The sequence below is a fragment of the Peribacillus tepidiphilus genome, from assembly GCF_009466385.1.
GTDB classification, from domain to species: Bacteria; Bacillota; Bacilli; order Bacillales; family DSM-1321; genus Bacillus_BN; species Bacillus_BN tepidiphilus.
This window is the reverse complement of sequence record NZ_WIAQ01000014.1, coordinates 1-53,566: the sequence shown is the minus strand read 5'-3', so window position 1 is coordinate 53,566 and position 53,566 is coordinate 1. Positions and strand designations below refer to the sequence as shown.

54 protein-coding genes and 4 pseudogenes are annotated in these 53,566 nt (G+C 35.6%); 46 read left to right on the top strand and 12 right to left on the bottom strand.

Translation table 11 applies throughout. The features are described from left to right. Positions 1-693, top strand: a 693-nt coding sequence (ltrA, locus tag GD441_RS09405; RefSeq protein WP_420849680.1) for a group II intron reverse transcriptase/maturase, incomplete at its 5' end; no start/stop codon positions are given. Next, positions 675-1,427, top strand: a pseudogene (locus GD441_RS09400) (group II intron maturase-specific domain-containing protein); the annotation flags it as partial. The gene ltrA (GD441_RS09405) and the pseudogene GD441_RS09400, both read left to right, overlap by 19 nt. A gap of 846 nt (positions 1,428-2,273) precedes the next feature. Here GD441_RS09400 and GD441_RS09395 read toward each other — a convergent pair. Continuing rightward, a pseudogene (locus GD441_RS09395) lies at positions 2,274-2,471 on the bottom strand (rRNA large subunit methyltransferase I); the annotation flags it as partial. Between the two features lie 589 nt (positions 2,472-3,060). Here GD441_RS09395 and GD441_RS09390 point away from each other — a divergent pair. From GD441_RS09390 to copZ, 11 genes are all read left to right on the top strand, one after another. Then, positions 3,061-4,005, top strand: a complete 945-nt coding sequence (locus GD441_RS09390) for a plastocyanin/azurin family copper-binding protein (RefSeq protein WP_153126029.1) — start codon at positions 3,061-3,063, stop codon at positions 4,003-4,005. Positions 4,006-4,869: 864 nt separating this feature from the next. Then, positions 4,870-6,240 (top strand): sensor histidine kinase, encoded by a 1,371-nt coding sequence (locus tag GD441_RS09385; RefSeq protein ID WP_153126026.1) that lies wholly within the window; start codon positions 4,870-4,872, stop codon positions 6,238-6,240. Between the two features lie 2 nt (positions 6,241-6,242). Next, on the top strand, positions 6,243-6,914 hold the full coding sequence (locus GD441_RS09380) for a response regulator transcription factor (protein WP_153126025.1): 672 nt from the start codon (positions 6,243-6,245) through the stop codon (positions 6,912-6,914). 12 nt (positions 6,915-6,926) lie between these two features. Next, a complete protein-coding gene (locus tag GD441_RS09375) occupies positions 6,927-7,496 on the top strand; it encodes a TVP38/TMEM64 family protein (RefSeq protein ID WP_153126023.1) in 570 nt (189 codons plus the stop codon). Positions 7,497-7,624: 128 nt separating this feature from the next. After that, on the top strand, positions 7,625-8,599 hold the full coding sequence (locus GD441_RS09370; RefSeq protein WP_153126021.1) for a F510_1955 family glycosylhydrolase: 975 nt from the start codon (positions 7,625-7,627) through the stop codon (positions 8,597-8,599). A 560-nt stretch (positions 8,600-9,159) separates the two neighbouring features. Then, complete coding sequence (ltrA, locus tag GD441_RS09365) at positions 9,160-10,461, top strand: group II intron reverse transcriptase/maturase (RefSeq protein WP_153126019.1); 1,302 nt, start codon at positions 9,160-9,162, stop codon at positions 10,459-10,461. Positions 10,462-10,682: 221 nt separating this feature from the next. After that, entirely contained in the window at positions 10,683-11,414 is a 732-nt protein-coding gene (locus tag GD441_RS09360) for an urease accessory protein UreH domain-containing protein (protein ID WP_153126017.1), read from the top strand. A 24-nt stretch (positions 11,415-11,438) separates the two neighbouring features. Further along, entirely contained in the window at positions 11,439-11,639 is a 201-nt protein-coding gene (locus tag GD441_RS09355; protein ID WP_153126016.1) for an SHOCT domain-containing protein, read from the top strand. A 351-nt stretch (positions 11,640-11,990) separates the two neighbouring features. Further along, the gene (locus tag GD441_RS09350) at positions 11,991-12,302 is read left to right on the top strand and encodes a metal-sensing transcriptional repressor (protein WP_153126014.1); all 312 of its coding nucleotides are present in this window, start codon (positions 11,991-11,993) and stop codon (positions 12,300-12,302) included. A 16-nt stretch (positions 12,303-12,318) separates the two neighbouring features. After that, complete coding sequence (locus GD441_RS09345; protein ID WP_153126011.1) at positions 12,319-14,715, top strand: heavy metal translocating P-type ATPase; 2,397 nt, start codon at positions 12,319-12,321, stop codon at positions 14,713-14,715. Positions 14,716-14,730: 15 nt separating this feature from the next. Beyond that, positions 14,731-14,934, top strand: coding sequence for a copper chaperone CopZ (gene copZ / locus GD441_RS09340; protein ID WP_153126009.1), 204 nt, complete (start codon positions 14,731-14,733; stop codon positions 14,932-14,934). A gap of 52 nt (positions 14,935-14,986) precedes the next feature. Here the strand turns inward: copZ and GD441_RS09335 are convergent, their stop codons facing one another. The 3 genes from GD441_RS09335 to GD441_RS17430 form a co-directional block, all read right to left on the bottom strand. Continuing rightward, the gene (locus GD441_RS09335) at positions 14,987-15,334 is read right to left on the bottom strand and encodes a four-helix bundle copper-binding protein (protein ID WP_153126007.1); all 348 of its coding nucleotides are present in this window, start codon (positions 15,332-15,334) and stop codon (positions 14,987-14,989) included. 83 nt (positions 15,335-15,417) lie between these two features. Further along, the gene (locus GD441_RS17435; RefSeq protein ID WP_263862437.1) at positions 15,418-15,654 is read right to left on the bottom strand and encodes a transposase; all 237 of its coding nucleotides are present in this window, start codon (positions 15,652-15,654) and stop codon (positions 15,418-15,420) included. Between the two features lie 275 nt (positions 15,655-15,929). Next, positions 15,930-16,379, bottom strand: coding sequence for a helix-turn-helix domain-containing protein (locus GD441_RS17430; protein WP_263862436.1), 450 nt, complete (start codon positions 16,377-16,379; stop codon positions 15,930-15,932). 561 nt (positions 16,380-16,940) lie between these two features. Between GD441_RS17430 and GD441_RS09325 the strand changes: the two genes are divergently transcribed. Continuing rightward, positions 16,941-17,276, top strand: coding sequence for an IS110 family transposase (locus GD441_RS09325; RefSeq protein WP_420849677.1), 336 nt, complete (start codon positions 16,941-16,943; stop codon positions 17,274-17,276). Here the strand turns inward: GD441_RS09325 and GD441_RS09320 are convergent. Continuing rightward, complete coding sequence (locus GD441_RS09320; RefSeq protein ID WP_338091707.1) at positions 17,269-17,718, bottom strand: hypothetical protein; 450 nt, start codon at positions 17,716-17,718, stop codon at positions 17,269-17,271. The two genes, GD441_RS09325 and GD441_RS09320, sit on opposite strands and share 8 nt — an antisense overlap. A 21-nt stretch (positions 17,719-17,739) precedes the next feature. Between GD441_RS09320 and GD441_RS09315 the strand changes: the two are divergent. After that, a pseudogene (locus tag GD441_RS09315) lies at positions 17,740-18,158 on the top strand (transposase); the annotation flags it as partial. Between the two features lie 235 nt (positions 18,159-18,393). On the opposite strand, the gene GD441_RS09310 reads toward GD441_RS09315, so the two are convergent. Beyond that, positions 18,394-19,983 (bottom strand): multicopper oxidase family protein, encoded by a 1,590-nt coding sequence (locus GD441_RS09310; RefSeq protein ID WP_153126005.1) that lies wholly within the window; start codon positions 19,981-19,983, stop codon positions 18,394-18,396. A gap of 182 nt (positions 19,984-20,165) precedes the next feature. Next, positions 20,166-21,038, bottom strand: a complete 873-nt coding sequence (locus GD441_RS09305) for a C39 family peptidase (protein WP_153126001.1) — start codon at positions 21,036-21,038, stop codon at positions 20,166-20,168. A 338-nt stretch (positions 21,039-21,376) separates the two neighbouring features. On the opposite strand from GD441_RS09305, the gene asnB reads away from it, so the two are divergent. From asnB to lgt, 3 genes are all read left to right on the top strand, one after another. Beyond that, on the top strand, positions 21,377-23,275 hold the full coding sequence (gene asnB / locus GD441_RS09300; RefSeq protein WP_153125995.1) for an asparagine synthase (glutamine-hydrolyzing): 1,899 nt from the start codon (positions 21,377-21,379) through the stop codon (positions 23,273-23,275). An 809-nt stretch (positions 23,276-24,084) separates the two neighbouring features. Continuing rightward, positions 24,085-24,255, top strand: coding sequence for an Lmo0850 family protein (locus tag GD441_RS09295; RefSeq protein ID WP_153125992.1), 171 nt, complete (start codon positions 24,085-24,087; stop codon positions 24,253-24,255). Beyond that, entirely contained in the window at positions 24,234-25,040 is an 807-nt protein-coding gene (gene lgt, locus GD441_RS09290) for a prolipoprotein diacylglyceryl transferase (protein WP_043968352.1), read from the top strand. The genes GD441_RS09295 and lgt overlap by 22 nt, the downstream gene beginning before the upstream one ends. A 303-nt stretch (positions 25,041-25,343) precedes the next feature. Here the strand turns inward: lgt and GD441_RS17640 are convergent, their stop codons facing one another. Beyond that, complete coding sequence (locus GD441_RS17640) at positions 25,344-25,508, bottom strand: IS3 family transposase (protein ID WP_084221345.1); 165 nt, start codon at positions 25,506-25,508, stop codon at positions 25,344-25,346. Positions 25,509-25,521: 13 nt separating this feature from the next. On the opposite strand from GD441_RS17640, the gene GD441_RS09280 reads away from it, so the two are divergent. The 9 genes from GD441_RS09280 to GD441_RS17635 all read left to right on the top strand — a co-directional run bounded on the left by GD441_RS09280 (position 25,522) and on the right by GD441_RS17635 (position 30,290). Next, complete coding sequence (locus GD441_RS09280; RefSeq protein WP_225434182.1) at positions 25,522-25,800, top strand: iron-sulfur cluster assembly accessory protein; 279 nt, start codon at positions 25,522-25,524, stop codon at positions 25,798-25,800. Between the two features lie 167 nt (positions 25,801-25,967). Beyond that, positions 25,968-26,366: an Hg(II)-responsive transcriptional regulator gene (merR, locus tag GD441_RS09275; protein WP_043968349.1), complete on the top strand. Its 399-nt coding sequence runs from the start codon at positions 25,968-25,970 to the stop codon at positions 26,364-26,366. A gap of 16 nt (positions 26,367-26,382) precedes the next feature. Beyond that, positions 26,383-26,616 carry a mercury resistance system transport protein MerF gene (merF, locus tag GD441_RS09270; protein ID WP_084221344.1) on the top strand — a complete coding sequence of 78 codons (234 nt, stop codon included), beginning with the start codon at positions 26,383-26,385 and terminating at the stop codon, positions 26,614-26,616. A gap of 13 nt (positions 26,617-26,629) precedes the next feature. Continuing rightward, entirely contained in the window at positions 26,630-26,932 is a 303-nt protein-coding gene (gene merT, locus GD441_RS09265) for a mercuric transport protein MerT (protein WP_043968347.1), read from the top strand. A gap of 18 nt (positions 26,933-26,950) precedes the next feature. Then, positions 26,951-27,271: a heavy-metal-associated domain-containing protein gene (locus tag GD441_RS17175; RefSeq protein WP_052585057.1), complete on the top strand. Its 321-nt coding sequence runs from the start codon at positions 26,951-26,953 to the stop codon at positions 27,269-27,271. 12 nt (positions 27,272-27,283) lie between these two features. After that, on the top strand, positions 27,284-28,939 hold the full coding sequence (merA, locus tag GD441_RS09260; protein WP_263862435.1) for a mercury(II) reductase: 1,656 nt from the start codon (positions 27,284-27,286) through the stop codon (positions 28,937-28,939). Positions 28,940-29,109: 170 nt separating this feature from the next. Continuing rightward, positions 29,110-29,277, top strand: coding sequence for a hypothetical protein (locus GD441_RS09255; protein WP_153125990.1), 168 nt, complete (start codon positions 29,110-29,112; stop codon positions 29,275-29,277). Between the two features lie 63 nt (positions 29,278-29,340). After that, positions 29,341-29,502 (top strand): hypothetical protein, encoded by a 162-nt coding sequence (locus GD441_RS09250; RefSeq protein ID WP_153125988.1) that lies wholly within the window; start codon positions 29,341-29,343, stop codon positions 29,500-29,502. A 494-nt stretch (positions 29,503-29,996) separates the two neighbouring features. After that, positions 29,997-30,290, top strand: coding sequence for a hypothetical protein (locus tag GD441_RS17635; protein WP_420849676.1), 294 nt, complete (start codon positions 29,997-29,999; stop codon positions 30,288-30,290). Positions 30,291-30,694: 404 nt separating this feature from the next. Here the strand turns inward: GD441_RS17635 and GD441_RS09240 are convergent, their stop codons facing one another. Together GD441_RS09240 and GD441_RS09235 are read right to left on the bottom strand one after the other, a co-directional pair. Next, positions 30,695-32,683, bottom strand: coding sequence for a hypothetical protein (locus GD441_RS09240; RefSeq protein ID WP_153125986.1), 1,989 nt, complete (start codon positions 32,681-32,683; stop codon positions 30,695-30,697). Then, positions 32,676-33,056 carry a hypothetical protein gene (locus GD441_RS09235; RefSeq protein ID WP_153125984.1) on the bottom strand — a complete coding sequence of 127 codons (381 nt, stop codon included), beginning with the start codon at positions 33,054-33,056 and terminating at the stop codon, positions 32,676-32,678. Before GD441_RS09235 ends, GD441_RS09240 begins: the two co-directional genes overlap by 8 nt. A 301-nt stretch (positions 33,057-33,357) precedes the next feature. On the opposite strand from GD441_RS09235, the gene GD441_RS09230 reads away from it, so the two are divergent. The 4 genes and pseudogenes from GD441_RS09230 to GD441_RS09215 all read left to right on the top strand — a co-directional run bounded on the left by GD441_RS09230 (position 33,358) and on the right by GD441_RS09215 (position 38,331). Further along, positions 33,358-35,283 (top strand): hypothetical protein, encoded by a 1,926-nt coding sequence (locus tag GD441_RS09230; RefSeq protein ID WP_153125982.1) that lies wholly within the window; start codon positions 33,358-33,360, stop codon positions 35,281-35,283. A gap of 313 nt (positions 35,284-35,596) precedes the next feature. Continuing rightward, positions 35,597-37,099, top strand: a complete 1,503-nt coding sequence (locus tag GD441_RS09225; RefSeq protein WP_153125980.1) for an SIR2 family NAD-dependent protein deacylase — start codon at positions 35,597-35,599, stop codon at positions 37,097-37,099. A 45-nt stretch (positions 37,100-37,144) separates the two neighbouring features. After that, positions 37,145-37,440: pseudogene (locus GD441_RS09220) on the top strand (DUF6262 family protein); the annotation flags it as partial. 387 nt (positions 37,441-37,827) lie between these two features. Then, positions 37,828-38,331 (top strand): DUF2442 domain-containing protein, encoded by a 504-nt coding sequence (locus GD441_RS09215; RefSeq protein ID WP_153125978.1) that lies wholly within the window; start codon positions 37,828-37,830, stop codon positions 38,329-38,331. A 298-nt stretch (positions 38,332-38,629) separates the two neighbouring features. Here GD441_RS09215 and GD441_RS09210 read toward each other — a convergent pair whose 3' ends face one another. Together GD441_RS09210 and GD441_RS09205 are read right to left on the bottom strand one after the other, a co-directional pair. Further along, on the bottom strand, positions 38,630-38,890 hold the full coding sequence (locus tag GD441_RS09210; protein ID WP_153125976.1) for a hypothetical protein: 261 nt from the start codon (positions 38,888-38,890) through the stop codon (positions 38,630-38,632). A 170-nt stretch (positions 38,891-39,060) separates the two neighbouring features. After that, positions 39,061-39,429, bottom strand: coding sequence for a helix-turn-helix domain-containing protein (locus GD441_RS09205; protein WP_153125974.1), 369 nt, complete (start codon positions 39,427-39,429; stop codon positions 39,061-39,063). A 128-nt stretch (positions 39,430-39,557) separates the two neighbouring features. Between GD441_RS09205 and GD441_RS09200 the strand changes: the two genes are divergently transcribed. The 15 genes from GD441_RS09200 to GD441_RS09130 all read left to right on the top strand — a co-directional run bounded on the left by GD441_RS09200 (position 39,558) and on the right by GD441_RS09130 (position 52,979). Further along, positions 39,558-39,851, top strand: a complete 294-nt coding sequence (locus tag GD441_RS09200; protein ID WP_153125972.1) for a hypothetical protein — start codon at positions 39,558-39,560, stop codon at positions 39,849-39,851. A 20-nt stretch (positions 39,852-39,871) separates the two neighbouring features. After that, on the top strand, positions 39,872-40,168 hold the full coding sequence (locus tag GD441_RS09195; RefSeq protein ID WP_153125970.1) for a hypothetical protein: 297 nt from the start codon (positions 39,872-39,874) through the stop codon (positions 40,166-40,168). Between the two features lie 166 nt (positions 40,169-40,334). Then, a complete protein-coding gene (locus GD441_RS09190) occupies positions 40,335-40,922 on the top strand; it encodes a hypothetical protein (protein WP_153125968.1) in 588 nt (195 codons plus the stop codon). Between the two features lie 72 nt (positions 40,923-40,994). Then, positions 40,995-41,501 (top strand): hypothetical protein, encoded by a 507-nt coding sequence (locus GD441_RS09185; RefSeq protein WP_153125966.1) that lies wholly within the window; start codon positions 40,995-40,997, stop codon positions 41,499-41,501. 249 nt (positions 41,502-41,750) lie between these two features. Beyond that, a complete protein-coding gene (locus GD441_RS09180) occupies positions 41,751-41,969 on the top strand; it encodes a hypothetical protein (RefSeq protein WP_153125964.1) in 219 nt (72 codons plus the stop codon). 533 nt (positions 41,970-42,502) lie between these two features. Next, complete coding sequence (locus GD441_RS09175) at positions 42,503-42,685, top strand: DUF4083 family protein (RefSeq protein ID WP_153125962.1); 183 nt, start codon at positions 42,503-42,505, stop codon at positions 42,683-42,685. A 100-nt stretch (positions 42,686-42,785) separates the two neighbouring features. Then, positions 42,786-43,244: a YoqH family protein gene (locus GD441_RS09170; RefSeq protein WP_153125960.1), complete on the top strand. Its 459-nt coding sequence runs from the start codon at positions 42,786-42,788 to the stop codon at positions 43,242-43,244. Positions 43,245-43,969: 725 nt separating this feature from the next. After that, the gene (locus GD441_RS09165; RefSeq protein ID WP_153125958.1) at positions 43,970-44,575 is read left to right on the top strand and encodes a competence protein CoiA family protein; all 606 of its coding nucleotides are present in this window, start codon (positions 43,970-43,972) and stop codon (positions 44,573-44,575) included. 42 nt (positions 44,576-44,617) lie between these two features. Next, positions 44,618-45,112: a hypothetical protein gene (locus tag GD441_RS09160; protein WP_153125956.1), complete on the top strand. Its 495-nt coding sequence runs from the start codon at positions 44,618-44,620 to the stop codon at positions 45,110-45,112. Between the two features lie 430 nt (positions 45,113-45,542). Continuing rightward, positions 45,543-47,567 carry a hypothetical protein gene (locus tag GD441_RS09155; protein WP_153125954.1) on the top strand — a complete coding sequence of 675 codons (2,025 nt, stop codon included), beginning with the start codon at positions 45,543-45,545 and terminating at the stop codon, positions 47,565-47,567. Beyond that, positions 47,567-48,193 carry a hypothetical protein gene (locus tag GD441_RS09150; RefSeq protein WP_153125952.1) on the top strand — a complete coding sequence of 209 codons (627 nt, stop codon included), beginning with the start codon at positions 47,567-47,569 and terminating at the stop codon, positions 48,191-48,193. Before GD441_RS09155 ends, GD441_RS09150 begins: the two co-directional genes overlap by 1 nt. 362 nt (positions 48,194-48,555) lie before the next feature. Then, positions 48,556-49,724 (top strand): IS3 family transposase gene (locus GD441_RS09145; RefSeq protein WP_153125950.1). Its coding sequence is split into 2 segments (ribosomal slippage): positions 48,556-48,823 and positions 48,823-49,724, totalling 1,170 coding nucleotides; the frame shifts between segments, so codons are not numbered across the junction. Between the two features lie 803 nt (positions 49,725-50,527). Further along, a complete protein-coding gene (locus GD441_RS09140) occupies positions 50,528-51,040 on the top strand; it encodes a hypothetical protein (RefSeq protein WP_153125948.1) in 513 nt (170 codons plus the stop codon). A gap of 449 nt (positions 51,041-51,489) precedes the next feature. Next, the gene (locus GD441_RS09135) at positions 51,490-52,404 is read left to right on the top strand and encodes a tyrosine-type recombinase/integrase (RefSeq protein ID WP_153125946.1); all 915 of its coding nucleotides are present in this window, start codon (positions 51,490-51,492) and stop codon (positions 52,402-52,404) included. Between the two features lie 341 nt (positions 52,405-52,745). After that, positions 52,746-52,979 (top strand): 3-ketosteroid-delta-1-dehydrogenase, encoded by a 234-nt coding sequence (locus tag GD441_RS09130; RefSeq protein ID WP_153125944.1) that lies wholly within the window; start codon positions 52,746-52,748, stop codon positions 52,977-52,979. Positions 52,980-53,566 lie beyond the last annotated feature (587 nt).

Sequence of the window (53,566 nt, the reverse complement as noted above, 5' to 3'; positions counted from 1 at the left end):
GCGGCATTAAAACGAGTCGAACAGAATAAAGGAAGTCACGGAGTAGACGGCATGTCCGTAAAAGACCTACGAAGACACCTCTACGAAAATTGGGACTCCATTCGACAGTCGTTGAGAGAAGGAACCTACAAGCCCTTACCCGTCCGTCGAGTCGAAATCCCGAAACCGAACGGAGGAGTAAGGCTTCTAGGGATCCCTACCGTGACCGATCGTTTCATCCAACAAGCGATTGCCCAAGTGTTGAAGAAAATCTTTGATCCGACCTTCTCGGACCATAGCTATGGTTTTCGCCCAGGTAGAAGGGGACATGATGCGGTTAGGGAAGCAAAGGATTATATCAAAGAAGGATATCGTTGGGTAGTCGATATAGACCTAGAGAAATTCTTTGATAAGGTGAATCACGACAAACTGATGGGGATTTTGGCGAAAACAATCAAAGATCGGACTTTACTGAAGTTAATCCGCCGATATCTTCAATCAGGCGTAATGATCAATGGAGTGGTAATGGAAACCGAGATGGAAACACCACAAGGTGGCCCGCTTAGTCCACTTTTATCAAACATCATGCTTCACGAACTGGACAAAGAGCTTGAGAAACGTGGACATAAGTTTGTCCGGTATGCGGATGACTGTAACATCTACGTGAAAACAAAGAAAGCAGGAATTCGTGTNGGTATCTTCAATCAGGCGTGATGATCAATGGAGTAGTAATGGAAACGGACATGGGAACGCCTCAAGGCGGCCCGCTTAGTCCACTTTTATCAAACATCATGCTTCACGAACTGGACAAAGAGCTTGAGAAACGTGGACATAAGTTTGTCCGGTATGCGGATGACTGTAACATCTACGTGAAAACAAAGAAAGCAGGAATTCGTGTTATGAATTCCATTACCCACTTTATCGAGAAGGAATTAAAACTCAAGGTAAATAAGGAGAAATCGGCGGTAGACCGTCCTTGGAAACGGAAGTTTCTTGGTTTCAGCTTCACATCCAATAAAACACCAAAGGTACGGATTGCGAACGAAAGTGTGAAACGATTGAAAGATAAGATTCGTGAAATCACATCAAGATCCAAACCGTATCGAATGGAAGAAAGGATTGAGAAACTGAACAAGTACTTAATGGGATGGTGTGGATACTTTGCCTTGGTAGAAACACCGAGTAAGTTCAAAGAATTTGACGAATGGATTAGACGAAGGCTACGGATGTGCTTATGGAGAGAATGGAAAACTCCGAAAACAAGAGTTCGGAAACTCAAAGGATTAGGTGTTCCAAGCCATAAAGCATTCGAATGGGGCAATACACGGAAGGGATATTGGCGGATTGCCTGCAGTCCCATTCTACATAAAACCCTCGACAACTCTTATTGGAGTCACCGAGGGTTAAGAAGTCTAACCGAAAGGTATCAGACTCTACGTCATACTTAATTGAACCGCCGTATACCGAACGGTACGTACGGTGGTGTGAGAGGTCGGGGGTTAGTCACCCCCTCCTACTCGATTATAGCAGAGGAAAAAATTCAGTGTATTGAGATGAGAAAGATGTTTCAACGGCAAGATACAGAAAAAACTCATACGATGGTGCCTATAACATTCGATGTATGAGTTCCACACGATTATCTCGTTCGAAAAATCGATGCAGCCATTGATTTTTCATACATTTATGATTGGGTGTAAGATTTGTATTCCAAAGCCCAAGTATTGATCATGTGGTACTAATTAAAATTCCATTGATTCAGTACTTATTTGGGAATCGTTCCATGCAGTAAACGATAATGGAAATGGAGACGCGTATCGTTGTTTTTAGTATTGGAATTTCATGATTTATTTCCTCATTTCTCTAACTTCGATAAAAATTATAAACGACGTTTTAAAGACACAAATCTGTTTGAACAAATTTTTTCCAGATTATTTCTCAAGCCATAGATCATTCATCAATACGGAGTACATGTATACCGATTATACCCATGTCAAGGCGAATGCGAATAAACGGAAATAAAAGAAAAAAAACGTCCAAGTGGAAGCGAAAACGTATCAGGATTAACTCGAGAAAGAAATCAATGAAGACAGGTACTCAGGTTGTTCATCATCTTACTGATGCACACATGAATGCATTTATTCGCATGAAACTTATGCAAAAAGAGGATGTTCCGTCGATAAAACCTTTTGAGAAAAGTTCATGGAAAGAGACAATGGAGGCCGTTCTTTTCCAGTTGAATCATCCCTTGTGCTATTAGAAGGACTTCGGTGTGCACTGCTTAAACCACTAGAAACAACACCGTTTTTTTCAATCCAAACTTCGATATCAGATTCATCGTACCAAAATTCTTTCTCTTGCTCTAACCCTTCTAATTCACGAATATATACATCGTTGCGTAAATAAATCGCTTTTGGCTGGAACACTTCATGCAATTCTTTAATAACCCAGTCTTTTTGTTTTTCCATACCGGTGGAGAGAATTTGTATCACTAAAAATATGCTTACATCTAATCAAGTATCATTAAATATAAATTGACTTACTCAATTATGTTTCCACATTAAGTATTCTGTGTTGGACGTTTTATATGAATAAGTATACATTATAATCTTGGAAAAGTTTAGTCTCTTACAGATTGACGGGAAGACATTATTTATATCTTGTATTAATTTAATATTCAGTATTTTCCTCTCGCTCCACCACGTCGTTGTGCATTTAAATCAAATACTACAACACAATAATCTTAATTTTCATTTCAATCTTGTTTAAATTCCACATGCTAACCAATTTACGGTACTAAAATTATATTTCAAACCTTTCCTTGAATATCAACAATTTTAAGATAGAGATAAGACCCATTGTCATGAATTAGCAATTACGTTTTTAATTGATTCTTCTTCATAAAAGTCCCTTTCTCTAACCATGCAAACATAAATAAATATACTAATATACTAAACAATGAATATGGAGATTTTATAGAGGCGTTTAATATTTTGAAGGCTTCTAATCAATTTAAGAAGGACTAACTAACTGCTTGCTCACATATATGTGTATAAATAAAAACTTACAGGGAGGGAGAATTTATTGTCGATATTATTAACCGGAATCATTGTAACGATTTTGTCTTTGATTGTTATTGCTTTCGTATTTATAAAAAGAAAGAAAATCACATGTATGACCGGAATGATGGTGGCCATGGCTTTAGGAATGCTGGTAGGGCTAACAGGCGGCTTGTTGGCTAGGATTTTGTATAGCGGTAACCTCTTTTTCTCAACCGTTTTAGGAATGGGAATTGGACTTTTAGCCGGTTTTTTGGTCGGTTTACCGGTTAGTATCATGGCAATCATGGATGGAGTTCTGTCGGGCATTATGGGCGGGATGATGGGAGCGATGTTAGGAGAAATGATTTTACCGCAATACCAAAATTCAATGATTCGTGTCATGCTCGTCATATTTGTTGGGATGATTGTTATTATTTTGTACATGCTTCAACAAGAAACCGGTTTTAACCGTTTATTTTTTATTAACAAAATATTCCATAACCCGCTGTTAATATCAATCGTCTTTCTGCTGTTTTTCTACACGTATAACCACTTATATAATGAGCTCGATCAAGATCATAACGTGCCTATAAAAAACCCCCATATGAGTCACTCTATGTCTAATAATAAGTTGTCTGTCTCTCCGCTGAATTCCAGTACAAAGATGAAAAAAGTAGTCATTGAAGCAACTGAATTTGCTTACTTCCCTAAAGATTTTAAACTTACTGTAGGACAACCAGTAACCTTAATTCTCAAAAATAGTGGTGAAGTTGAACATGATATAGAATTTGAAAATATGAAAGCATCCCTTTTACAACAGAGTCATCATGGGAATCATTCAAAAGATCAAACAGTTCATATTCATTCTTCACCGGGAAAAACAACCGAAATGAAGTTCATACCAGTCGAAACCGGTGTTTTTCGATTTTATTGTACGGTTCCCGGACATAAAGAATCTGGTATGGTTGGATTCGTTCAAGTTTCTTAAAAAAGTGGAATGGCTGCCGAGACACTTCTCGGCATTTTTATATTCGTGCCTAGCCAAGCTGTTTTCTGCTATCAAACTCGAGTAAGTGCCAAGTCGTTTGGTAGCTGACAGGAAACTGCTGAAGAAATCTAGGTCGGCGCCTTGTGACAAAGTAACTCTCATATAGAGAGTGCGAACAAATCAACAGACCGTAACATCACGTGAATCCTGCCACATCGTCGAAAGTGACCTCTTTTAGAGGACAAAGGGAAGTCGAACCTAGATGAAATGGGCGAAGACCATAAAAGGTGTGAAGAACTTGGAAGTGTAGCACCGAAGAATCCCTTGGGGTATGGGGGCATTAGCAGTAAAATAATATTTTCTCGTTTCTTGTCCTTTACTTTCTCGTTGGTATCTGTTGCAAACTTTTTAGTTTGTTTATTCTCCCCTGAAGTAGTAGATTTTTTAAAAAGTCCCCCTCCGCAACCGGCTAAAGCAAATTAAATACTGTCAATAAGGTGAACATGACAATCATGGCTTTACGCATAAAATATTTCCCTTATTATTGAATCTATGGCTATGATAGCAGTAAGAATACGGATTCGAAGTGTAATCGTTCCTGACAGTTATAATTTATTGAAATCCATAAATTCTGCAAATTTAGTTTATAAAATAAAAATTACTTCTCTTATATAAATCGCCCAAAGGACAGAAACAAGGAGAACATACAGATTTTTATTCAAAAGTTTTAAGTCTCAACGGTTTAGTTCTATATACCATTCTGTTACTTAGAAAAGGTTGATTTAATCACTCCAAATATGTAAAAATCTAACAACAACTTTTCGAAAATATATAAAAGTGAATGGGCTGAAAGGAAGGACAAGAGTGAGAAAAATTTCATTTAAATTAGGACTATTATTTTTTGTATTCGTATTAGGAATAGAAACGGTTTTATTTGCGTCATTATATGTTACTCTGGTTAATTCTAGAATTAATGAGGAATTTGAGCAACTGCTAGCAAGAGGGAATAATCATCGCGATGTATTAGAAAAAAATTATGACCCTTCTACGTTAGAACATGTCACAATGATGGAGTCTGAAGCGGAGACGGACGTCGTTATTACAAATGACAAGGGGAATGTATTATATTTTTCAGATCATATTTTACCATTTGCCAAAAGAATTATAAAAACCAAAGCTAAAAACATTCCCCATGATGGTATGATTGTACAAAAAAATTGGCAAAGAGAGTCGTATATTTCGACAGTAAGCCCGATTCGGATTGATGGCAAGATAAAAGGGTATGTCTATATGTTTCAAAATACGGATTCTATTCAAAACATGATTTATAAATTAAAGCATCATTTCATTGTGGTTGGAATTCTTTCTATATTTTTAACTATTATTACTATTGCTTTCTTATCAAAAGTTATCACTATTCCTCTTATTCGCATGAAACAGGCGACCGAAAAATTGAGTAAAGGTGATTTTTCTGTTCGTTTGAATGTAAAAGGAGGGGACGAATTGGCGGAATTAGGGAAAGCGATTCAAACATTGGCAAGGGATTTAGAATACTTAAAAAAAGAAAGAAAAGAATTTCTCGCCAGTATTTCTCATGAGCTTCGTACCCCTCTAACTTATATAAAAGGATATGCTGATATAGCTAGGAGACTAAACATTGGGGAAGAAGAGAGAAATCGGTATTTGTCAATTATCTACGAAGAAACAGAGCAGATGCAAAAATTAGTGAAGGATCTCTTTGAGCTAGCACAGATGGATCAACATTCTTTTCAAATCCATAAGGAACCTACAAACTTATGTTTTTTCTTAAAAAAATTGCATAACAAAATGTATCCTGCTTTTCAGACTAAAAAAATGTCTCTTGTATGTTACTGTGATGGAAACATTACTGTCCATATAGATCAAAAACGTTTTGAACAAGTGATGATGAATCTGTTAGACAATGCTTTAAAATATTCTGATCAAGGTTCTACCGTCTCTATTAATGTAAAGGCGGAGAAAATGAACATTGTGATTATTGTTTCAGACGAAGGAACAGGAATCCCTGAAGAGGATTTGCCGCATATTTTTGAACGGTTATACCGAGTGGATAAATCAAGATCAAGAACCAGCGGTGGGACGGGATTAGGCTTAGCGATAGTAAAAGAAATTATTGAAGCGCACGGAGGTTCTATTTATGCGGATAGTATCTACGGAAAAGGAACTAAAATGATTATTACATTACCGGAGGGATAAGCATGTACACGATTTTACTTGTTGACGATGAAAAACGAATGTTAGATTTACTCAATCTTTATCTTTCGCCTAAAGGATATCATTGTGTAAAGTGTGAGTCCGGTTTATCAGCGATACAGTACTTAGAAAATAACAAAGCTGATTTAGTCTTGCTGGATATTATGATGCCGGAATTGGATGGGTGGGAAACTTGTAAACGAATTAAAGAGTTTTCCAATGTCCCTATTATCATGGTGACCGCAAGAGATCAAACGTTAGATATAGTCAAAGGGCTCAATATTGGGGCGGATGATTATATCACAAAACCGTTTGACGAAGCCGAGCTCCATGCCCGTATAGAGGCGGTGCTGCGCCGCACCGTGGGAAAGCGCTCGAAAATAGAATTTCAAGGATTAGTGTGGGATGAAGACGAACATAAAGTCCACTATCAAAACGAACCGATTTTTCTAACGCCGAAAGAGTTTGCTGTATTAGGGCTTTTTCTGAAAAATCCAAGCAGAGTGTTTAGCAGAGAACAAATCATCATGTCATTATGGGGCTATAACGCAAATACAGAAGAGCGTACTATTGATTCTCATGTGAAAAATATTAGAGAAAAGCTTAGACAAGTTGGTTTTCCGATAGATCGATTTCTGCAAACCGTTTGGGGGGTGGGATATAAATGGGAGGAATAAGGTGAAAAGAGGATGAAAGAGCAAATCATTACACTACTCAACACTTATGAAAATTTTGCTTATCTGGTTAGTATCATTATAAATGTTATTATAAGCATTTTAGGATTTGTACCAAGCGTATTTCTAACGGCTGCCAATTTGGCCGTGTTCGGGTTTTGGAAAGGCACCTTTTTATCTTTTGCGGGGGAAGCAATCGGAGCCATTGTCTCTTTTGTTTTATATCGTAAAGGATTTAGGAAACTTTCTGAAACGAAATTGTTTTCTCATCCGAAAGTCAGACGTTTGCTTGATGCAAAAGGTTTAGAAGCCTTTTTTCTTGTTCTATCTTTGCGGCTTCTTCCTTTAATTCCGTCAGGAGTAGTTACCTTTGTTGCAGCGATAGGAAAAACCTCCTTACTTATCTTTATTATTGCTAGCTCAATAGGGAAGATACCTGCATTACTTTTAGAAGCCTATTCGGTTTATCAATTGATGAATTGGACATGCCAAGGTAAAGTGGTATCGACACTTCTGTCTGTATTTTTATTCATATTTACTTGGAAGAAAATCAATCGAAAAACGGCTCAAACTAACAAAACTTAAATGGATTTGTGAAGAGTGACAAAGAAGTTGCTAATATTATATGTAGAGAAACAAACTCCATAAATTCTGCAAATATTTCTGCTATAAAATGTACTTGTCTATTTCATACACAAAAAGGGGTATCAGCAATGAAAAAAATGACGAAAGCGATTATGATTACATCGTCCATTCTTCTTCTAAGCGCTTGTTCATCATCCAATGAAAAAGAACAGTCCTTTATCACTAGCAAAGAGCAAGCAAAATCCAATGTATCTGTTACAAATAATCCTTTCTTTAAAGAGAAGAAAGAAGGAAAGATTGAGCATTTACATGGAATCGGTTATGCCGGGAATCAAAACGCGATTTACTTTGCTACACACGAAGGTTTACACGTTTACCAAAATAATAAGTGGTATGAAACGACTTCCAATAAGCATGATTATATGGGCTTTTCTGCTACAGACGATGGATTTTATTCATCGGGGCATCCAGAAGAAGGTTCATCTTTAGGAAATCCTCTTGGTCTTGTAAAAAGCTTTGATAATGGACAAACATTGATGAATCTAGAATTTTATAAAGAATCTGATTTTCATTATATGACAGTAGGCTATAAAAGCCATACGATTTATGTCGTGAACCAAGAAGGAAACAAAACGCTAGGACAAGGGGTATTTTACAGTAAAGACGACGGCAAAACGTGGTCGCAAAGTCAATTAAACGGTCTACCGCCAACTTCTGCAGGAACGATTGCTACCCACCCAACGGACGAAAATATGGTCGGCATTAGTACGTCTGAAGGAATTTTTGTTTCAAAAGATAATGGAAATACTTTTGAACGGTTTACTCGAAAGCTAAATACGACGACTTTTGTCTTTCAAGAAAAATCGATTTTATTTGCTGCTGTAGAGAACAATAAGCCTATACTCATAAAACAATCATTAGACTCAAAACAGGAGGAAGTTCTTTCTGTCCCTGCACTGGATGAAAAAGATCATATCATGTATATGGCCTCTAATCCGAAAAATGAGAAGGAAATTGTTATAGCCACTATGAATGGGGATATTTTCATGACAAAAAATAACGGTGAGAGCTGGGCAAGACTAGCATCGAAAGGGACAATATAAAAAATTTTCAAAAGACATGCGTACAGCATGTCTTTTATGTTTAGCGTGCCCAGCTAAGCTGTTATCTGCTAGTTGGTGCAAGTCCAACCCGAGTAAATGCCAAGACACTCGGTAGCTGACAGGCAACTGGTGGAGAAATCCTAAGGTTGAAGCCCTGTGACAAAGTAACTCTCTTAGAGAGTGCGAGCAAATCAGCAGACCGTAACATGAAGTGAATCCTGCCGCCTCGTCAAAAGAGACCTCCTTTGGAGGACAAAGGGAAGTCGAGCCTGGTGAATATGGGCGAAGACTATGGAAGGTGTGAAGATCTTGGAAGTGCAGCACCGAAGAATCCCTCGGGGTAAGGGGAGCGGTATGTTGAGAAAGTAGATAACGGAACTGGGGAGGCCCTCCTCCACACTTCTTAAGAAGTAAAGAGGAAACCTATAAACCAGAAGCTGAAATGGTAGACTGTGGAGAGGGAGTCGGAGGGGGTCATAGTACTGATGAAGCCATGGAGCATAACGTGGCAGAAGGAAGGACCCCTACTTCGTTCATAAGTTAGAAGGAGGTAAGAGTGAGTGAATGCCGGAAAACTGGCTAACTACACCGATGTCAAAGCTCGAGAACTCTGGAAAACTTTATACCTTTGTGCCAAGGAAAGTCCAACACGCCGATTTCATGCCTTATACGATAAAATTTATCGTCCGGATATTCTCGCAGTGGCATGGCGTAAAGTAAAAGCGAACAAAGGAAGTTGCGGAGTAGATGGAGAAACTATTGAATTTATCGTCCATCAATACGGGGAAAGAAACTTACTGAATGAGATCTATATAGAACTCAAGCACAAAAGGTTTCACCCAAGCCCTGTTCGCCGAGTTTATATTCCAAAAGACAACAAGGGAAGCATGAGACCGTTAGGAATTCCAACGGTAAAAGACCGGATCGTACAGATGGCAACGAAAATGGTCATTGAACCCATCTTTGAAGCAGACTTTCAAGACTGTTCTTATGGATTCAGACCGAAAAGAAATGCTCACCAAGCCATCGCAAAGATTCGAAAATTGAGTAGGAACCATTACTGGGTAGTAGATGTAGATATTAAAGGGTACTTTGACAATATCAATCAAGAAAAATTGATGAAGCTAGTCGAAATGAGAATCAGTGATCGCCGAGTATTGAAACTGATTCGGAAATGGCTGAGAGCAGGTGTAATGGAAGATGGCCAGTTTCATAACACCGAAAAGGGTACCCCGCAGGGCGGAGTCATTTCGCCTCTTTTAGCAAACATCTACCTCCATTATATGGACACGATATGGAAGAGGAAGTTCCTACATTTGGGGGAACTGGTGCGATACGCAGATGATTTTGTGATTATGTGTCGTACGAAAACCCAAGCGCTGGAGAGCATCCAGGTATTAAAAGCCATCATGAAGAAACTAGACCTTGAAATCAACACGGAGAAATCCAAACTCGTTAATATCTGGGATGACACAAATGGATTCGACTTTCTAGGTCTACATCATCGGAAATTCCCTGTGATGAATAAGGGAGGCTCGAAAGTTTATGTCATGTCTCACATTCCAAGTAAGAAAGCCATGAAGAAGATGAAAATGAAGATTAAGGAATATACGAGTCCTAAGAACAAGCTATTTATGGACATCAAAGAACTGGTGAAGGGGCTCAATCGAATTTTACAAGGGTTTAAGAATTACTATAGTATTTCGCCCATCGCCAAGAAGTGGCTAAATAAAGTGGACTGGTATGTATTAGAGAGACTTACTCTGTTTTGGAATAAGAAGAAGAACAAAAGGAAGAAACATGCGAGAATGAAGGAAGTTATGAAAGTAACCCAAGGCTTATTAGTGAAATTAGCAAGTTAGACTGGAACGAAAGCCAAAGGAGAAGAACGTCGGAAAGCCGTATGAGGGAAAACCTCACGTACGGTTTGATGAGGGGAAGCTGAGAGTAAAAGAGACAGCATAAGCTGTCTCTTTGAAATCAGTTTTCTACTCTACTTATTAAAAAATATAAAACTCCACAATTTCTGCAAAATTCACTGCTACAATATAGACATCAGATAGAGAAGAAGGTGAGAAGAAGGTTGTATTCGTTCTTGAGTCAAATAAGTAACCTTTTAAGTCAACCGTTTCTAAATATTGCACATAATACAACAACTATCCCTATTTTATCAGCGTTTGTTCTTGGGATAGTAGGAGCGATGGCCCCGTGTCAAATAACCAGTAACTTAGGTGCTATCACTTTATACAGTAATCAGTCCTTGCAAAAAGGAATTGTGTGGAAAGAGTTGTTTCTTTTTATTTTTGGGAAAATTATTGCTTTTTCCGGTTTAGGTTTGATTGTCTGGCTTATGGGGAAAGAGATTCAAAGTACACTAACATTATATTTTCCGTGGTTAAGAAAGCTCATTGGTCCCATACTCATTCTTGTAGGCTTATACTTGTTAGGGCTTTTTAAAATGTATTGGAACGTGACCTTGTTCAAAGTACCTGAGAGATTTTTAAAGAAAGGAAAAACAGGCTCCTTTTTAATGGGTTTGGGTTTTTCATTAGCTTTTTGTCCAACGATGTTTGTGCTGTTTTTCGTGACTTTAATGCCTCTTGTGTATTCGACGTTTTACGGAGTGATATTACCGAGCATCTTTGCCATCGGAACCTCTGTACCTGTTATTTTCTTCATCTTCATTCTTTGGTACTTAGGATTTAGCGGCACTCTAATGAAAAAAGGAAGACAAGCAGGAAGTTTCGTTCAGAAAGCAGCTGGAATCGTGATGATTTTACTTGGCATATTAGACACCATCACTTATTGGTTCTAAAGTTATGAAAAGGGAGGAAAGTGAATGGCGATGTTTGGAGGTTCTGCTATGATGGTCGGGATGATGTTATTTTGGGTTTTATTAATCGCCGTTGGTTTTTATCTCTTATATCGTTTTATCAATGACCGCAAAGAAGAGTTATCTCCGATTGAAATATTAAAAGTACAATTAGCCAAAGGAGAGATCACTTTAGACGAATTTGAACAGCTGTCCAAAAAGTTATAATAATATCTCGTCTTTTTCGTTATATTAAGCACAGGAAATGAATTTTACAATTGTTCCCCCCTTTTCAATTTTATATAGATGAAAGAAGTTGTTGATAATAGCTTTGTCAACAGCTTCTTTTGTTTTTATTTTAGTTTTTTTCGAACATAATGACTTCTTATTCTCATTCAGCTTGACCTCTTCTATTTCATGTATTCTTCTTTAGTTTAAAATCGTTATGGAGCGAACTATTTTGGGAAAAAGAAGGTATTTTAATGCTATTCTCTTTTTTACCCACAATCATATCAATTGTATTTTATACCCACTACCGGTATAATGTATTTGAGGATAGCTATTAAAGAGGTGATACCAGTGAATCACTATGAAGATAACAATATAAATAAAAAAATGGTTCCGAGAACAGAAAAAGAAATTGAAAGCATTATCAATCGCCTGAAGCGTATTGAAGGACAAGTACGTGGCGTGCAAAAGATGGTGGAGGAAAATCGCTATTGTATTGATATTTTGGTTCAAATTTCGGCGATTAATGCAGCATTAAAAAAAGTAGGGTTTAACTTGTTGGAACGTCATGCAAATCATTGTGTTTCTAAGGCAATCCGCGAAGGCAATGGAGAAGAATCCATTCGAGAATTAATGGATGTAATTAAGCAATTCTCAAAGTAAAGGAGAGGAAAGCTTTATGAGTGAACAAAAGCTCGTCACACTTAGGGTGACTGGCATGACATGTGCGGCTTGTTCCAATCGTATTGAGAAAGCGTTGAACAAGATGGATGGAGTAGAAGCCAATGTCAATTTAGCAATGGAAAAAGCAACGATTAAATATGATCCATCTAAACAAAGTGTAGCAGATATCCAAACTAAAATTGAGAATTTGGGGTATGGTGTTGCGACTGAAAAAGTGACGTTAGATATTGAAGGTATGACATGTGCGGCATGTGCGGCACGGATTGAAAAAGGGTTAAATCGTATGGAAGGCGTTACAAGCGCTGCTGTAAACTTGGCGACAAACAGTGCTGTTGTAGAATTCAATGAAGGCATTACATCTGTAGAAGATATTTTAGAGAAAATCAAAAAGCTTGGGTACAAGGGACAGATCCGAAACGAAGAACAAGATCAGGCAGGTCGGAAAGAAGAGTTGCTTAAACAAAAACAACGGCAACTCGCCATTTCCATCATCTTATCGCTACCTCTGCTTTATACGATGATTGCTCATATGCCGTTTGATATAGGCTTACCGATGCCGCGCATTTTGATGAATCCGTGGTTCCAGCTTCTTTTGGCTACACCCGTTCAGTTCTACATCGGTGCTCCCTTCTATGTAGGGGCGTACAGGGCATTACGAAACAAGAGTGCGAACATGGATGTACTAGTAGCGCTTGGAACTTCGGCAGCTTACTTTTACAGCTTGTACGAAGTTTTCAAAACATTAGGAACTCCCGAATATATGCCAAGATTGTATTTTGAAACGAGTGCCGTGCTGATTACGCTTGTACTTGTCGGAAAATATTTTGAATCACTAGCGAAAGGGCGAACAACAGAAGCCATCTCCAAACTGTTGAGCCTGCAGGCAAAAGAAGCTACTGTCATCCGTAATGGGGAAGAAATAAAAGTTCCACTTGAGGAAGTGGTGATTGGTGATACCATTCTCGTCAAACCGGGCGAAAAAATTCCGGTAGACGGTACCGTAATAGCCGGAGTATCCTCCGTAGACGAATCGATGATTACCGGTGAATCCATTCCGGTTGATAAAAAGGAAGGCGATTCTGTTATCGGAGCAACCATTAATAAAAATGGTGTACTAACCATTCGAGCCGAAAAGGTTGGGAAAGATACAGCACTTGCCAATATCATTAAAATCGTAGAAGAGGCACAAGGCTCTAAAGCACCTATTCAGCGTATGGCTGATGTGATTTCGGGTATTTTCGTACCAATTGTTGTAGGAATTGCTGTAGTTGCGTTCATTATATGGTACTTCTTTGTAGCGCCGGGTGACTTGCCAAAGGCGCTTGAGGTGGCAATCGCGGTTCTCGTCATTGCGTGTCCTTGCGCGCTCGGTCTTGCAACACCGACATCCATTATGGTCGGTACAGGTAAAGGGGCAGAAAAGGGGATCCTCTTTAAAGGAGGTGAGTACCTAGAGGGAACGCATAAAGTCAATGCGGTATTACTGGATAAAACGGGAACAGTGACAAAAGGAAAACCAGAAGTAACAGACGTGCTAGAATTCCAAGAAGACATGCTCGACTATGCCGTTGCAGCTGAGAGAGCTTCTGAACATCCATTGGCTCATGCGATTGTGGAATACGGGAAGAAACGAGCGGTTTCTGTTAAGCCATTGGAGCATTTCTCTACCATTACTGGTCACGGAATTGAAGCGACCATTGATGGTAAAAACATCCTTGTTGGAACGCGAAAACTGATGAAGGAACGTTCTGTAGAGATTTCAATGCATGAAAACAAGATGGTGGAACTTGAAAAACAGGGGAAAACAGCCATGCTTGTTGCAATTGATGGGCAGCTTGCTGGCATCATCGCTGTCGCGGATACTGTAAAAGAAAGTTCAAAAGAAGCCATTCGAACATTAAAACAAATGGGTATAGAAGTGTACATGGTAACGGGAGACAATAAACGCACAGCGGAAGCCATTGCTAAGCAAGTGAATGTGGATCGTGTATATGCAGAGGTACTTCCTGAAGAAAAAGCGAATATCGTTGAAGAGCTGCAAAAACAAGGTAAACGAGTGGCTATGGTCGGTGATGGAATTAATGACGCTCCAGCTCTTGCGAAAGCTGATATTGGTATGGCAATTGGCACAGGAGCGGATGTCGCCATCGAAACGGCCGATGTTACCTTGGTCGGCGGAGATTTAGCTCATATCCCGAAAGCGATTGAGTTAAGTCGCAAAACAATGAAAAACATTCGGCAAAACCTGTTCTGGGCTTTGTTCTATAATACCATTGGCATACCTATAGCCGCTGCTGGATTATTGGAGCCTTGGATTGCCGGAGCTGCCATGGCATTCAGTTCTGTATCTGTTGTGACAAATGCGCTTCGTTTGAAACGCGTGAAAATATAAAAGGAGGAATTGATGATGACCATTACATTACATGTACAAGGAATGACTTGTGGGCACTGCAAAATGGCAGTGACGAAAGCTCTTAAAGAGCTAGACGGAGTAATAAATGTAGAAGTACTTCTACAAGAAGGTACTGTGGATGTCGATTATGATGAAACGAAGGTAAGTGTAGAAAAACTCAAAGAAGCGATTGAAGAGCAAGGTTACGATGTGAAATAACATAAAGAGGGTGTCCCGAAAGTTATCATTTTTGGGACACCTTCAAATAGTATTATGATGACATTTTACGGCATTCTTCAGCGCACTGACGGCATAAATTAGCACATTCCTGACAGTGTGTATCTTGGAATTTTGCACATTCAATCGCACAAGCATCGCAAATTGTCGCACAAAGTTGGCTAAACTGCTTCGCATACATGCTTCCACGTGACATCCATTGAGCCGCCATGGCACAAATAGCTGAACAATCCCTTAAAATGTTGATACAATGTTTTCTATCCTGTACGTGAGCTTCTTTTAAACATGAAGTCAGACATTCTTCACAAGCTTGCATACATTTGTTACAAGCATCAATACACGTTTGAAATTGTTGAACTGATGAATTAATAACCGTTGTCATATATAATCCTAATCCCTCCTTTGATTTAAATTCATATTTATTTTTTTCTGGTTCATCACCAAAAGGTGTACTTGATTTTTACGTTAAAATGTGATAAAGGTCTCTAAACGGACACGTAAAGTAAAACGTTGGATATTCCTGTATCCATATCCTCGACGTTTAATCAGTTTGATTTTGTTGTCCGTCCCCTCTATCACCCCATTCGAGTAAGGAAAAACGATGCAAGAAAGCACCGCGTCTCTTCGGGTGATGAGTGCCTTGGCAATACTGCGCACGGCTTCACAGTCACTAAAAAGGTGCCGATCAAACCATTTGGTCAAACGAGTTTCGGCTTGTTTTCTTGTTTGGCTTTTGGATACGTAACGGAAATGTTGAAGTTATTGATAGACGTCGCGTAAATAAACGCTTTCCTGGCACCATTGCCGAACTTCCTGTCTCTCTTCTTCTGTTAATTTTTCTGGACGTTGGCTTAATAGTCGGCACACACGACGAACGCTTCCATGTTTCGTTCCGCCTGGTCGACAACGTGGATCGCTTTTGGACATACTTTTTGAACGGCTTTTCTCATGGCCGGAGCCAAATCGCTGACGACATACTACACGGTTGAGGCAACAGGTTGAAGAGCTTCTGTGATCGCTTCTTCATTCTTTCCTGAAGTAATAGACAGGACACACCGAGTTTGAGCATCCATCACGGCTACTCCATAATCATGTCCTTTACGGAAAGCGAATTCATCCACGCATACAACGGTTGCCTCCGACGCTGGTAAAAGAGCTGGGGCATATTGATAGAACCAACGTTCTACCGTCGTGTAAGCCAGGTGTAAAAAATGAGCGACTTCTTGAATCGTTTTCCCGATGCATAACTGGGAGACCCATTGTTGAAACGATTCCGTCGCGATACTGTGAGATGGAAGTCCAGGATAGGTAACGGTGAACGTCAGAGAACAGGCTTGGCAACGTCGTCTTTCTATGTGAAGTTCAATCCAAAATAGACCGACCGTATTTGTATAGCCATGAATCCATTGTTTTCGTTTCGATGACATTTTGATGGTACGCCCAAAGCAAATAGGGCAGACCGGACAATGAGAGGGAAGAGAAAGTTCGAAAATCTAGCGATCTCCCTCTTTTCGATCTCCTTGAATAAGAAAGTCTGGTAAAGCGATTAAATCTTTGATAAACTGAGCTTGTATGCGAAATTTCCTCCATGGTTGATGGTTTGGTCACCTTTACCATACAGGAAATTTCGCTTTTTTTGTACCCTTATGCACAAATAAATGAGATTGTCAAGTACATTTTGTGGTGAAGAGCCTTTTTTCTAACTAAAAAACAATAAACTGGAAATACGAACCAAGAACAAGAAAAACATACTAACATTAGTAGCACAGAACACGGCCATGGTTTGTGCTACTATTTTTTATAGTAGAAGTGGAGGAAGGTCGAACAGCCTCTGGGACCATTTTAGAGTCCGTATCAAAAACAGACCAACTTCACAACCTTATTTGAATCAGTTTAGTATGTTGGATCCAAGAGATCGTGTAAAAGAAAATGGAATCGATAAGGCACTGTGAAGACTTCTATTGTTTGGCAAAGAAGGAGTAATGAATATGAAACATGTATTAGCATTTGATGTTAGTATGGGAAAAAGTACAATGGTCATCTACAATGGCTATCGGCAATATGAATTTGAAGGAGAAATTACACATACCAAATCATCGTTTAAAGCGTTAAAGGAGAAGATTTCTAAAATCACTAAACAAGATGGGCAAGCACCTGAAATTGTATTTGAAGCATCGGGAGTGTATTCTACACCATTGGAACACTTCTTTCAAACAGAAGGCTATACCTATCATCGGCTTAGCCCATTAGAAGCGAAACTTCAAACAGCTTCGATGCGACGCCATAAGACAGATCAAAGTGATGCTCACGAGATTGCTAAATAAGCTGTTCTTTTTTCTCTTTTAAATCTGCAATACGTTTGGCATAATCTCGTACTTGTTCACATCTTATATCATCTTTCAAAATTGCTGGATAGGATTCTTTAGCAGCCTCAAGTAAAGCTATTCCTTTCGCTTCCGCACGCGCAAGTGATAAGTTCTTTCGGGTATTCGCTTTTATCCGATTTCGAATCACGGTTTTAGAATGAGCTAATACTTCATCTGGATGAGGATAAAGTTGAACGATATTTAAAAAGAGTGCAGAGCGTTTGGAAAAAAGACGCTCTAATTCAGGGAAGCTTAGTTGTAAAATGGCATGCATACGATTGAAGAGATGAGTGATTTCATGATCTAATTCATCATAGTATCGTGTATGCGCACGCATTTGTTTATAATAATATTCTTCTTGATATGTCTCTTCACGTTCTACTCGAAAATGAGAAAGCAAATGGTTGATTTTTCAAAAGAACGAATCGAATACCAAGTGTTACTGTCTTTCCCAGGGATTGGTGAAGCAACAGCTGTATGTCTAATTGGAGAAATTGGAGATATACGACGCTTTCAAAATCATAAACAATTAAATGCATATGTTGGTATTGATATTATGCGTTATCAATCTGGTAATACGTATTATAAAGATAAAATTAATAAACGAGGAAACAACAAGCACGAAAAATCTTGTACTATATGATTCAAACGATGATTAGACTTCGTAAAAAAACGAACAGTCATATTGTGGATTATTACGATAAATTAAAAACGCAACCTCAAGGGAAACCCCACAAAGTTGCGTCGATTGCATGTGTGAATAAGTTCTTGAAAGTGGCATTGCACCTTATTACACACAACATCACCTATGATTACGAAACAGCATCAACCTGTTCGTAAATGGTTACTGTTACTATACCATACTTGACCTTGCGAAAAAATGCAATTTCGTCAGATCTTTTTGGCATGTGCAAATTTATTTTTAGTGGGAGGGGTACCCCTCCCACTAAAAATAAATGCATTTCTTCAAAAAAATTTACTTAAAACACTTGACTGTAGGTAAGAAGAGGCTGTCTCAAAAGGTTGCTAAATCGACCTTTTGAAGTCAGCCTCATTTACTTACTACGATAAGCTGTTATTCACCTTTATTGGTTGTGTCGTTAGGATCCGGTATATAGTCAGATTTGTAATCTTTATATTTCAATTCTGTGACCATTCCGGCTGAAGCGTGGTGCAAGTCATGGCAATGGAACATCCAATTTCCCGGATTATCCGCTTTAAATGCGACTACATATTCTTCACCCGGTTTTAAATTCAAGGTATCCTTAATCAATGGAGAGCCTGTAATTGGCTTACCGTTTTTACTTAATACTTGGAAGAAGTGTCCGTGTAAATGCATAGGATGTAAATCTTTCGGTGAATTGTTCACCAATTTTACTTTTACTAGATCTCCTGTCTTCACATTGACAGGTGCTGTTTCAGGATACGTTTTACCATTAATCGTGAAGACCATGCCATCTTTGCCCATCGCTGTTCCTAAATCCATTGTGTACTCTACATCATATTTTTGGTCTAACGTAAATTGACCTAATTCATGTTTTCCGTATTTTGTCATATCAACGGTAGGGAGGTCCTCTTTTGCATTTGCTTTGTCAGTTTTGCTTATTGCACCTTCGTATTGAATTTTCACTTTCATGTCATCGGTACCTTTCATATCACCGTGACATTCTAATAACCATTCTCCCGGATTATTCGCTGTAAATTCAATATCGTAACGTTCACCCGGAGCAATATTTAAAAGTTCATCTTTGATTGGTTGCGGATCTTTTAACGGTTGCCCGTCTGTTGCGACAATTTTAAAATCATGACCATGCAGGTGGAGTTTGTGGGACATGTATCCTGCGTTTACAAGGCGAAGTCGTACTTTTTCGCCTTTCTTCACTTTTAAAGGTTCTACAGCGGAACCACTTTTACCGTTAATCGTGAAAATATCATACATGCTCATATCATGGCTCATGCTGCTCATATCCATTTCTTTGTCATCGGAGCTATTTCCATGTCCCATATTACTATGATCCATACCACTCATATCCATATTTCCTTCATCCGGATTGCTCATCCACTCATCTAACACAAGTGTATAATCTCGATCTACTTTTTCCTCGTTCTTAGGTTCTACGATTAATGTACCGTATAATCCCTTGTCCAATTGTTTAGCGCTTTCTTGATGGGAATGATAAAAATACGTTCCTGGTACAGTAGCAGTAAATTCATACGTAAAGGTTTCCCCCGGTTTAATTGCGTTCATCGTAATGCCCGGAACACCATCTTGGCTATTTGGAACAGGGTAGCCGTGCCAATGAATTGTAGTCGGTTCCGGTAATTCATTTTTGAAATTGATTTTAACTCTGTCCCCTTGTTTAATACGGATTTGCGCACCGGGAACAGATCCATTGTACGTGTAAACTGGAAGTTTTACTTTATCATTTATTTGTAATAATGCTTCCTTGGCAGTGAGATTAATCTCTTTACCGGATAAAACTTCTGTGTTTGTTGCTAAAGGCAGTTCCTCACTGACTGCAGAGGTTTTTGCCGTTTTTTCCTCTTTTGTATTCATGTTTGACATATCGTGTCCTTGCATGGAACTCTGAGAATCATTATTTGAGCAGGCTACACTAATAGCAACAACTCCCGCTAAAATGGTTCCAAACAATAATTTCTTCATGTACATCCCTCCATAAACATGAGATTTAAATCATAACTAGCGTTATTATAAAAAATAAATGTGCAAAATTTATGGAGAAAGAGTTATATAAATAATTTTCCACAAAGTAATTTAGAGAAAATAATTATTCGATGTTAATGGAGGATATGAAACAAAAAAGATAAACCACTATCTATAACCGGTTAATTGTGGTTATAGGTAATAGCTTGTTTACCCATTTGTATCCAAGCGTTTATAAATTCAGACTTAGGTGCTTTTTTATTTTTCGTACCTATCAACGGGTCATTAAAATAAATATATTGCTCATCATATCCGGTGATTAACACGGAATGCTCCCGGTATGTAATTTTTATAGGACCTTGCGGGGTCTGCCATTCAATAAATTCAGATGGAGGAAGTACACGAAAGGTTGTGTTAGTAATAACCCAAACTGGAGTACCTTTAGACAAATATTTATATATTTCTTCAAATGACTGTCCTGTTAAATCAACGATTTGGTTAGGTAAATAACTCTCGGCTAATTCTTTTATAGGTTTATGATAGACACCGTATCCCGGTTTCTTTTTTGTATACATGTCACCAACAAACCCTTCATTTGGATGTCCATAAAATACTTTTCCATTATGTATTCGATAAGGAGTTGGGTTTTTCTTTATTTGCTTCGCTAGTGTCATCTTGTCTACTTTGATTCCCGCGTGATTCAAAAGCATTGCCAGACTTGTTACCTCGCACCCCCTTGGTAGTTCTGGAAGTTGCGAGAGAAGGGGGGCATCAATGAGAGTTGATTTAACAGGGACTTGTTCTTTTGAATGTCTAGATGACGAATTTCTCTCTTCAACTTTATTTTTATATGATGTTTTCTGTACTAGATTTTTTATAGCATCGACCATATTTTCAGAATTTACATAATGGACAAATAGAGTTAAAAACAATAGGAAAAAAGCGATATAGGACCCTATTGCTAGTTTATATAACTTCTCATTGGTTGGCTTTCGTAAAAGAAAAATAGAAAGTGAAACAATCATAAAGGCTAAAAAAAGTATAATCCCTAACATGACAGCTGCACCCCTTTGTTAAACTTGCTGTTTTTATATTATCGACTAAATATGCAGAAACAATGGAGATGATTCTTATCATGTAATTATGTAACAATCTCAAAAAAATCCATAATTTCTCCACATTTTATTGTTTTAATATGTTAGAGGAATGAAAATATCGCAAGCAGGTTTCAGGAGGAATAATTTATGTAAAAAGTTCATTACAGGAACCTATAGATTGTATAAAAATAGAGTTTGTTAAATTTAAATAAGATCAAAATATTATATTTTGCTAACCCAAGTCTTGATACAATCTATAAAATTTAAATTTGATAAAGTGGGGGAATAGCAATATCATGTGCGGTTTTATTGGTTGTATTCATGATCATCCAAGAATCATTGATGAAAAATGGAAAGAAACGTTTCAAGAAATGAATGATAACATTACTCATCGCGGTCCTGACGATGGTGGTTATTTTTTTGATGAATATGTGAATTTTGGATTTCGACGTTTGAGTATTATCGATCTTGAGACAGGGCACCAGCCATTGTCCTATGAAAATGAACGATATTGGATCATATTTAATGGGGAAATCTACAACTATGTGGAATTGCGAGAAGAATTGCTTGCAAATGGATATAAATTTACTACTCATTCCGATACAGAAGTCATTATTGCTCTTTATAGTGCTGAAAAAGAAAAAGCTGTAGAAAAGCTTCGAGGTATGTTTGCTTTCGTCATCTGGGACAAACAAGAGAGAACGATTTTTGCGGCACGTGACCCGTTTGGCATAAAACCATTTTTCTATATGGAACAGGGCGACCGTACCTTTTTTGCTTCCGAGAAGAAAAGTATTTTGCTCGCTCTTAAAAATGATTTATTAGACTATGATTCACTGCAGCATTATTTAACATTCCAATATGTACCTGAACCAATGACGATGTCTGTTGGTATTAAAAAGTTAGAACCGGGTCATTATATTAAGAAAAAAATCGGTGAAAAATTAACCATTCATCGCTATTGGAAAGCCAAATTCCAACCTATCATCAAATCAGAAGATGAACTTGTCAAAGAAATTCGCAACGCGCTGTTCGATTCCGTGCAAGTGCATATGCGCAGCGATGTGCCGGTAGGTTCGTTTTTATCAGGAGGAATTGATTCATCCTTCATTGCAGCGATTGCGAAACAATTCAACCCTCATATCAAGACATTTTCTGTCGGCTTTGAGCGGGAAGGCTTCAGTGAAATTGATGTGGCAAAAGAAACAGCGGAAAAGTTGGGCGTTGAGAATATTAGCTATGTCATTTCACCAGAGGAATATATGGAGGAATTGCCGAAAATTATGTGGCATATGGATGATCCACTTGCCGACCCTGCTGCAGTGCCGCTTTATTTTGTTGCCCGGGAAGCAAGAAAGCATGTAACGGTCGTTCTTTCCGGTGAGGGAGCAGACGAGCTGTTTGGGGGTTATAATATTTATCGTGAGTCGCAGTCATTGGAACTCTTTGAGCGAATGCCAAATGCAGCTAAATCAGCCTTGAGAGTGATTGCAGGAATACTCCCGGAAGGAATAAAAGGAAAAAGTTTTATTGAGCGTGGTACAACACCCATGGAAGAACGATATATCGGCAATGCGAAAATGTATAGCGAGGCAGAAAAACAAAAGCTGCTAAAAGGATATAAGAGGGGATTAGAATATACAAATATTACAGCTCCTTTTTATAGAGAAACAACCCATTATCCTCCTGTAAACCGGATGCAATATATTGATATTCATACATGGCTGCGTGGCGATATTTTATTAAAAGCGGACAAAATGACAATGGCCCATTCATTAGAATTGCGGGTTCCATTTTTAGATAAAGCAGTGTTTGAAGTAGCGGCAAAAATTCCTCCAGAGATGAAGACAGCAAATAATACGACGAAATACATTTTGCGCAGAGCAGCGGAGGGTATTGTGCCAGATCATGTTTTACATCGAAAAAAATTAGGGTTTCCCGTGCCAATTCGTCATTGGTTGAAAAACGAAATGTATGACTGGTCGAAAAATATTATAAAAGAAAGTGCAACAGATCATTTATTTAATAAAGATCTATTGTACCGTTTACTAGACGAGCATTGTAGCGATAAGGCAGATCACAGCCGAAAAATTTGGACCGTTCTTATCTTTATGATTTGGCACCAAGTATATGTGGAAAAGAAATACGATTTTACAAATGTATATAAAAAAGACAAGCAGCTGCTATCAATCTAATTTGATTAATTTGTGATTTCCTGTCTTCTTATTTGCACCCAAGCTTCTAAAATTCAGCTTTTGGGTGCTCTTTTATTTTTCGTACCTGTCAACGGATTATTAAAATAAATATGTTAATCATCATCCCATCAAGGAATTACAAGATCAGATTATTACATGCAATCAATGAATAATTAATAAATGAGTGATGAACCGTCAACTTAATAGGTTGGCGGTATTTCTAAAGAAGAGGGATATTTTTTTATTATTTCCTCTACATAAATTCTGCAAATTTATTTATTAAGATATATTTATCTGGTTATTAGAATCGTTGGTTTAGGAGGATGGTATGAAAACTGTAAGAATCAAAAATTGAAGCAGCAAGAGCCGACGAGTACGGAAAAAGGTTTTTCGTAGTTACAGAAGTTACAGAGGAAATCCGAAAGTTAGCTAAACAATCTGATAGATCTGCAAAGTAAATTTCTTTAGTTTTTAATGAAATCGTCTATGATCTTAGTCAAACAGTTAATTCTATTGTGGAAGGACAGAAAGAAGTCGCAATCGGCATCCATCTAATTGCAGAAACTGCTTCTGTATTTTAACAAATTGTAAAAGCTACAAATGAAATGAGGGTCTATTTGCAAGAGGTGGCGTTAAACACGGACAATATTTGTTTCAATCACAAGCATTAAAGAGAATATAAATCAAATCAAGAACTTTACTTTTGAAACGTCTTCACTAACAGAAGAAGTACAAGAATGAAATCATTTAGCTGCTAAACTCAAGATATCGGTAAATAACTTTAAACTGCCAAATGAGGTTAGAATAAAATGAATAAGGAAAAGCGGGTTCTTCAAATCGTAAATCGTCTTAGAGCGATGGGCATACCAGCAGAAATAACGAAATCAAGACTAGCTATATTAGCTGCTATATTAGAAGAAAATTCATGGAAAAAAGGTCAGAAAGGAGACTTTAGCAAATGGAAACCATTAAACCTTTAAATCCAATTGCGCTGGAATTAGGACCTTTAAGTATTCATTGGTACGGAATTATTATTGGTACAGGACTCTTATTAGGATTGTATATTGCTACTAATGAAGCAGCAAAAAGGGGATTACAAAAAGAAGTATTTACCGATCTTGTATTATGGGCTGTCCCTATAGCTTTGATATGTGCCAGAATTTATTATGTCATCTTTAATTGGTCGTATTATTCGCAACACTCCGATGAGATTATAGCTATATGGAAAGGCGGAATTGCCATTCATGGGGCTTTAATAGGTGCTATTGTAACAACAGTTGTTTTTGCAAAGAAAAAGAATTTGAGCTTTTGGAAATTGGCAGATATCGCAGCACCAAGCATTATACTCGGGCAAGCGATTGGACGTTGGGGAAACTTCATGAATCAGGAAGCACATGGGGGACCTGTATCAAGAGAGTTTTTAGAAAGCCTTCAGCTTCCTGATTTTATCATTAATCAAATGTACATTGAAGGAAGTTATTATCATCCAACATTTTTGTATGAGTCTCTATGGAACTTTATAGGGTTTCTGATTTTATTGATATTCCAACGTTTAAACTTAAAACGTGGAGAAGTATTCTTGACTTATGTTATATGGTATTCGATTGGTAGATTCTTTATTGAAGGAATGAGAACAGATAGTTTAATGCTAACGGATAATTTAAGAATGGCTCAAGTTTTATCTATTACTTTGGTGATTGCAAGTACAGTTCTTATATTATACAGACGAACTAGAAAAAATTTGACAGCTAGATATAAAGATTAAATTAAACTATTCATTTTTAGGCTATCGAAAAAAATCGATAGCCTTTTTTAATCCTGTGTAGCAAGTCTTTAAACTATTTATCCATAGGTCGTGACTAATAAAGGTACAACTACTTCAGATATTCCGGGGTATATAAAAAAGCTAGTGTTCAGCCTATTTTTTCATATAGAACTACCGATAATTAGTGATTATGTAACAAAAAGGAGTACCGTCTGTTGAACTTCTCCCTGTCCAGTGGACAGTATTTAAAAAGGGCATTTTTTAATCAGCTGTAGCCTAGATATTATTTAGGGCTACAGCTGTTTAATTTTGTATACGTTCGTTGTTGTAGAATTTCATATATTGTGAAATAGCTTGTTTCATTTCCTCAACTGTTTCAAACTTATACATATACACACATTCTGTCTTCAAATGGCTTAAAAAGTTCTCCACCCCAGCATTATCTAAACAATTACCTTTTCTGGACATACTGGCTCTTATCTTGTATTGTGATCAAGCAAAACAAGCATTACAAGATACTCTAAAGGAACACGATAAAGAAGGGTTTCATTTTTCTTCTGCAGGTGGAGGATGTTGCGGTCCGCAACTTAGTTTATCATTAGATAACCCTCAAACCACTGATCGGTTGAAGAACATTAATGGTATTCAGGTAGCGATTAATGAGCAAATGGCTTCTATCATCGAAGGAGTTACATTCGATGCGGAAGAAACGGGAGAAGGCGTTCAATTCGTCTTATTAGGCTTAAATCAATGTTGTTAAATCTGCAAGTTGAATATGCTAATAGACAAAAGTAATGAGTGACAAAAAAGTTCTTTAAACTTCTTCATAAATTAACAAGAGTAGATTTTAATAAGCTATAAAAACTTCGAAATTCATTTGACCCTGTACTATGGTACAGGGTTTATACTTTATCTAGGGGTGATAAGGTGAAATATCGTATTGGTGAACTTGCTGACAAATGTAACGTTAATAAAGAAACCATTAGATATTACGAGAGAAAAGGCTTAATCAAAGAACCTTCAAGAACAAAATCGGGATATCGATTGTACTCGGAAGATACTGTGAAGCGTATTGGTTTTATTAAACGTATGCAGGAATTAGGGTTTTCTCTAAGTGAAATTCATAAATTACTTGGTGTTGTTGATAAGGATGAGGTTCGATGTGCGGATATGTATAACTTTGTTTCTCAAAAAATAGATGAGGTTCAACAACGAATGAAAGATTTAAAGCGTATTGAAAATATGTTGAACAAATTAAAAGAACGTTGTCCGAATGAAGAGCAACTACATGAATGTCCAATTATTGAATTTCTGATTGATGATTAAAGAAAGGGGGATATCAATGAAAAATAAGACATTTACTACAGGAGTGATCGGAACACTTGTTACTATATTATGTTGTGCTACACCTATTTTAAATATCTTGTTAGGTTCTGTTGGACTAGCCAGTATTACTGGATATTTAGATTATGTTTTAATACCAGCGTTAGCGATTTTCCTTACATTAGCGATTTTTTCCTATAACAAGTCAAGCAAATCAAATTGCAAAAATGACTCTTGTTGTTCTGTTGATTAGGTAGGTGATAAAGATGAAAGAGAAAGTTTCACAGTTATTAACTTTATTTTCTGGTTTTGTTATGGCTGGTTGTTGCTTAGGACCACTTATTTTAATTCCTCTTGGACTTACAGGTTTTGCAGGAGGATTAGCGATTTATTCTACTAAGTATCAGACGATGTTAAGGATTGTCACTTTTGTTTTACTCGGTTACTCATTTTATTTGGTCTATGGGCGAAAATGTAAGAAAAAAAGTTCAATCGTTGGTTTATGGGTAACAACTGTTGCAGTGTTAATCATGTTTCTTTATACATTATGGGCTAAAGGTTACTTTTAAGTAAAGATGGACTTTGGTGTGAAAAAAGCTAATCTTGGATTAATTATATTTTTAGTCACACTAATTATTACGGCTTGTGGTAATGAAAATAAAGTAGAAACTACAGCGAATGGAAATAATACTAAAAGTGTTACCTTTACCATTACTGAAATGGATTGTTCAAGTTGTCCCTTTGTTGTCAAAAGTTCTCTTGAACGTGTAAAAGGTGTAAAAACAGTTGAGGTAACAATTACAGAAGGTGTCCAAGGAACAGCTAAAGTTGTGTTTGATGCTTCAAAAACAGATGTAAAAACTTTAAAAAATACCGTCTTAGAATTAGGGTATGGTGTTAAACAATAGGAGGGGGTTCATTTGTCAACTCATAAATATCGTTTACAAGTGGAAGGTATGACATGTACTGGATGTGAAAAGCACGTTGAAACAGCTCTAAACAGCATAGGAGCTAAAAATGTAGATGTAAATTTTCGCCGTGGAGAAGCTATTTTTGAATTACCAAAACATATAGGTATCGAGAAAGCCAAAGAAGCTGTGAATAAGGCTCATTATAAGGCAGGTGAAGCTGAAGCTATTCATCAACAAAAAGGCTCTGTTATTGGTGATGATGAAGGTGATTATGATTATGAATTTATTGTCATTGGTTCTGGAGGGGGAGCTTTTTCTGCTGCTATTAAAGCAGTGGAATATGGGGTAAAAGTGGCGATGATTGAGCGTGGTGCCATCGGTGGAACTTGTGTAAACATTGGCTGTGTTCCATCCAAAACATTGCTACGTTCTGGAGAAATCAATCGTTTAGCAAAAAACAATCCATTTCTTGGTTTAAATACTTCAGCTGGTTCGGTAGATTTGAAAAAACTAATTGAACAAAAAGATGAACTTGTGAAAGAATTACGTCAGCAAAAGTATGTTGATTTAATCGATGAATATGGGTTTGAACTAATACAGGGAGAAGCAAAATTTGTACATGAAAAAACAGTAGAAGTAAACGGTAATAAAATAACAGCTAAACGCTTTTTAATCGCAACAGGAGCTTCCCCATCCATTCCTAATATTCCGGGATTAAAAGATGTTGATTACTTAACAAGCGCCTCTTTGTTAGAGCTTGAAGAACTGCCAAAAAGTCTTGCTGTTATTGGTTCTGGATACATCGGATTGGAGTTAGGTCAGCTCTTTCACCATTTAGGAGTGGAAGTAACGTTAATGCAGCGTAGTCAAAGAATTCTTAAAGAATATGATCCTGAAATTTCAGAAGCTGTAGAAAAAGCATTAACAGAACAAGGCATTCATTTTGTTACCGGTGCTACATTTGAGCGTGTAGAACAGAACGGGGATATGAAACAAATTCATGTTACTGTTAATGGTGAAAAGAAAATCATTGAAGCTGAGCAGCTACTTGTAGCTACTGGGCGCAAGCCAAATACGGAAGCACTAAATCTTCAAGCTGCAAACGTAGAAGTGGGTTCTCGTGGTGAAGTTAGAGTTGATGACTATTTAAGGACCTCCAATCCTAGAATTTATGCTGCCGGAGATGTAACAATGGGACCACAATTTGTTTATGTTGCTGCATACCAAGGTGGAATTGCTGCCGACAATGCAATCGGTGGCTTGGAGAGAAAAGTAAATCTTGATACTGTTCCGGCTGTTACATTTACGAATCCATCGATTGCTACGGTTGGGTTAACAGAAGAACAGGCTAAAGAAAGAGGATACGAAGTGAGAACTTCCATTTTACCACTTGATGCAGTTCCAAGAGCGCTTGTTAATCGCGAAACGACAGGTGTATTTAAACTTGTTGCTGATGCAAAAACATTAAAAGTGCTAGGTGTTCATATTGTTGCCGAAAATGCTGGTGATGTTATTTATGCAGCCACATTAGCCGTAAAATTCGGTCTAACGGTTGAAGATTTGCGGGAATGCCTTGCACCATATTTAACAATGGCAGAAGGATTGAAATTAGTTGCCTTAACATTTGATAAAGATGTTAAAAAACTATCTTGTTGTGCTGGTTAAAGACCAAGTTCTTTTTATGCATTTTTCTATACTTATAAAGTATGGCAAAAAGAAATTCTACCTATAATCTGAATACCCTGTTTAATTTCATGGACAATACAATTGTGTTGAAAGAAAAATTACAAGAACAATTTTACAAAAATGAAAATTCCAAAAGGGAGAAACAAATCATGGCTTTATCTTACTCTGAATTCAAAATGAAAGAGATTAAACAAGAAGGGAAAATTGAAGTTCTAAGGGAAATGATTAAAGACGGAAAATCACTTGAGGACATCAAATATATGAATAGATACTTCAAACTACCTGAAGAAGTAATCGAGACGTTGTTTAAAGAATAATGAATACTCTAAGTCTAAAGGTTTCTGATGTATCATTTCCTAGTGCATAAGGAGGTTTCTTTAATGATTTCGGGTTTAGAACGATATTTAAACAGAGTCGAAGATGATACGATAGCTGTGCTGAAACTTCTGGTTGCAGGAAAAACGGTTGAACAAATTTCTAACGAATTAAAGATACCACTAAAGAAAGTAGCAGAGATTAAAGAAAAATTCGAGTCCAGCTAGGCAGAAGAACGATATAAAGAAAATAAAAATGTGAGAAAACTTATGATTGGTCGCTTGTGTGCTACGTAAGTTTTCTCTTTTTTGTTAGGTTCGGCTAAAGGTGATTGTTGTTTTGAACTTCCCTTGAAACTCAAGAAATTTTTGGACTTTGCAAGGCAAGGTGGGATAAGAAATTGGAAAATATCGTTAAAAAGACTTCTATAAAGCATCAGAAGCGCAAATATATAATGGGATTGAATTAAATTGTAATAAGGGTGAATCAATTATAATGAGAATAAATTAAATTACAATGAAGACGAATCAACTATAATGAGAATGAATTAAATTATAATGAAGATGAATCAAATTATAATGAGAATGAATAAATTGATTTCCATAAAAATTTAGGATAACAAGCTCCTATGAAAGAACGAATGAACTTCCATCATCTGTGATGAAGCTTGCTTCATGGTTGGCAACAACGCAAACAAACGGAAAGAACAGGAGAAATGCATATGATCAAATATCCGTTTTTAGAAAAAGAGGCAACGATTGGTGTAACAGCACCTTCCTCTGGTGTAGAGGCAGAATTACATAATATGTTTAAACAAGCCTGCGAAAGCATGGAAAGAAAAGGGTATAAAGTTGTTTGCGGAGAAACGGTTTGGACACAAGAGAAAGCTAAGTCTGCTAGTGCCCAAAATTATGCTCAAGTAGTGGGGAGATTTCGTAAAGGGGGAGATTTTCAGGAAATTCTTGAATTGTACAAAAGCACGAAACGAGATTATTGTTCTTATAAATCAATCTAATTTACATTGAACGTTTTTCTATGATATTGCCTTTGTTATAAAGAAATGTTACCTGTTACTTTAAAAAATTTACCTTAATTTTTGTTAGGTAACACATTAACGGATACATAAAAACATTGATGCATCAAGATTTATAAAGAAAAATTATACCTTGTTACCTTATTTTTGTATACTATATATTTTTAGTTAGTTTCGTTTTAAAAATCATTTTTATAGCAGATTAATAATGTTTGTACAGGGTAACATAAATTAAGGTAACAAGGTGACATTTGAGTGGGAAATATGCTGAAGCCCTTGATATTACCGCGTTTTATTTGTTACCTCCCGAAACGTATTAATGGATACATAAGTTACATTGAAGAAATAAAGGTAACACTTTTTTTGGTAACAAAAAAGACGACTGCTTATTTGCAATCGTCTACTAGGAAACCTTGTAATCCCTCATCAGGGAATTTAGATATATCGATTACCCAGCATTTATAAAGTTTACCTTCAATTCTTTTAGCTTTCGTACCTAAGAAAAATTCGTATCCTTTTAGATCGTTAGCAACTTTACGACTTGATGTGTAATGGGGATTTTTCTTCCATTCTTCATATGTTCTCCAAGCTGAATCCGGAGCAATATAAAGAAGGTTTCCTTCAACTTTATAATCAGATTTATAAAGTTTATATTTGTGAGCCAAATAAGCAAGGTCTTTCAAGTATGTGATAGCATGATGGTTACTTTCTGCGTCTTTCTGTCCTTCTTTCATTTCATATTCTACTTCATGAAGTAAACGTTCAAGAAAAGCATCTGTATAAAGTTGAGTACCAAATTCTTTATCAATCCATTGAGCAAAAGTAATAGCTCCCGCTACTAATATCGCAAAATTTTTACGGATACGTCCAGATACCTCTTTTATACTTTTTAAAGTATTATTGATTAGTTCGAAGTTATCAAATAATACCGGTTTCCACTCATGTGAAGTTCTCATCATATATTGACCTAGCCAATAAATGACGTGGTGGTTTTCTTCTAACTCATCAAAAACTTGTTCGACTTGATTAATTTTTAAGGCATCAATAAAAACCGTTCTTGTTGTAATCGCACTATCGCTTGTAGCCACTTCTCCACCGAATGCCAGTGTAGCGCGAACAGGAAAATAAAGTAGTTTGTTTGGATCATTTGTACCTCTCTCCAAAGGAGAACGGTTAAAAATGGTATTAAGAGCTTCACGATGTTTTACAAAGAAGTCCATTGTTTTAATGCTTTTTTCCTCTGCTTCATCATATCCGACTGGTAAATGAGAAAACCATGCCAATCTTTTTCTTAATCCATCTAATCTCGGCGGCGGTGGTAGTCGAGTATCCATACCGGCAAAGCGAAACACGTTTTTAAGAAACTCTGTTTTCCCTGAATTTCTTAAACCATGAGCGTACAAGAAAGGATGTTGCTTTGTCTTTTTAGCTAACTCATTGACATGCATAGAAGTAGTTGTAAATCCAATTCCAAGCCAACCATAGGTCCCATATAGAATTTCAAAATTTGTAAGGGTACTAAGAATTTCCTCTTTTGTTGGCTTATCCTTAACGTGCTCTACAATAATGTTGAATGCTTCATTTTCCACTAAGATATAATTCTTCTTCCCTGTTTTGAAGATTTTATCTTCGTTACGATAATATATTTCTCCATTGATATAAGCATGAGTGGGGAAGAACCATGCTCTTTCTTGTTCATGCCAACCAACATAACCAATTTCTGTGATCTCTTCTGTTTCGTAAGAAAGTATAAGTTGAACTAACTGATCTAAATCCTTTTGAGAACCTAACCAGTGGAATTTACCGTTTCCCAAAACAAATGTTTTAAATTGACGATTAATCGATTTTGTTTCAGCATCAAGAGTAACAATTTTGTTTTCTCGGTTATTAAAGATACGAATGATATCCTTTCGCTTGCCTTCTTCATCTTCGATGGAGTATAATGGAAGTATAACAAAGTTTGATAAAGCGATTTCTTGATTATCCTTTATGGTGGTATAACATTTTCTTTTCACATCTATTTGAATGTTAAGGTTAAATTCTAACTTGTAATCTAATAATAGGCGTTCAAGTTCATTTAATTGGGAGCTTTCATCTTGGAGGGTGGTAGCTCCTTTTTCATTTTCTTCTTCATTTACTTTTTCTACCACTTCATGAAATAAGTTAATGCTTTCTCCTACTTCAGACAATTTTCTCTTTTTACGTTTTTTATCTAGAACAATTACTTTGTCTTTTTCTAAAAAAGGATTTGGAATATCTTCTTTCTCAGATTCCGTTTTCTGTTGGAATTCAATAAATTCTTGTTCCCACTGTTTTCTTTCCTCATCTGTAATTTCAAACGGTAAAGTATCTAACCAATTTTCTGCTTTACTCATATAGATGCCCTTCCTTCTCTAACCAGTATTCTAAGATTTGTTCAAGCAGTTTTGTTTTGGTTAACCTTCTTCCTTTTGGATGTCCGTATCGGTTTTCTTCATAAAGACGATGAAAGCCTTGGTGAAGTTCTAAAGGGATATAAGCGTTGTAATGGGGTTTTCCTTTAAAATCACGTTTTTTAGTAGAGATACAGACATTACCTTTTTCATGTTCTTGTAAAAACAATTGAATGGCTCTAGCCATTACATGTTGAAGTTGCAAGCCAAAATTAGTTGCCACAATGTGGTCAATCCGCTTTTTGATGTCTGGATGGACTGTCACGTTTAAGTTTTTGGTTTGAATAGGTTTTGTTGCTTTTTCAATAACCAACATTGCTTCCCCACCTTTTTTTGTTTCTTTTGTTCAATTTTTCCTATCTTTCTTTACTATACCTTATATTTATATATTTTTGAACATAACAAACAAAAATTTATTTTAACTCCTAATATATTAATAAAATAAAAAACAATTAACCAGATGGCCTGACCAAGCATTAGGGAGATGTTTGTTCGTTGCACAAAAAGCGAAGGGAAAATGGTAAGGTTATATATTCCCATGTGATTTCCTACAATGATACAATAACTAAGGAAATTATTTCTAATTATTAGATGGATTTTCAGGAAGGGGGCAGCCTATGAACAATATTGAGAATGAAGTAAAACATATAGAAGCCATTATTGACCAAGATTATGAGGGGCTAGATTATTGGAATATTAATCGAGATACTGCGTTGAAACTTTCATGCACATTGTTTGAGGAATGGGTATATCAACTGGATCAAGAAATTCTCTGGTCTACGGAACCACAAAAAAAAATAAAACTCAAAGGCTTTATAATTACCTTAGTGGAAGCATTAGATTGGTTAATAAGAATGGCATTTAAGAAAAATAAAATAGATGGATGTAATCTTGAAGATGTTGATACCTTAATCAAATATACGCAAGAAGCATTTGCAAAAGCCATAATTCATGTTAAAGCGGAACAAATCTTTCTTCCTTTTTGGAAAGGGTTATATAAGGCTAAGGTAGATAGTAAAAATCCGAATAAAGATTCTATAGAATTTGAGTTCCATTCCCATGACGTAGCGGTTTTAGAGGGTATTAATTTTGTTCTTCTAGAGGAATATAACCATTATAAGTTAAAAAAGTTAGAAAAAGTAGAGCAGACTATCAAGAAACTTTATGGCAATGTACCTGAAATGCACTATCATACTATGAGCATTGCAAGAACGGAATTTGATTTTGATTTTCCGGATGATTACAACATTGGTCCATATACTATCAGGGATATAAAAAATGTATGGAGAAGAGTGATACGGGAAGCGTATTGGGCAGATCGACACAATCGAGATCAAAAATTGATAGATAGAGATTCATTACCCGACTTATCAAGCATGAAGGTAGAAAATTGGGAACTTACTGACGTAAAAGAAGAAACTGCTTTAAAATTAATAGATGACTTAACCTATACCGGTCGGATGAAAGGTAAACAAAGATCTTCTAAACCGTTATTACAACCAATATTCCAACTGTCAGACGGTACAAGGATTATAAGTCCGCGATTTATTCTATACAATCAACTAGGAAGGAATATCATCACAATCTTAAATAGAATATATGGTGATGAAGCTAACCAACATGCAGATTCAAAGGAAACGATTTTCATTAAGGAACTAAGAGACATTACGTCGCAATATCCAAACCTTAGTGTATGTCATGATGTACCTATTGATGGAACAAACGTTGATTTTGGGATTTTAGATACTAATGATAATACTTTAGCATTATTTGAATTGAAGTGGTTTGTAGAGCCAGTTAATTCTGTTGAAATACAAAATAAAGATGCAGAAATTAGCAAAGGTTTGCACGAACAATTGCCTAAATATGAAAATGCTATTAAAGAAAACGGGTCAAAATTCACTTTAAAAGCATTTGGAAAAGAAATTGAAATAAATGAATCATTTTATTTCGTTTTAACAAGGTTGACTATTGGAAGTGGGCTTATTAAACCTAGTCCTTATAAAACAATAAACATTCGCATGTTGAAAAAAGCTCTATTTGATACTCATGGCAATTTAAATCAAGCCTGTAGAAAACTATATGATGGTCTCTATTATCCAAAAATAGATGTGGATTTTTCTTTAGAGAAAGCAGAATTTAAAATGGGGAATGTAACTGTCATAGCAGACTCTATAAAAAAATTAGATTCTTCATATGACTTATCTATCCCATCCGATTCAGAAGTATCCCTTTTGGGCTTTGAAATGAATCCAGAAAAGGTGCCTCAAATGAAATTTAAGCATGTAGGCTCAAGCATATACAAACTCACCAAGGACTCTATAGAAGAAGAAAATTCGAGTAAAGAAGGACCGAAGCAGCTAGAAACATCAGTTCAGGGTTTCCTTAAAGGAGTTGCTCCGTCTGAGGATCAATTAAATGTCTATGCTACTAGTATGTTTAACAAAAGGATTAGTCGTCGAGAACGCAGGAAGCTTGAACGACGGATGAAAAAAGAAATGAAAAGAGCGGTGAGGGACATAATGAAGGACATACACAACTAAAAATATTCAAATTATTACCCTAAATAAAGAAGGACATGCTATATGAAGCATGCCCATTCTTTTCTTAAAGACGAAATACTGTTCACGAGCAAAAAGTTGTTTAAAAACCATCTTTCCTTCAACTACCACATTTGAAAAAGGTAGTAGCTTAAAGGAAAAATGTATTTTAATAAAAAGGGAGTTAGCAAAACTCGAATAATGAGTTTAATAAGCTTTATTAATGTAAATGGACTAGATAAATTAGAGAACACTTGAATTTATTTTCAACAATTAGTCAATATTTTAGAAGTTTACGAGAAGAAAGGGAAATAATATGAGTAAAATTATTGATACTTTAGCTGACTTAGCTGCTAAACAAAAATTGGTCCCGTTTATGGGTGCTGGCTGTTCTGCTACCATGCTACCAGATTGGGATTCCCTAGTCGGCGAGATGGCCGAGCAGTTAGGACTAACGTCTACTACGAATCATTTGCAAATTGCTCAAAAATTTGTGGATACGTTCGGAAGAAATAAATTTTGTGAGTTTTTGAAGAGTAAATTAGAAATTTCGGAATTTGATGATGAAAAAGGGTATATCCATTTAACAATAATGAATTTGGGTGTTCCCGCTATTTACACTACAAACCAAGATAATGTGATGGAAAAAGCGTTTGAGAAGTATGGGAGGAAATACAGGACTATCATTCATTTAAAGGATTTCGCTGAAGCGAAATTGTCAGAACAGCTTTATATTAAGTTTCATGGGGATCTTAATTATCCTGAATCTATCGTATTCACACAAGAGGATTATCAAAAAAGAATGAGTGAGCCGGAAAATGCACTTAACATCCGCTTGCGAGCAGATTTATTAGCAAAAAATTTGTTATTTGTAGGCTATAGTTTTCGTGATATCAATATTCAACAAATGTTTGCTGAACTACGGGAAGCATTTTATGGAGAATTACCAACATCCTATATGATTGCATATAAATATAGTAATGAACTCCAAACACTGTGTGATGAATACGGAATTACATTGATAGATCCCTTGAAGGAATGCCCTGAAGCTAAAAATCATATAGAAGCCTTCGAAACCTTTTTAAAATGTATGTTAGAAGAAGCAAGGAGCAAAAAATTTGAAGATGAAATGAAAGAGTTTTTTACACCAATATCTTCAACACCTGTAAAAGTGGTAAGTAAGCAAGAAATAGAACTTTTAGAACAAACTATAAAAAAGAAACCTTTTTCTATAGGCATTAAAGTATTTCGGGAAATTTGTAATTCATCAGATATTCCTTTAGATTATGAAAAGCGAATTGTCGAAGCATTTATTGAACTAGCTAAGAAAGTAGAGACCGATAAAGATACCGATTCTTTGAATGCAGCAATCTTTAATTTAAAATTAAAGAATCCGCTGAATAAACTTAAGATTTTGGCTGCTCTTATGGCAACTGCTAATGTAAGAAGCCCAAAAAGTAAGTATGGTGGTGACAACTTCTTTGTTGTGATGCAAGGTGTTAGTAAAAGTACTTACATTGTTGTTGCAGCAAAAGCAATTGAGTACGTCTACAGATGGGGCTGGAAACCAACACCTCCGCTTTCTTGGAATATCAATCACTGGATAGAAAAAGGAGCTGATTTCAAGGATTTACCAGAACAAGTACAAAGATACGTAATGTACTGGGTGAATAAAATGAGAGCAGATTGCAGAACAGTTGCGGAACACCCAATTAAAAGGCAACAAAGACTTCAAGATTATCCTTCAATTAACCCCTCAGTTAGTCTGACAGGAGATGAGATTAAATTACTGAGTGAGTTAATTAGCCAAGAATATTAACATTTGTCTTTATATCTTTGTAGAAGAAAGACCATCATGATCACAGATAGCGTAGCAAACGAAGCAAGAGTGGCGAAAGCGATACTGTACAATCACACTGAGTTGCGTGAGCGTATTGAAACCGCTGTACCAACAACAAGCGCAAGCCCCTATTGCAAAACAAGTGAAGCGAGAAATGAATGAGAGTAATAAAGACCGCTCTGATTGAATCGCTGAAACGGAGGATTAGGAAGTTAGAGGATGAGAACAAGCAGCTGCGAGAACAGTTGAAAGTCGCTTACGCAGGATATATAAAAGAACGTTGTTCTCCCTGCTTATTCAACGGGCAGTATTGTTTATAACAAGCAATCAAAAGAAGTACCATTTTGTGGTTCTTCTTTTGGCTATTTTATAAATTTACTTCATTTTTTCCTCTATTTTTTCTAAAGGTAATCATAATTCGTGTCACAATTTGCATTTTGAGCACCTACAGAGAAAGTTTTTCTTGCCACATTAATAATGCCGTCTTTTTGATAATTTCCAAGAACTTTAGGACCTTGCTCATTTTTATCTAGATTTCAAGTATGTGACAGATGAAAAATAATGAAGTTAATCGAAATTACGGGCAAGCCCTTGAACTAAACAAGAGGGTCTTCCTTTTTTCTCTCAATAGCCAGTAAGTGATTGCGTAAGTATCATGTTTATAATACGCTAGAGGAAATAAGAGGAAAAGGGAAGAGTGAGTGAGAATGAGAGTGACATCTGTTTATCCAACGAAAACTTTCAAACTCGTCTTAGAATTTAATCATGGAGAATATCGACTCTTCGATATAAGAAAGATCCCCACTGACCCTAAAGGATTGGTAGCAGATATCCAACATGACAGAGAATTATTTCTTACAGCTGAAATAGATTCGATTGCTGGAACAGTGCGATGGGAGAATGGTGTGGATTTCGACCCTCAAATGCTATACGAACAGAGCGTAAGTTTAGATCGCTTAACCGACATACACGACTATATACAAATAAAGGAAAATACTCCTGTTACCAAAGGAATCCGGTTATTGAAGCAGCATATTGTAGCTTTCAGAGAGTTAATTGAGAACTATGAATATTACTTGAAGCAAAACATTAGCGAAGAAGAAAGGGAAGAGACGATTAAGGAAATAAAAGAGCTAAAAAGCAAAATCCTTTCCTATCAACAGTCTGTATTAGTTTTAGAGGGTTATCAAAAGGAGAATACACATGAATAAAATAGCAAACAAAGATAGACTAGACCTTCTCGTACAGGTAATCAGCGGCGATATAACTTACCTTCACTTTATGACAGATGAACATGCTAAAGATTATTTAGAATGTGTTCATTTCATTAATTAACTCGAATGATCGTGTTCTGGTAGAGGTTAGTATATCTACTATGCGTTAATTCATACAGAAATATAAGTGAAGAAAAACCTTGGTAAGATTCAAGACTAAGTTATTCTTCAGTTAGACTGGTATAAAACGACTTTTTCCATTGAAAAAGTCGTTTTATACCCTAAAATCACTAATTCACTGTCTTAGTATTCTTAGTATACGCTGAATGTCTGTTTCTACAGTATATACACGTTTGTTTAAAGCCTCTGTTTTATCGTCGATGTATTCTTTGAAAACCTTTTGGTGTTGACACAACTTATCTTCGACATGCTTAAAATGACTTCTCATTTCATTTGTTAAGTTATCAATTTTCTCATCAAAGTTTTTTTCATATTTATCAATACGTTGGTTCATTTTTTGTAGCTCACTAAGAATTTGTTTGAGTGTATCTTCCATACAATTCCCCCAATCCTGATAAGCTTTTAGTGGAATACCTTTTCTGTTCAGTATCTTAAAATAATGGTTTGTTGCACTTGTAAAAGATTAATTGTCATTTAGCCCTGCTGCGAAATAAGTTGCAGGGCTTTTGCATTTGCAGTTTGCAGAGCAAAGCAGTTGAGAGATCGTTATTCCTTGATATACGGAAGTAAAAGTACATATAATCCTTTCTTTTGTTCGACAGTAAGTGCTGAGAGCATCCTATTTAACTTTCTATCTAATTCGTCTACAATGTCATCTTCGTCTTCATTTGTTAATTCAAGTTGCATTTTCTGAAACTCACTGTTTCCTTCAGCCCTCAAAAAAAACTCACTTAGAGAAATGCCGAACTCTTCACATATTTTAGAAAGAAGTGCAAGAGAAACCTCTTGGTTGCCACTTTCGATACGCGATAAGGAGGGTTGAGAGATATTAATCTTTTTTGCAAAATCAATCATTGTTATTCCTTTTTCTCTCCGCAATTCTTTTATTAATCTTCCAATAACCAATTGATTCATAATTTACTTTTACTCCTTTTTTTAATCATTCCTCCTTAATCGTACTGTTTTTTAATTTTACATTCAACTAACTATATTGTATACTTGTAATGAATATATTCATAAAATGAATATAAGGGGGTATTTTGATGATCGATGGTTTACAAAAAGCTGTAGATGAGTTTATTGAAAAAAGGTTAGAAGCATTATTAACAAGCAGAGAATATCAAATGTATGCTGAAACCATTTATAAGGATTTAGAAGAGAAGTTGTTAGTAGCTACTGAGTCCCTCGAAGGAGATGCTAGAGATTCTTTAATCGAAGATATTAGAGCAAATATATTTGATCAAGTACTTATTCAAAGTAAGATTGCGTATCGCCAAGCGTTTAGTGATGCTCTTGTTTTTATTATTAATACTCTAATCATTCCGAAGAAACTTTAGTGCAAATGAAGGAGGTCTATATGAGGGTATTCTCGGGGAAAGTCGTGATTGAAGTGTCAACACTCGTTGAACAAGATGAAGAAAAAATTATGATTCAAAAAGCTCACGAAGGTTTAACGTCTGAACTGTTTAATGAGATTGAGCTTCTATTCGGTGTAAGAGGCTATATGACGGGTTCAATAGGTGCAACATTAGTAAATGTTAGAGAAGCAAGAGAAGGCGATATAGCGCTGATTAAATCTCGATCAGAAGAAGCTAAAAGAAAAATCGATGATATTTATAATAAAGCCAATAGACGAATCTTTGAAATAGAGTAATATTTCCAGCTGCACATCAAAACAGGTTGAAGAAACGTTTACGAGTTGTAACCGTTGTTTTAACCGCTAAACGAAGTTGAATATAATATTATTTGATTACTAAAAACACCGTCATAAAAGTAGGTTATCTTGTTGCTTAACATGGAGTAGGACAAGAGTTCTTTGTATGATTTTATTTTACGAAGACATTCTTGTTGCACACAACTTCTCCATGTTAAGCAGCATAAAAGTTTATCGGAGGGAAATTATGATTGCCTTACTGCCGCTGCCAAATAGCTTATTTGATAGTAATTTAAATAGCGAGGATTTGTATGCTCATATTTATAGTTACTTTTCTTTTCATTTGGAAAAAGAGGGGTATGGCAAAATAGAAGGATTTGATTATCAGGAACTAGTTGATTTAGAAAGTTTAGCTGAATTTGAAAAGTTCTATATGCCGATAAATATAATTGCTGCCCATTTGTACGGACTTATAAGAGGCATTGATGTTGTAGTTTATGCGTACCTTTGTTACATCGCTTTTGAAAGTGACAATAGTACTATTAAACCAAATATTGGTGAAATAGCTATGAAAACAAAAATAAAAAAGACAGAAATCAGAAATTCTATAAATAATCTAGTTAGCTTAAAAATCCTGATCCATAGTTCAAACAGCGGGTACTATTCAATTATAGAGCTGAAGCATCCGACAATAATTTTTAAAACTGAAGCTTTGATGAGAGACATGAAAAAGCGCCGGAAAACTATGTTATAAACTGCACATATTTGACTTCTAGTGAGTATCGTTAAGTTCATGCACATCTATTGTAAAGGGAGAAGATTCTAGGTGACTGAACAAGAGAGCCGATTTTTTATTGATTCATACTATATTGAATATTGTGACGTTACTAATCACACTCCAACCGTGCTTAAATTTGTTACCAGCAATGTCCCGAACGAGTTGGTGGAGAATTTAAAAGAATTCTTCTTAGCCGCTGCAAAATCATTTCTGGGTGAAGTAAGGTATGGGAAGTATTCGCTACCTGATAGGAGTAGCTATGGTACAGTCATCAGTGTGAATCCGAATTTTGTGACTGCAACTATCATGCCTATCAATCACTTTGACGTGTATTCTGGATTAAAAATAAATATAGTAGGAACTTACTACAAGATAGATCAGGGAAAGTGTAAAGTTAATTTTGGTGAATATGTGCTAAATAAAGAGGCCGAGGATATAGATGTACTTTTAGCTCATTTGAACTCAGCAACCTCAATGAGTTTGATATTACAATACGATAATGCAAAGAAGTTTATGACGTTAAATAATATTGCGGTAAGTTTCAGGTTTTTATGATAGAAGGGCTGTTTAGGATTGATTGTAATTGTATGATGTCCTTAATTGTATAGAAGCTTAATACGAGTTTGATTGTTTTATGGTTTTATGTACATAACAATATTCTGAAACATTTATTTTAGAGATACATTTAAATAAATGGTATTTTTCGGGAAAAGAAACTCATTGAATTAAGTAGTGGAAAATGTACATTTTTTACAGAAATGTGGATTAGACACATGCCAGAAGTAATAATAGGGGGATTAATTAATGAAGTTTTGGTATTTTAATGATACAGGAAGAATAGTGAACATCCATCCCTCGACATTTATTCGTTGTAATACAAGCAATGCACCGATTAAACCTTTAGAAGAAAGGGTGTTTGAGTTACCAGAAGGTACATCATCTGTCTGGGTTAAAATGTGGGATTATGGTGAAGAAGGATTAAGCATTTTAGTCTCGCCGAGAGAAGACATCGATTCGGATTAATGCATACATAGTACGCTGAAAAATACAATATGAAGATAATGAACAAACAGGGTATTCTACCTATAATCCGAATACCCTATTTAAGTGAAAAACTACAAAAACAAAAATTTCTAAAGAGGTGGAACAAATTATGCCGCTATCCTACTCCGAATTCAAAGAGAGGGAGATTAAACAAAAATAGAAAATAGAAGGGAAAATGGAAGTTTTAAGGGAAATGATTAAAGACGGAAAATCCTTTGGGGACATCAAACATATGAATAAATACTTCAAACTACCTGAAGAAGTAATTGAGACATTGTTTAAAGAACAATGAATACTCTCCACCTACGCATATACATATTTAAGGAAGGATCTGTTTATGATTTCAGGTCTAGAACAAAGAATCAACATTAAATTTACTTATTGATTGATCCGGTTTTTAATAAATACAATGTTATGTTAACTTGAAGTGCGTAGGGCATACAATCAAAGATTTCAACCATCGCTTCTCTCCTTATGGTACGATTAGGAAAAGGAGGGGTTACTAATCTAAGATGGATTGGGGATCAATCATTTTTCAATTGGCCATGTTTGCTTTTCTTATTGCTTTTGCAACTGCGGTGTTCTTTGCAGTCAAATCATTAGTCATGAGAAGAAGTTCAGAGAGTAGTGCAGTACAAATTGAAAAGAAGCTGGATAGAATCATTGAACTGTTGGAGAAACAAAGCAAAGGATAACCCATTCTTTCAGAACGGTTTAGAGGGTGCCACTTTCTTTATTGTATAACAACATAGAACCAGACAAAAACTAACCCAAATAAACATCTTGGAGGAAACCATGCAACAGTTTATTTTGGTGTTAGTATTAGTTACTACAATTATGGTGAGTCCAAATCAAATTCGAGCAGATTCATCACCATCTTTACCATGTAGCGTGATATTAGAACCGCTTAATAAGCAGAACAAGAATACAAAAGGGGTAGCACTAGTGTACAAGGTGAAGCTGACACCGAGCTTCCCGCGAACAAGTATAAGTATTCATGCTCTCCACTTACCTGACCTCAGCACTTTGGGGAATTACGACATGTATGAAGGGTTTGCTTTTATTCCAGATGAAATCAGTTTGCGTTTCAAACTGTATCCTTCTGCAGAAAAGTACGACCCCACATGGGCAGGGAGAATCGACAATATTACCGCAGAAATGAAAGAGGTTCAAATACAAGTACGTCCTTCCAACTCAAAAACGAAGAAATTAGGACCGCCAATCTTAACGAATAACATAAAATACTGTAAATAAACATACGACTTTTGGTAACGTAGATTTATGAAAAAAACAGCTGATCGCAAAGATAATTTTTACGGTTGTTGTAAAAATAATAAATGTTAAAGAGCTTGGAACATTCTCCAAGCCATTTTTTTATGTTAATTGTAATGTGAATTCTGAGGTGATTATTGTGTGTTTTAGCCTGTTATTTAACGTGCGTTTTTCTGTTTTGCACCTCATTACGGAACCTGTTATCGTAAAGACCAGCTGATTTTTCATTCCTTTATATTTAGCTCTATCATTTATATTTTTCAATAACTGCAACGAGTTTACCCACCTATATTATTCTGTCTCTGAGCGCGTGGTAGGTCCCGTTGCTGAAAGGCTGTCCTTATTACCACAACAAACAAATTACCACGCTTTTTTATGCAGGGAAAAGGCACACCTTTACAAGAATTTGTAACTATCGACAAAAAGTGACTTATTAACTTGCACTATCATCACAATATTTTCATACTAACAAGTTGCTTGTTTGTAAGAATACGGTAATATAAGGTATATATGGTAAAAGACTATACATGGGATGTGGGAAGGGGCTTCTATATGTTTGTGGCAATCAATGAAAAGACTGATAAGCAAAGGGCAAAGAAGGAGAGTTTCATCACATTTTTATGATCAGCATCTAAATTCGGAGTCATCAAGACAACAACTAATCATATAAAAGATTAATATTCCTACATTTTTGGGGAGAGATTAGTATGGGAGTTAAATTAGAGTTTGCTAAAACAGGAAATGGAGAGTTAGTGCATATTAGTGAACGATTAGAAAGGAAAGGCATATACAGATGTCCGTTTTGCAATGAATCCGTAACTGCTAAAAAAGGAAATCAACGGACTCACCATTTTAGCCATAAGCCGAATAGTCAATGTTCAGTCAGTGAAGAAACATTGCTTCATTTCCATGCTAAACACTATATAAAGAAGGAGTTATATATTGATTTACTTTTTCCAGTTGATAAGCTGATTAAGCTCACTCCTTTTTTAAAAGGCTTAGGTTTAAAACAAATTCCGATTGCTCTAGCTGATATTGTAGGGTACTACGATGTCTACGGTATCTCAGTGGAAAAAGCGTTAAATAAATATGTAATAGATGTTTTAGTTGAAGGAGATGATAATTATTTAGTTATAGAAATTTGTGTGACACATCGTATGGAAGAAGAAAAAAGAAGTTATCTAATCAATCATAATATCCCTTTTATTGAAGTATTCCCCTCTAAAAATAATAATGGATACTCTTATACAGTTTGCGACTTATATTTGCCGGGCTTTCTTGAACAATACGAGGAAAACGCAGTCGAAAAGTAGATACACACTACTTACGAATCTTTTCAAGAAGAACTTTTACGAATGGCTAGAAAGGAAATACTGAATAAAAATCAACTTGAGTTGTATCAACAAGAAGTCTTAGAACAAGTCTTGGAAAAAATTGATCGCATAAATCTACGAGAGCATATTGATAGTGTACTGTATAAAAAAATGCATAGCATACCTGTAATAGCATATAATGCAAATGCTTTACGATTCGAAGAGTTTTCAAATGCTCGATATATAAGCAGTAAAACGATAAAAATTAACAATGGACGTTATTTTCTAAATCGAGAACAGAATATTCTGTATAACTTACTTCAAACATTTCAAAAAGAGGGTATTAAAATCGATGCAATTGTTTGTGAAGATGAATTTCATAAACATCCATACGTGGGCGGTTTTAATTTTTTAATACCTTCTTCCTGTATAACCGGTGAACAGATAAAAGAGATACTAAAAAAACTAGTTTTAGAAACGCGAATTGATAGGGAATACATAGTAGAGCATCATAAAGATTCTGGGTATCCATTTTAATCATAAAAATAGGCAGGCTTCTAAATACAGACTATTTCGATTCCATAAAACCGTTAGAATACCATTCGAGTCAAATTGAATATAGCCATTACTACAAAAAGAGGTGAATGTATGTATCTGGCGAAGTTAAAGCTTTGGAAGTTTAGAAAAAGGGTAGCTTAAATCGCAAGAAATCCTGATTAGGAATGTGCAGTAACTAATATCGCACCCTACCTCTTTTAAAACTCTTTTTATATCCCTTCAAATTTTAGCCTTAAATTTTTATGTCCTGTCTTGACTGCAGAAATGGAAATCGCAATAAGCGAAACATATGATATTATAAAAGGGATTAAGAGTTTTAAATTGCATAAATCGAATGCTTACTTACAAGATTTCTTAGTAATGATATACTTCATTGTTTTTTAGAATTAATGCTAAGAGGGTGAGGAAAGTGTATAAGAGAATAGAGCGGTTTCAAACAAAGGCTTTCTCTTTTAATGAAGAAATAGAACAAATTTTTGATTATTATTTACAATTGTTTTTAAAGGAGTTTGAATACACTTTATTTAAAACTTACATGCAGGAAATATGTATGCCAGATATAGAAGCACAGCTAAATAAATACTACATAGCTAATCATCTTAGTGATAAATTAAACTTAATACCCAATAGTCTTACTGTCTCACAAGTGATGGAAATATTAGATAGTATTATTACATATAAACTAGAAGAATGTTTGACAATAAAAGTTCCTTTTGAAAAGCTTACCAATTCAAATACGAAAAAAAAAGCAAGAGAATTAACCATCAAATTCAGTGAATATGTCACCTCTAAAAATAGTGATGATATTAACCTGAAAAATTATATTCATGACCTAGATTTAGAGTTTTCCAACAATATTTCAAAAGGTATAGATAAGGATAACCCGTATTTTAAACGACCTGAATATTTCTTGCTTTATCGAATCCGAAATAATATTTGTAAAAGAATTAATCAACGACAGTATTCTATTAAACACATCGATAATTATCGCAAACAGCTAAATAGTAAATTTATTAATTTGCTATATGAGACAATTATCGAGGACCAATTAGTCAAGCTTGACCTTAGTTATAAAAAAGAAATATTTCGCTGTATTTTGAAGGAATTAGAAAATGATTATTTAATGCATTTTCTATTAGGTAGAACTGTAGAAGAAGGAAATAGTATACAAATAGAATTAAAAAATTTACTACTAGAAAATAATATAACTAAAAAGATTGAACATGCTATGCTAAATAAATTTATATTAACTATTGAGCATTACGAAATCGAAAAAATTGCAAATTTGATCAGAGAACTAGATGAAGTTTTTAATGATTATACAAAAGAAATAACAGAGAGATTTGGAGAAGATAAGGTAAACTCAAGATTGCCATGGGACAAAGAGAAAATAAGAATGCTTTTTTTAGGTGTAATCTTTGCTAAAAATAGTCCTAATATTAACCAATTAATAGCCACAGCATATGAAAAAATAAGTATTGAAAAAAAACAAAAATTGATTGAAAATCTCAAAAATAATTTTCTCACTGATGTTAATTATACTGTAGCAGTAAACGTTAATGACTTAGCAGTTAAAAATGAATATTTTGACGTTCGCCTCGGTGATATTGAATTCATCTCGAATGAGTTGTTTACAGGATGGCAATATGAAAAATATCCAAAGGATACAATAAGAAGAACATTATTAGACAGTAATAGTAGAGATAACAGTGCTTGGGTGTTAGTTCATAATATAGAATGTGCATTCGGAGATACAGAAAAAGCTGTTTCAATTGCAAAAGAGAAAGTTTCAGACTTATTAAATATACTATACTATTTTATCTCAAAGGAACAGGAAGTTAATTATAAGTTAAACCATTTATTTATTGTACATAATGAGAAAAGCGGAAATTTAACTTGGCATAATGAAAGAGTACCATGGAATGAACCCAAAATAATTGATGATTTAGACACTGGTCTTATTGAATTTTTAAATAAAAATCTTGCAAAGTTATCCAAGTGGAATTTAGATATGGCCTTCAAAAAATTTATAGAATTTTGTAAAACTGAGAGTTTAACAAGGAAGGTGCAGTTAGAAAAAGAAATTATCAAACAGTTATTTGGATCAGAGCAAAGTATAGAATATTTAGCTGCTTGCAGCGCTATTATAATTGCAGGTTCGAACTATAAAAAATCGGATGTAAACTACAGAGAAATGAGACTTTGGCTATATGAAGATTTCAAAGAATTATTATTAATAGCTGATGATACTAATTATCTTGCTTTAAAAGAAAGAATCTATGAAAGGTTTAAAGTATTTGTAAAAAATATAATTTCTACAATACTTTTTAATATGGCAACTTTAGAGAATCATGAAAAATACACAGTAGAAGATATTTTAAAGTGGATCCTTTTCATTAACAAAGACTCTAATTCGGTTTGGGGTGATCAGTAGTGAAAACAATGAACATAGAAAATATACCCCAACTTAAGAGTATTTTAGAAAACTTCAATGGTGAGACTTGTTATATCTATGATACTAATCGTAAGTTACTATCAGAGGGAATTTTGACAAAAGATAATGCAAAGAGTTTTAGTGATATCATGAATAATTCAATTAATTTTGAAGTAACCGAACAAGATTCTATAAAAGTATCAGTAAAAAATTTAGTATATCCCCTAAATTCAAATCAATACATTGTTACATCTACAATTGAACAAGAAGATCATTTTTATTTATTAGAAATAAATTGTTACTGGGAGAGCTATGGAACTTTAGTTGCAAAGAATATTGAGGTAGAGCATTGCTCATTTTCAGAAATAAGTGAACAAGAATACGATACTATAAAAAAACGTACAGTTTACAATTTTGATTGGTCAAATATAATTATTCAACCGGGGGGAGGAAAAACTAAAGCAGACGCATTTGAAGATTTATGCATTGAAATGATTTCCAAATGGCAGGTTTTAAACTTAGATAGAATAGGAAAGGGGGTTGATAGGGGGAGAGATGGAACTTTTATAGTTAATATGGACTCTTGGATTCCTATTGTTAATAAACCAACAAAATGGGTTTTGTAGTGTAAATATTCAGAAAGTTATGCGAAACTAGAAATAGATGAAATATATTCTGAAATGGTAAAAGTACTAATGCATGAGCCTGATTATTATTTATTAATGACTAATAGAAAAATAACTAGTGACTTCTTAGATTGGTTCAATAGTAAAGCAATTAGTGATAGTCCTTATTTTATCCCCTATAAAAAAATATTGATTCAAAGGGAACAACTAGAATCCGAACTTTCTAAACCAGAATTTCTTGAAATTCGGATGAAATATTTCAAGTAAAGTCTTTATTATTTTGATGTTAGTCTAAAAAGTGGACACGGAGAACAGAGAGATTATAATAAACTTAAATTACAATAGGTTCGAGGTGTCCAATCATGAAAAAGAGAACATTTGATAAAGAATACAAGATTCAAGCGGTTGAGTTATGCTTGGAGGGGGACAAGTCCATCGCCCAAGTGGCAAAAGAACTAGGTTTAGCTTACAATACTCTTCACCGTTGGGTTAAAGAATATAAAGAAAGCAACGGAAAGAGTTTTGTGGGTTCAGGCCATATCAAGCCACAAAATCAAGAAATCATCGAATTACGCCGCCGCAATCAAGAGTTAGAGGAGGAGTTAGCCATCCTAAAAAAGGCGTTAGGCATCTTCACCAGAAACCAGAAGTGATTTACGCATTCATTTTTCAACACCGAAATGAATTTCGTGTGGTGAAGATGTGTCAAGTGCTCGGTGTTTCAAGAAGTGGGTATTACGACTGGCTCAAGCGTCCGAAAAGCAAGCAGAAAGAACGAAAAGAACAATGGACTCAACAGATTCGAAATGAGTATCTAAAGTCCCGTAAGATTTACGGAAGTCCAAAAATTACGCAAGAACTACGCAAACAAGGGATTCATGTGTCTCAAAAGACGGTGGCTCGCATCATGAGTGAAGAAGGATTAAGATCGATTACGGTGCGTAAATACAAGGCGACAACCAATAGTAATCATCCTTACAACGTGTATGCGAATCTGTTGGAACAGAACTTCCAAGCAACGGCTCCAAATGAAGTATGGATGGCCGATATCACGTATATTCCCACTGACGAAGGATGGTTGTATTTAGCGAGTATCATGGATTTATATACCCGTAAAATCGTAGGATGGTATATCGATAACCGAATGACCAAAGAGTTAGTCATCAAAGCGTTACAGCGAGCGTTAAACAACGAGAAACCAACAGGAAGAGTGATTCACCACTCGGATCGTGGAAGCCAGTATGCGTCGAATGATTATCAACAACTGTTACAAGAGTATCATTTCCAAGTCAGTATGTCGAGACGTGGGAACTGTTACGACAACGCTTGTATGGAGTCGTTTCATAGCCTAATCAAAAAAGAGTGCATTTATCTGAATCGATTCCGCACGCGGAAAGAAGCGAAACAAGCCATTTTTGAGTACATCGAATGCTTCTACAACCGTAAAAGAAGTCATTCAGCCCTTGGTTATGTATCGCCATGTGAATTTGAAGATGCATATCACGCTAACCAGAGAAAAGTAGCTGCATAAATTCAGCTATTTCTCTCTGTTTAACGTGTCCGTTTTCTTGACATAACACCAATTTTTATTATTATTGCAAGTTAGATATTCTAAATTAAAAGGAATTTTCTTATTGTATATATCATGGTTTTAGTTGGAACTATAATAATTTCCTCGTTACATACAATCATACAATGCAAGAATATATAAAAATTTTAGACAGAAGGAAAAATTACATTTCTTTTCTTAAAGTTTCTTAAGTATTTTTGATATGTGTAGAGTGTGAAAATGCGCATTATCACTCTCATAGAGTTCTGTAGTTGATGTAAATAAATCACTCAAAAGCTCCTAGCGTTTAAACGATTTTAAACGATCTAGGGGCTTTTTATTTATTTTTTAAGAGTCTATTTTTATCGAAAAATTCAAGCTTATAAATCAGCAAAAAACAAGCGTTATAGAACATATAAGTCGGCATGGAAGGCTCATTTTTTGGACTGAAGAACCCTTGATAGTACTGAATTGTTATACATCAGACCTATGAATGGGTTCATAGATACAATTGGGTATGCCTAGATATACCCAATTGTGCTTATGAAGAAATATCTATGAGTGCGCATTCATTCTAAAAGCAACTAAGTAGTAAATTAGATGAGCCTAATTATATCAATAGAATAGTCGAAATTAAGGATTAGCTTAGACATATTTTCAAAATAATGTTTAGCTAATTTTAAATTAATTTTTCATTAAAGTTAAAATGGGAAAAAAGTAAAGATATAATGTTTTAAAATTAATATCCATTCAATATTACAGAAAGGAGAATTTAATGATTAACTATGGAAAAACAAAACGAAAAGTTAAACATAACAAAAGATATGTTTATAAAAGACGTACTTGATGTATTAAATAGAGGGATCACAAAACCGGAGATTGCAGCGAAAAGCGGAATTCGACTCACAGATTTAGAAAACAAACTAAGTAACGCGGGCATTACCCAAAATAAAGATGGGATGTATATCGCCACTTCTGACAAAGCACTGAACAAGCGGTTAAGCGATAGAATATACAATGTACACAGAAAACGGGAGATAAAATCAGAAGTAGTTGATAAGTCGGGTTTAGAACGTCTTTTTTCTGAAGTCCGTGTTTATATGAATGCTGAAAGAGAAAAAGCAAAATTATATAAGCCTTCCAAAGCAATTTGGGCTCAGGTAAAAGCGTTGCAAAAGTTATTATTGAACGTTCAGCAAGACTGGCTCATTGATGCTTTAATCAAACGAACGCTAGATACGCTATCCGTTACAGATGATTTGCAAAAATATTTAGCTGAAAAGGAAACGAATCTATAAAATTTTGTAAAATTGATGCTGCTGAACATTTTTGGAGAAATAGAGAAATAAACGCGTCTTTCGATATTAAAAAGATTAAAGACTACTTAAAATAGTGATAAATAACGTCTAGGAATACAATAAATCCTAGACGTTTTTATTTAATTACCATAGATACCTATCTCGTGTAATAGAGATCCGAGAAACAAAATAATAAGGCAAATTTTTTGAAAAATCGAATTTACCACCTGAATATTCCGAGAATAATATCTTCCGCTGTTGGTCAAGTGAAGGTGACCGTTAAACAACATAGGGAATGATAATATTATTATACTAGGCATATAATATACATTATATGCTATAATTCGCGAAAAACGCCAGCTAAACTCGTCATATAATGTTATAATTTGTATAAGTTGCTAACAGAAAAAAGCTGTTTTAACTCGGCATATAAGATTGGGGGATTGAAGGTGTTAAGACTTTATGAAGACTATTTAAAAGAACAGGGGAAATCAATACATACTATTAAATCTTATTTAAATGATATTCAAGCATTTTATCAGGACAATAAGATAGAAATGAATTGTCCAGTTGTAAGTTCTGACATTCGTAAGTGGATTGATGATATGCTTAACCCGCAAGAAGGAAAGGGCATGTCTGTCGCAACCATTAATCGCCGGCTAAATTCCCTACGTTCTTTCTTTAATTGGGCTGTTAAAGAAAAAATCATCTTAGTAAATCCAATGGAGGGTATCCGGGATTTAAAAACAGCAGATGAGGAACACGAGAACATAATGTGGCTTACAGAAGATGAGTTTGAAAGACTGCTGGAGCGAATGAGAAGATATCCTATCAGAAGCAGGGGGGTAAACCCCGAAGAAAAATATCGGCGGGATCGAGCAATTATTTATTTACTTACATATGCAGGGTTACGGGTAGAAGAACTATCCAATTTAAAAATACATGATTTAGATTTTGAATTACGGAAGATTCGGGTAGTAGGAAAAGGGAAAAAAGTTAGAACGTTACCAATGTCAAATCTCTTATATCATGAATTAAGTGACTGGCTAGATTTTCGTGAGAAGATTGCGAAGAAAAAAAGTTTTGTTGCTCATTCACCATATTTGTTTTATAGCCAACGATCTGGAAAGTTTTCTGTGCGAGGTATTCAAAAAATGATCGAAAATTACAGTACAAAAGAGAAAAAGTTAACTCCGCATATGTTTAGACATACTTTTTGTAAATGGATGCTTAAAGCCACAAACAACGATATTGAGAAGGTACGCAGGCTTGCAGGTCATAATCATATTTCTACTACAATTCGTTATTTGAAGGATTCTTATGAAGAGTTATCAGATGCAGTGGAGGCATTACCTAAGTTCTAAATACTAAGGTTCAATACAGTGCTGCACTGAGAGTAATGTAGGGAAGGGAGCGCAATGATCAATTTTAACGATGGTTATTCAAGGGAGTTTAACAGAATTATAAACACCGTAATTCAGCAAAAACATTCGTTTTTGGATGTCTGTGTTATCGTTTATTGTCGATTTTCTTGTTCAACTCCTATGGAAGAACGGATGAACTTCCATCATCTGTGATGAAGCTCGCTTCATGGTTGGCTAACATGGTTGGCTAACGGGGAAGTTTTGTTCAACAAGGTATTGCTTTTTCATTAGGGGATAATTACCATGAAAATAAAAGGTTCGATTTATTAGAGGTGAAACCTATGGAAGAAGAGAGAAGAAGTATTAAAGGCTATGAAGAACTTTATGACATTACGAGGTCAGGCAGGATTATTATAAAAAGAAATAATCGAGTTCGCCATAGAGAAGGTAATGAATATGGATACGTTAATGTTCATCTTCATAAAAACGGAACTAGAAAGCTTTATAAGACATTTGAATTATGGAAAGAAGCATTCCCAGATGCAGACATAAATGAGTATAAGGGTATGAAGTAAGTTTCCTAACGGTTGTGTTAGTTGAGGAACAAAGGTCAATATTTGATAAAGTAAGTAGTTCCGTTTTTGTGGAGTAAACCTTAAATTAACATAATGAATCACACGATAATCCGCAGTAAAAATTACATAGTAATTCGCACGAAATAAGCTTGAGGAAGATTTGTCCTCAAGCTTTAAATTTTAACGTCAATATTCCACTAACGCCCGAGTTAGTGGAATATTTTGTGTGCGCCCGGCATGGGTGTAATCTATAGGGTGAGAGTCCCGAGCTGCGAAGGCAGAAGTAGCAGTTAGCTTAACGCAAGGGTGTCCGTGGTGACGCGGAATCTGAAGGAAGCGAGCGGCAAACTTCCGGTCTGAGGAACACGAACTTCATATGAGGCTAGGTATCATTGGGTGAGTTTGCACAACAAAACAAAGCCCTTTCTGCCAAAGGTGATACAGAGTAAATGAAGCAGATGGATGGAAGGAAAGATTACACTCTTACCCGGGGAGGTCTGGCTGGCACGCCAAGTAATCTTGGTAACCTATCTAGTGATAGATAGCTGAACAGTCAGAAGTCAGCAGAAGTCATAGTACTCTTTCAA

What these genes read in the sequence shown, in the direction of transcription:
- GD441_RS09380 (WP_153126025.1), top strand. Translation starts at nt 6,243, where the DNA reads ATGTACACGATTTTACTTGTTGACGATGAAAAACGAATGTTAGATTTA.
- GD441_RS09375 (WP_153126023.1), top strand. Translation starts at nt 6,927, where the DNA reads ATGAAAGAGCAAATCATTACACTACTCAACACTTATGAAAATTTTGCT.
- GD441_RS09370 (WP_153126021.1), top strand. Translation starts at nt 7,625, where the DNA reads ATGAAAAAAATGACGAAAGCGATTATGATTACATCGTCCATTCTTCTT.
- GD441_RS09355 (WP_153126016.1), top strand. Translation starts at nt 11,439, where the DNA reads ATGGCGATGTTTGGAGGTTCTGCTATGATGGTCGGGATGATGTTATTT.
- GD441_RS09345 (WP_153126011.1), top strand. Translation starts at nt 12,319, where the DNA reads ATGAGTGAACAAAAGCTCGTCACACTTAGGGTGACTGGCATGACATGT.
- copZ (WP_153126009.1), top strand. Translation starts at nt 14,731, where the DNA reads ATGACCATTACATTACATGTACAAGGAATGACTTGTGGGCACTGCAAA.
- GD441_RS09335 (WP_153126007.1), bottom strand. Translation starts at nt 15,334, where the DNA reads ATGACAACGGTTATTAATTCATCAGTTCAACAATTTCAAACGTGTATT.
- GD441_RS17430 (WP_263862436.1), bottom strand. Translation starts at nt 16,379, where the DNA reads ATGTCATCGAAACGAAAACAATGGATTCATGGCTATACAAATACGGTC.
- GD441_RS09325 (WP_420849677.1), top strand. Translation starts at nt 16,941, where the DNA reads ATGAAACATGTATTAGCATTTGATGTTAGTATGGGAAAAAGTACAATG.
- GD441_RS09310 (WP_153126005.1), bottom strand. Translation starts at nt 19,983, where the DNA reads ATGAAGAAATTATTGTTTGGAACCATTTTAGCGGGAGTTGTTGCTATT.
- GD441_RS09305 (WP_153126001.1), bottom strand. Translation starts at nt 21,038, where the DNA reads ATGTTAGGGATTATACTTTTTTTAGCCTTTATGATTGTTTCACTTTCT.
- asnB (WP_153125995.1), top strand. Translation starts at nt 21,377, where the DNA reads ATGTGCGGTTTTATTGGTTGTATTCATGATCATCCAAGAATCATTGAT.
- GD441_RS09295 (WP_153125992.1), top strand. Translation starts at nt 24,085, where the DNA reads ATGAATAAGGAAAAGCGGGTTCTTCAAATCGTAAATCGTCTTAGAGCG.
- lgt (WP_043968352.1), top strand. Translation starts at nt 24,234, where the DNA reads ATGGAAACCATTAAACCTTTAAATCCAATTGCGCTGGAATTAGGACCT.
- GD441_RS17640 (WP_084221345.1), bottom strand. Translation starts at nt 25,508, where the DNA reads ATGTCCAGAAAAGGTAATTGTTTAGATAATGCTGGGGTGGAGAACTTT.
- merF (WP_084221344.1), top strand. Translation starts at nt 26,383, where the DNA reads ATGAAAAATAAGACATTTACTACAGGAGTGATCGGAACACTTGTTACT.
- merT (WP_043968347.1), top strand. Translation starts at nt 26,630, where the DNA reads ATGAAAGAGAAAGTTTCACAGTTATTAACTTTATTTTCTGGTTTTGTT.
- GD441_RS09255 (WP_153125990.1), top strand. Translation starts at nt 29,110, where the DNA reads ATGGCTTTATCTTACTCTGAATTCAAAATGAAAGAGATTAAACAAGAA.
- GD441_RS09250 (WP_153125988.1), top strand. Translation starts at nt 29,341, where the DNA reads ATGATTTCGGGTTTAGAACGATATTTAAACAGAGTCGAAGATGATACG.
- GD441_RS17635 (WP_420849676.1), top strand. Translation starts at nt 29,997, where the DNA reads ATGATCAAATATCCGTTTTTAGAAAAAGAGGCAACGATTGGTGTAACA.
- GD441_RS09240 (WP_153125986.1), bottom strand. Translation starts at nt 32,683, where the DNA reads ATGAGTAAAGCAGAAAATTGGTTAGATACTTTACCGTTTGAAATTACA.
- GD441_RS09235 (WP_153125984.1), bottom strand. Translation starts at nt 33,056, where the DNA reads ATGTTGGTTATTGAAAAAGCAACAAAACCTATTCAAACCAAAAACTTA.
- GD441_RS09230 (WP_153125982.1), top strand. Translation starts at nt 33,358, where the DNA reads ATGAACAATATTGAGAATGAAGTAAAACATATAGAAGCCATTATTGAC.
- GD441_RS09225 (WP_153125980.1), top strand. Translation starts at nt 35,597, where the DNA reads ATGAGTAAAATTATTGATACTTTAGCTGACTTAGCTGCTAAACAAAAA.
- GD441_RS09215 (WP_153125978.1), top strand. Translation starts at nt 37,828, where the DNA reads ATGAGAGTGACATCTGTTTATCCAACGAAAACTTTCAAACTCGTCTTA.
- GD441_RS09210 (WP_153125976.1), bottom strand. Translation starts at nt 38,890, where the DNA reads ATGGAAGATACACTCAAACAAATTCTTAGTGAGCTACAAAAAATGAAC.
- GD441_RS09205 (WP_153125974.1), bottom strand. Translation starts at nt 39,429, where the DNA reads ATGAATCAATTGGTTATTGGAAGATTAATAAAAGAATTGCGGAGAGAA.
- GD441_RS09200 (WP_153125972.1), top strand. Translation starts at nt 39,558, where the DNA reads ATGATCGATGGTTTACAAAAAGCTGTAGATGAGTTTATTGAAAAAAGG.
- GD441_RS09195 (WP_153125970.1), top strand. Translation starts at nt 39,872, where the DNA reads ATGAGGGTATTCTCGGGGAAAGTCGTGATTGAAGTGTCAACACTCGTT.
- GD441_RS09190 (WP_153125968.1), top strand. Translation starts at nt 40,335, where the DNA reads ATGATTTTATTTTACGAAGACATTCTTGTTGCACACAACTTCTCCATG.
- GD441_RS09180 (WP_153125964.1), top strand. Translation starts at nt 41,751, where the DNA reads ATGAAGTTTTGGTATTTTAATGATACAGGAAGAATAGTGAACATCCAT.
- GD441_RS09175 (WP_153125962.1), top strand. Translation starts at nt 42,503, where the DNA reads ATGGATTGGGGATCAATCATTTTTCAATTGGCCATGTTTGCTTTTCTT.
- GD441_RS09170 (WP_153125960.1), top strand. Translation starts at nt 42,786, where the DNA reads ATGCAACAGTTTATTTTGGTGTTAGTATTAGTTACTACAATTATGGTG.
- GD441_RS09165 (WP_153125958.1), top strand. Translation starts at nt 43,970, where the DNA reads ATGGGAGTTAAATTAGAGTTTGCTAAAACAGGAAATGGAGAGTTAGTG.
- GD441_RS09160 (WP_153125956.1), top strand. Translation starts at nt 44,618, where the DNA reads ATGGCTAGAAAGGAAATACTGAATAAAAATCAACTTGAGTTGTATCAA.
- GD441_RS09140 (WP_153125948.1), top strand. Translation starts at nt 50,528, where the DNA reads ATGGAAAAACAAAACGAAAAGTTAAACATAACAAAAGATATGTTTATA.
- GD441_RS09130 (WP_153125944.1), top strand. Translation starts at nt 52,746, where the DNA reads ATGGAAGAAGAGAGAAGAAGTATTAAAGGCTATGAAGAACTTTATGAC.